Origin of the sequence: Streptomyces sp. NPDC097640 (genome assembly GCF_040302705.1) — a bacterium.
Lineage (GTDB): Bacteria > Actinomycetota > Actinomycetes > Streptomycetales > Streptomycetaceae > Streptomyces.
Genome location: NZ_JBEOSB010000003.1, coordinates 102,306 through 157,596, shown reverse-complemented (window position 1 = coordinate 157,596; position 55,291 = coordinate 102,306). Strand labels below are relative to the sequence as shown.

Here is a 55,291-nt window from a genome sequence, read left to right as displayed (position 1 = left end):
CTTCTCGACGGCCTTCTTGGCCTTGGCGAGCACGGTGGGGCAGCCGGGCTTGGAGGAGCCCGATCCGGACACATTGGTGTCGGAGTCCGGGTCGCAGCCGGCGGCGGTGGCCACGGCCAGGAGCGCGACGGCGGTCGCGACCGCCTTGCGGGTGGGGTGCACGGGTCTCCTCGCGGGCAAGAGGGGGCTACGGCTTCGGGATGGCGGAAAGCAGCGTATGGGTGGGGGGAAGACAGGGTACGGGCCACCCGCCCCCGGGGCGTCCGGTGAAGGGCGTTCAAAGTGCCGTCAAGCGCGGCTTTTCGGTGGGCAAATGCCGCAGAAAGCCCATGTTTCCTGGTCTTAATCGCCTATGCCTTGCGCGCTTCCCTGCAAGCGGTAGTGTTCACCGCCGGTCGGACTGTGGCGCGATTCCATCGCTCGCACGCGGGCGTGTGCTGTCGTGCGCGCCCGTGAGCTGAGCGCGTCATGCTCCCCCGGACGTCGGCGGTCTGCACCAACCACACCTCGGTCACCGCTCAGAAGCCCTTGAAAGGAGGCCGGGTGTCTGTGGACACGGTGGACCCGTCGCCGGAAGCCGACTCGTCCGACTCGGCCGACTCGGCCGACTCGTCCGACAGTGCGCCGCCGACGCCGCGGTCCGGCCGGAGGGCCGGGGCCCTCCTCGACCGATGGCCGTTCCGGCGGAAGATCAACGTCCTGGTCATCGTGCCCGTGGCGGTCGTCGGCGTGCTGCTGGCCATCGGCGTCACCGGCCAGGTGAACGAGGCTCAGGACGCCGGGCGCCTCGCCGACCAGGTGCGTGACAGCGAGCGGGTCGCGGCGCTGATCAACGAGGTCCAGGCCGAACACCGCCAGGCGCTGCTGCTGTCCGTGCAGCACGACGCCCTCCGGCCCGGCACCGCCCTGCCCTCGACCAACGCCTACCGCAAGGCGCAGCGCCGGACCGACGAGCAGGCCGCCGCCGTGCGTTCGGCGTTCGGGTCGGGCCTGCCGAAGGAGGAGGAGCAGGCGCTCGAGTACGTCGGGGGCCTGTCCGTGCTGCGCGACAAGGTCGAGCGGGGCTCGCTCTCGGCCTCCAACATCAGCCCGGCGTACGCCTCCGCGGTCGACTACCTGATCGACGGCATCGGGCTCGACCACTCCGCCGCCGCCGCCTCGTCGTCCTCGGTCACCCGGCTGCTCGACGCGGTGCTGCGCGCCGACGCCGCCCACGCGGCCTTCGAGAGCGGGGTCTTCTCCGCGCAGACCCAGGACGCCAACGCCCTCACCGAGTACACGCGGGCGGTCGGCGCCCACGCGGAGTACGCGTACCAGGCGGAACGCTTCAGCAGGATCGCCACCCCGGCCCAGGTCCTGGCCCTGGGCGGCATCGAGCGCAACGCCGAGCAGAACGGCATCGCCGACCAGTTCGCGGAGCTCCAGATCGATCCGAGCTCCCTTCAGGGCCAGTCGCCCGAGCAGCTGCGCAAGGTGATGGCCACCGGAACCCGGCAGGCCGAGGCCCGTCTCGACATCACCCAGTCGCTCATCGGGCAGATCGCCGACCAGGCCGACAGCCTCTCCAAGAGCGCCCTGGAGAAGGCGCTGGCCATGCTCGGGCTCGCCCTCCTCGGCTTCGTCGTCTGGCTGACCTTCGCCGTCCTGGTCCGCCGCTCGGTCGTACGCCCCCTGGAGCGGCTGACCGGCGCCGCGCGGGAGGTGGTCGACGTGGCAGGCGAGGAGCTCGCCCGGGTCGAGTACGACGAGTCGGCGGAGCGCGCCCCGCTGCGCCCGCACCCGATCCCCGTCCCGGTCCGCGACGAGATCGGCGACCTGGCCGAGGCCTTCAACCAGGTGCAGGTCACCGCCGCGGCGCTGCTGGAGCGGCAGGTGCTGAGCCGCCGCAACGTGGCCGAGATGTTCGGCAACGTCGGGCGCCGCGTCTCCAACCTGACCTCGCGCCAGCTCATGCTGATCGACTCCGTCGAGCGCGAGGAGACCGACCCCGAGGTCCTGGAGCGGCTCTACCGCATCGACCACATCGCCGTACGCCTCCAGCGCAACGCCGACAGCCTGATGCTGCTGGCCGGTATCCGGGAGGCCGACGTCGAGGCCCGGCCGACCACCCTCGCCAACGTCATCCGGGCCGGCCTCGGCCGGATCGAGGGATTCCAGCGGGTGTCCCTGCGGTCCGAGACGGACATCACGGTCGCGCCCGACATCACCGGCGACCTGACGCTGATGCTCGCCGAACTGCTGGAGAACGCGGTCTCGTTCTCCCCGTCCCACATCCCCGTCGAGGTGGTCGTCCGGCCCGGCACCGACATCACCTCGGCCGGTGGGGCGCTGATCGAGATCATCGACCACGGCCTCGGGATGAGCGCGGATCGGCTCGAGGAGGAGAACGTCCGGCTGGTCCACCGGGAGCGGCTCGACCTCGTACCGAGCAAGGTGCTCGGCCTGTTCGTGGTCGGCACCCTGGCCCGGCGCTGGGGGGTACGGGTCGAGCTGAGCCGCACCCCCGGCGGCGGCGTCACCGGCACCGTCTGGATCCCGGCCCCGCTGCTGCTCACCGTCAGCCCGCTGGACCCGGCACCGGCCACGGACGCGCCGGCGGCCGCGGCGAAGGGCGCGGGCAAGGGCGCCGGCAAGGGCGCGGGCAAGGGCGCGGGCAAGGACGCCGCCGCGGTCGGCACCGTGTCGGAACTCCCCGCCAGGCCGGACCCGCTGACCAAGCCCGTGCGGACCTCCGCCTCCGCCGCGCCGTCGGGGCCGGGCGGGCTGCCCCGGCGCATCCCGACCCGTAAGGCGACGGAACGGACCCCCGGGGCCGCCGCCGACGCCACACAGCCGACCTCCGCCGCACCGCTCTCCGCACCGTCCTCCCGGCCGCTGCGCAGGCGGGTGCGGGGAGCGACCCTCACCAAGACCACCCCGGCGGCCCAGGTCGTCCCGGCCGAGCTCCGGCCCGTCGACGCCGAGGCGGTCCGTACCGAACTCGACGAGTTCGAGGCCGCCGTACGCAAGGCCGAGCAGGACAGCGCCGCCACCCCGACGGAGCCGGCTCCGTCCCACCATCACAGCACCAGGAAGGGGTCGGGCAGTGACCACGCCGACAGATAACGGCAGTTCCGAGGAGCGGACGGAACCCACCGATCTGCGGGCCGCCGCGGCCGACTTCACCTGGCTGCTCGACCGGTTCGCCGGCGAGACCGCCGGTGTGGTGGACGCCATCGCGGTGTCCTCCGACGGGCTGCTGATCGCTGTCTCCCAACTGCGCGAGCAGGCCGACTCGGAGCGGCTCGCCGCGATCGTGTCCGGCATCACCAGCCTCGCCGCGGGCGCCTCCGGCAACTACGGCCTCGGCGGCCTCAACAAGGTCATCATCGACCTGGAGGGCGGCCATGTGCTGGTGTCGGCCATCGGCAGCGGCGCCGTGCTCGGCGTGGTGGCCTCGAAGGAGGCGAAGCTGGGCAATATCGCCTATGAGATGGCCCTGTTCGCCAACCGGGCCGGGGCCGCGCTCACTCCCCAGCTGGTGCTGGAGCTGAAGAAGAGCGCCGGCGCCACCCCGTCCGGCTGACCCGTCCCACCACACGGGGCACAGGGCACAGGCATGTCGGAAGGGGATCGTGATGGCCGCCGGTGAATCAGTACCGCACGAGTCAGCGGACGGCGCGTGGGACCGGCCGGAGTCGGCCGGGCGCCCCTCGGCGGTCCGGCCGTTCCTGCTGACCGCCGGCCGGGTGTCCGGGAGTGGCGCCGCGCCGTCGCTCCCGGTCGAGGCCCAGGTCGTGGCGACCTCGTCGGGGCTCTCCGCCCTGCACTCGCTCACCTTCGAACACCACGACCTCGTCGCCGCCTGCCGGCGCCCGCAGTCGGTGGCGGAACTGGCCGCCCGGCTGCGACTGCACCTCAACGTGGTCCGGGTGCTGGCGGGGGATCTGTGCACCGCCGGCCATCTGGCGGTCCATGTGCCGGACGCCAGGGCGACCCAGGACATCTCCGTACTGCGAAGGGTTATCGATGGGCTCCGTGCCGTCCCCGACTCCCGGGGCATACTCCGCGACAGCAGCTGAACAGCCGCCGCTGCCGGTCAAGCTGGTCATCGCCGGCGGCTTCGGGGTCGGCAAGACCACGGCCGTGGGCTCGATCTCCGAGATCCGGCCGCTGACCACCGAGGCCGCGATCACGGAGGTAGCGGCGGGCGTGGACGATCTCACGCACACCCCCGGCAAGACCACCACCACGGTCGCCATGGACTTCGGCTGCATCACCATCGACCCCACGCTGAAGCTCTATCTGTTCGGCACCCCCGGCCAGGACCGCTTCGGCTTCATGTGGGACGACGTGGTCGAGGGTGCCCTGGGCGGCCTGGTGATCGTGGACACCCGCCGCCTGGACGACTGTTACGCGGCGGTGGACTACTTCGAGCACAAGGACATCCCCTTCGCCGTGGCCGTCAACGCCTTCGACGGCGAGGTGCAGCACGAGCTGGACGAGGTGCGGTGGGCGCTGGACGTCTCCGAGCACGTGCCGCTGATCGTCTTCGACGCCCGGGAGCGGGGCTCGGTCCGGGACGCGCTGCTGGTCGTCCTCGACATCGCCCTGTCGCGGGCGGAGAGCGCGGCCGCGAGCTGACACCGGGCGTCGCGTCGGTGCGGTGGTGGTGGGGGAGGAGGATGGACGGATGACCGCCGACTCGCGTGCCCATTCGTTCAACGCGGCCGCCGCCCAGTACGCCGCGAACCGCCCCTCCTACCCGCCCGCGCTCCTGGACACCGTCGAGCGGCTCATGGACCGCCCCCTCGCGGGCGCCCGCGTCGCCGACGTCGGCGCGGGCACTGGCATCGCGACGGTCCTGCTGCGCGAGCGCGGCGCGGAGGTGATCGCCGTCGAGCCCGGTGACGGCATGGCGGCCCAGTTCCGCCGCACGCTGCCCGACGTCCCGATCGTCCGGGGCGACGGCAACGCCCTGCCGCTCGCCGACGCCTCCCACGACCTGATCACCTACGCGCAGTCCTGGCACTGGACCGACACCGGGCGCTCCGTCCCGGAGGCGCTGCGCGTGCTGCGTCCGGGCGGCACACTCGCGCTCTGGTGGAACATCAGCGCCCTCGATGTGCCGTGGATCGCCGCGCAGGACGAGCGCATCGCCCACCACTGCGGAGTGAAGTCCCACTTCAAGGAGCGCCCCGACGACGACCGCGTCATCCAGCTCGCGGGCCTCGGGGGTCTCAGCGTTACGTGCCGCAAGCTGCGCTGGAGCCGAGCCGTCCCCCTCGACACCCATCTCGCCAACATCAGCAGCCACTCGGCGTTCCTCGTCCTCGGCGAGGCCGGCACCCGCGCCTTCCTCACGGAGGAGCGCGGCCGCCTGGGCGCGATCTTCCCTGAGGGGATGGTGGAGGAGACGTACGTGGTCGACCTCCTGGTGGCGACCCGCCCCTAAGGCGCTGGGTCGACCGTGGCACGACTGGCCAGCCGCTCGTAACGCTGCCGAGCGGCCTGCGGAGTCCCGAGCCCGAGCCCGAAGGCCACCTCCTGCCATGTCATTCCGCGCCCCCGCGCCATCTGGAGCAGCCCGACCTCCAGCTCGTCCATCTCCCCGCGCACCAGCGGCACCAGGCTCAACGCGGCGGTGATATCGGCCTGATCCACCTCCGGCTCCCCGTCAACCGGCCGCGCGGCCCCGCTGAGCAGGAACGACACCAGCCGGACGGCCTCGTGCGGCCCGATGACCGAAGGATGGACCTGCCGGCGGCGCTGCTCGTCGGTCGCGGCGTGCCGCTCGGCGATGCGCAGCAGGGACGCGTACACACGGTGGGCGCGCGCCTGCTCGGGCCGCGGGGGCGTGAAGGGGTCGTCGGTGTGCTGCTCAGGGGTCGCTGACATGAGATCAGGATGGGATGACGCACATCCTGATGTCAACTATCTATTTTAAACGAATTGTTCATCGTGAGAGGGTGTTGTCATGGGCGACGCAACAGCACACTCCCTCCGTGAATTCGCGGAAACCATGGTCCGGTTGGGCATCGCGACGGAGGAGCAGGCCGCGACCGGACTGGCGGAGGCCGAGGCGATCGGCATGGACCTCGACGAGAAGTTCGAGGACACCAGCGAGCTGACGTTCCTGGTCGGCGAGTGCGGCCTCGGCTTCCAGACGCCCGAAAAGGTCTTGGGCTACCTCGAGGACGGCTACGCGGAGCTGCTGTTCGACGCGGCCGCGTGCGCCGGCGGCTCGGTGGTCGTCGACGACGTCGAGCTGGTGAAGGACGAGGACGGGGAAGAGTACCTGCACTTCCGCCGCAACGGCCGCTCGATATGGCACCCGGCGGAACACCTCTCCGACGACACCCGCTACATGGACTGGAACGCCGCCTTCGACGCCATAGCCGACCTCGTGCCCGGCAACGACGACCCACGGAGCTTCCACCAGCTGGACGAGGACTCCTATGACGCCTGGTGGCTCCTGCTGACCCCCGAACAGGCCAAGGCCCTGGAGGAGTTCGGCCTCCCGATGCCCGTGGAGCTCGGCGACTGGGTGCGTGACGGGATGCCCGCGGTGGAACCCGAGACGCCCGCCTGGTACGTGGAGGACGACCGCCTCCACGCGAGCGAGGAGTCCCGCCGGCGCCTCGACGCCTGGCTGGCCCCCATGGACGCCGCACTGGACCGCTGGCGAACGGCCCACCTGCCCGACGACTTCCCCTTCGACTACTCCCTGGACTCGCTCTCGGCGCTGGAACGGCTCGTACTCGCCCGCTTCGACGGCCCCGCCGCGCTGGAGGCGGCCCCCGAAGACGAGTTCTTCGCGGGCGCGATCAGGTACGTCGGAGAGGCCGCACTGCGGCTCTGGCCGTGCCGCTGGACGTACCAGCACTCCGACGACCCCCACTCGGTCTCGGGCAACGAACCGATGATCCGTTCCAACGCCCCGGACGGTTTCGCGGGGGAGTTCTCTCCCGACTACGTACTGCGGACCCTCGTGAAGGCACGCACGCACTGGGACATGCGAGAGCACATGCAATATGTCGGCGAAGCGGTCGACGACTACCACAAGGCGCTCCGCGCCCGCGCCCACGGCGGCTGATGGGGCAGGCGGGCGCGGTCCATGCACGAACCGGCACACGAGGCGGTAGCGACGGCGGCGCCCGGCAAGCCCTTAGACCGTGTCGAGTTGGGCGGCCAGGTCGTCGGCCTACAGGTCGAACCGGTCCGAGGAGGCGGGCGGGTCGCTGACGGGGCGGGCGACGTAGGCGGTGCGCAGGCCGACGCGCTGCGCTCCAAACCGCGTCAACGTCCAACCGCCCGCCGCGTCCATGCGACGCAGGCCGCCCGGTCGGGGACCGTTGCCGAAGTCGCTGACATCGACCCCCATTCCGGCCAGGTCGGTCAGCTGCCCTGCGAGGCGCTCCACTTCGGTCACCACGTGAGCGGGGATGCCGCCTGCCACGTGGGCGTGATCGGGGTCGTACTCCCAGCGCCAACCAGTGCTCACCGCGGCGGGAGGCCGAGCGCGGCGTGTGCGTCGTCCAGGATCTTGCCGATCGCGGACGCGGCGCGTCGGGCATGCGTCGCATCGCCGGTCTCGGCGGTGTCCTCCCAGTGACGGAACTCTTTCGCGAGATTCGGCTGCCGCTGAATGTGGACGTAGACGGCCCACTGAGCGATGAACCGCTGGAGGGGGGAAAGATCGGAAGCCTGACGGGACCGATCGGCGGCCTGATCCAGCTCCCGTGTGAAGGAGGGCAGAGCGGCGGGGGCGATCTGCGCGACGGCCTGGCGGAGGGCCGTGACGGTGGCGGAGGGCTGAGGGATGAGTGGCTGCCCGGCGCTGGAGGTGGTCATTGCTGCTCCCATGGGCGAGATTCTTATCCCTGGGAGCAGCGTATCGAGTGCGGGCTCGACCACATCGCCCGAACGAGTGAGTTCGCAGCCCTTCAGCTTTCCGCGTGGGCGAACTGCGCGGCGCTGCGCCCGGCCCGTCAGCGCTCGACGAAGCAAGGCGTGGGCCAAGCGGCGATCGGGTCGCTCGACGCGGAGTAGATCTCCAGCAACGACAGATACCCGTCTTGCGTGAAGATCATTGCCCCGGCGTTCTCCGGTACGGCATACCAGGCATCAACGGCCGGGTTCCCGTGTTCCGGGGCCGGTGGCACCGCCGCGCGGTTCACCTCCAGGTCGACCGTCGCACAGCCGCAGCCGCACCTGCCGGCCACACGCGTATGGGCGATCTGGGCACGCAGCGCGCCGCTCACCGGATCGGTACCGGTGAGCAGCGCGTTCAGTGTCGCCGAGACGTCTGGCGGCAGGCTCTCAGCCATCCGCCTTGGCGACGCCGATCGGGCAGGAGACGCCCGTGCCGCCGATGCCGCAGTAGCCGGCCGGGTTCTTGTCCAAGTACTGCTGGTGATACGCCTCCGCCGCGTAGAAGGGGCCGGCGGGGAGGATTTCGGTGGTGATGTCGCCGTAGCCGGACTTGGTGAGGACGGACTGGTAGGAGGCGCGCGAGGCCTCGGCCTCGGACTGCTGCTCGGGGGAGTGGGTGTAGATCGCCGAGCGGTACTGGGTGCCGACGTCGTTGCCCTGGCGGAAGCCCTGGGTGGGGTCGTGGGACTCCCAGAAGAGCTTCAGCAGGGTGGCATACGAGGTGACGGAGGGGTCGTAGACGACGCGGACCGCTTCGGTGTGGGCGGTCAGGCCGCTGCACACCTCTTCGTAGGTGGGGTTCTGGGTATGGCCGCCCTGGTAGCCGACGAGGGTGGTCCAGACGCCGGGGGCCTGCCAGAACTTGCGCTCGGCGCCCCAGAAACAGCCGAGGCCGAAGTCGGCGATCAGGAGGCCCTCGGGGTAGGGGCCGGACAGCGGGTTGCCGAGGACGGTGTGGCGCTCGGGGACGGAGAATCCGGGTTCGGCTCGGCCCTTGAGCGCTTCCTCGGCGGAGGGGAGGTGGGACTTCTGGCGGCTGAACAACATCAATGGCTCCTAGGCTCCACATCGGTGGGTCGAGGCGGTCGGTGGGTCGTGGCGGCGGGGGCGCACCTCCTATAACAGGGTGGGGCGGTGGGCCATTCCGGGCGCCCCCCACCCCTCAGCGCGGCAGCGTCGCCGGCGTGCCGCCCCGGCCCTCCCAGCCGGCCACCGCAAGCGCCCGGTAGACCGCGTACTCGGCGGCCGGGTCCGCGCCGTACGACCACGGGATCGCGCCCACGTGGCCGTCCACATGGCGGAGCTGCTCCATCGCCTCCGCGTAGCGCTCGGCACGCACCAGGAACCAGATCAGCAAGTGGCGGACGTGGGGCTGGACCGGGTGGTCGGCCGGGGCCTCGTTGACCGCGAAGAGGGCGCCCTCGATGGCGCGGCTGACCACCGCGCTCTGGTAGAGGGTGCGCACCAGGTTTGCCTCCGGGAGGTGCTCGAAGACCGCGAAGAGGGGGAGGGCGGGGAGGAGGGTCTTGGCCGGGGCGGAGCCGGCGGCGGCGTGGCTGAAGGAGTCGGCGAGCTCCTGCGAGCCGTGCCACTTCTCGCACCAGTAGTGGAGGGCTGCGAGGTGGGCGCCCATGTGGTGCGGGGCGCGCTCGGTGACCTTGGACCAGAGCTCTTCGAAGTCGGCCTGCCGGTACGCGAGGCCGCGCGCGATGCCGAGCTCGATGATGTACGGCACCGGGTCGCCGGGGGCCAGCAGCGCCGCCTCGCCGCAGACCGTGCGCGCCTCCTCCAGGATCATCCGGAAGTCGTCCGACGACGGGTCGCGCAGCGCCCGGCGGACCAGGAACTCGGCGTGCACGGCGGCCGCGCCCGGGTCCTTGGGTGCCGCGACCCGCCAGGTGCGCAGCCACATGCCGCCCTGGCCCGGCGCGTGGGCCAGCTCGAAGGCGGCGGCGCCGGCCAGCGTCTGCACGCGCTGCCAGCGGAGCTCGGAGTCCGCGTCGGTGAGGGCCAGCAGCCGGGCGGCGGGCTGCCAGTCCTGGGTGCGCTGGACCTCCTCCAGGGCTTCCAGCAGCTCGCGGTCCGGGCCGGGCAGCCGTACGTCCAGCCGGTCCTGCGGCACGAAGCCGTACGCCCCCGGGTCCGTGGCGAGCACCCCGCCGCGTTTGGCCTCGCCGGTGCCGCGGATCCGGCGCAAGGCCGGCACGACGAGGACACCGCCGATCATGACGATCGCGATGAGGAAGATCAGATTCTCCATTGTTGTCCCCTGCTGTCCCCTGCTGCTCCGGTGCTGTCCCGGCTGTCCCGTGAGAAGTCGGGCCCGGTCCCCCTAGGAGGAACGCCTGAGCTCCAGACTATGTGCCCGCGGAGTGCGTGAACCCGGTAGCACCGCGGTGGGCATTACCCTCGGCCCCATGACCGACCAGCACACCCAGCAGCCCGCCCCGCGCGACGATGCGCAGCGCGGCACGCAGAGCTTCGAGACGCTCGCCATCCACGCGGGGCAGGAGGCGGACCCGCTCACGGGTGCCGTCGTCCCGCCGATCTACCAGGTCTCCACCTACAAGCAGGACGGAGTGGGCGGGCTCCGCGGCGGATACGAGTACAGCCGCTCCGCGAACCCCACCCGCACCGCCCTCGAGGAGAACCTGGCGGCGCTGGAGGGCGGGCGGCGCGGCCTGGCCTTCGCGTCCGGTCTCGCCGCCGAGGACTGCCTGCTGCGCACGCTTCTGGTGCCCGGTGACCATGTCGTCATCCCGAACGACGCCTACGGCGGCACGTTCCGCCTGTTCTCGAAGGTCGCGGAGCGCTGGGGCGTGGAGTGGTCGGTCGCCGACACCTCCGACCCGGCCGCGGTGCGGGCCGAGCTCCGGCCCCGTACGAAGGTGATCTGGGTGGAGACGCCCAGCAACCCGCTGCTCGGCATCACCGACATCGCCGCCGTCGCCGACATCGCCCGCTCCGCCGGGGCCAGGCTCGTCGTCGACAACACCTTCGCCAGCCCCTATCTCCAGCAGCCGCTCGCGCTGGGCGCGGACATCGTCGTGCACTCGACGACCAAGTACATGGGCGGGCACTCGGACGTCGTCGGCGGCGCGCTGGTGGTCTCCGACCCCGCCCTCGGCGACGAACTGGCCTTCCACCAGAACGCGATGGGCGCCGTCGCCGGGCCGTTCGACTCCTGGCTGGTGCTGCGCGGCGTCAAGACCCTCGCCGTACGGATGGACCGGCACAGCGCGAACGCCACCCGCGTCGCGGAGCTGCTGGTCGCCCACCCCAAGGTGACCGAGGTCTTCTACCCGGGGCTGCCCGGGCACGCGGGGCACGAGGTGGCGGCCAAGCAGATGCGGGCCTTCGGCGGGATGGTCTCCTTCCGCGTCGCGGGCGGCGAGCAGGCGGCGGTCGACGTCTGCGACCGGGCGCGGCTGTTCACGCTCGGTGAGTCGCTGGGCGGCGTCGAGTCGCTGATCGAGCACCCGGGCCGGATGACGCACGCCTCGGCGGCGGGGTCGGCGCTTGAGGTGCCCGCCGACCTGGTGCGTCTCTCGGTCGGCATCGAGGCGGTCGACGATCTGCTGGCGGATCTCAGTCAGGCCCTGGCCTAGGGCTTGGATTCTGGCTGGATTTGGGCCCTCGCCAGGCCCTCGCCAGGCTCTCAGCAGGCCCTCGCCAGGGCCTCACCAGCCCTCGACCGGCGGGCTGGTGTCGGTCGGCGGAATCGTCCACGGCTGGACGATCGCCGCCCACACCGCGAAGGCGATCACCGCGGAGATCAGCAGGACCCAGCCGGCGGCCCGTACGGCGCGGAGGCGGCGCAGCATCCGCCGCCCCCGGGTCGCCGCCCGGCCGGGCAGGTCCGGGGGCACCGCCGGATAGGGGCCGTCCAGCATCCGGCGGACCTCGTCCTCCTTGCGGTCGGGGAAGCTCATGCCGGGGCCTTCGCGTCCCCGCGGCGCACCGCGGCCCCGGGCGCGGGCGCGCCCGGCGGGCGGCTGCGCATCAGCGTCACCGAGCGCGTACAGATCGCCCGTACCCGCTCGACCGGCAGCCCGAGGGCGGCCGCGGCCTGCTCCTCCGCCACGCCCTCATGCAGCCGTAACACCAGCACCAGGCGCTCCTGGGGGGTGAGCCGCCCCAGGAGGCCGCCGCGGGGGCGGCGGTAGCGCCAGGCGCGATGGGCGAAGAGGGCGGCGAGTTCCGCGCGGGTGCGGTCGTACGGGTCCTCCCCGCGCAGCCGGTCCCAGCGGGCGTAGGTGCGGGCGAGCGCGGTGGTCAGCAGGCGCTCGGCGTCCTTGGATTCCCCCGGTGGTTCCCCCGTCAGCAGTGTCGCCGCATGCAGCAGCCGACCGCCCGCCCCCGCGGCGAACGCCGCGAACTCCCGGGCCCGGCGGCTCTCCCGTGCTGCCCGCCTCTCGCGCACCAGCCCTCCGCCTCCTGCCCCCTTCGGGACACGGGTCCTTTTCAGGACACGGCAGTTACGGCCATCCGGTCAAGAGGCGTGACGTCAGGGCGCGCTGGGCCGGGAAGGCCTAGGAGGCGGACGCCGCCTGGGGCACGGGGGCGTGCGCGGCGGCCAGCGCGACGTTGAAGCGGCCGAGCAGGTCGCAGAAGATGTCCCGCTCCTCCGCGGTCCATCCGTCGGTGACCTGTGCCATCAGCGCGCGCCGCGAGGACCGCACCTCCTCCAGGCGGGCCTTGCCGCGCGGGGAGAGCTGGAGCACGACCGCGCGGCCGTCCTCGGGGTGCGAGGTGCGCTTGACCAAGCCGGAGTCGACCAGCGGGGCGACCTGCCGGGTGACGGTGGACGAGTCGATGCCCATGCCCGCGGCGAGCGCCTTGACACCCATCGGCCCTTCCTGGTCGAGCCGGTTGAGCAGGAGATACGCGGCGCGGTCCATGGAGTTGCGGGCCTGTCCGACGCCGCCGAGACGGGTCTGTTCGGCGCGCCGGGCGAAGACCGCGACCTGGTGTTGCAGGAGGTCGAGTACGCCGGTGTCGAGGTGGGTCGTCATGTCCGATTGGGTGGGCATGGACTAAGGCTCACTTCATGCGGTGGTCTGTGGGATGGGGCACAGAGTACGCGGCTGGGGGCCCGCCCGTACGGGGGCTGCAGAAACCTGCCGCCCCGATCCGGCCCTCCCTGGAGCACGTGGGGCGAGCTGCGAGACTTGGGACCATGGCCCCACGCACGACCCCCGCTTCCGGTACCTCTTCTTCCGGTACTCCGGAGCCCGCTTCCGGAGTCCCGGCTTCCGGTGTCCCGGCGTCCGCGATCACGCTCGACGAGGTGCGCGCGGCGCAGAAGATGTTGTCGGGGGTCTCCCGGGTCACCGCGCTCGAAGGCAGCCGCTATCTGTCCGGCCTGGTCGGTGCTCCGGTCCATCTGAAGTGCGAAAACCTCCAGCGCACGGGCTCCTTCAAGCTGCGCGGCGCCTATGTGCGGATCGCCGGGCTCAGCCCCGAGGAGCGGGCCGCGGGCGTGGTGGCGGCCAGCGCCGGGAACCACGCGCAGGGCGTCGCGCTGGCCGCCTCGCTGCTGGGCGTGCGCTCGACCGTCTTCATGCCGCAGGGCGCGCCGCTGCCGAAGATCGCGGCCACCCGGGACTACGGCGCGGACGTGCAATTGCATGGCCAGATCGTGGACGAGACGATGCGCGCCGCACAGGAGTACGCCCGGGAAACGGGCGCAGTCTTCATCCACCCCTTCGACCACCCGGACATCATCGCGGGGCAGGGCACGGTGGGCCTGGAGATCCTGGAGCAGTGCCCCGAGGTGCGCACGGTCGTGGTGGGCGTCGGCGGCGGCGGGCTCGCGGCGGGGGTGGCGGTGGCGGTGAAGGCGCTGCGGCCGGACGTACGGGTGGTGGGGGTGCAGGCGGCGGGCGCCGCGGCGTATCCGCCCTCGCTGGCCGCCGGGCACCCGGTGTCGATCGAGTCGCCCACGACGATGGCGGACGGGATCAAGGTGGGGCGGCCGGGCGAGGTTCCGTTCCGGATCGTGGACGAGCTGGTGGACGAGGTCCGTACGGTCTCCGAGGACGCGCTGGCCGGCGCGCTGCTGCTGTGCCTGGAGCGGGCGAAGCTGGTGGTCGAGCCGGCCGGGGCCAGCCCGGTGGCCGCACTGCTCATGGAGCCGGAGGCCTTCGAGGGGCCGGTGGTGGCGGTGCTCTCGGGCGGCAATGTGGACCCGCTGCTGATGCAGGGCATCCTGCGCCACGGCATGGCCGCGGCCGGGCGCTATCTCTCGCTGCGGCTGCGGCTCACCGACCGCCCGGGGGCGCTCGCCACGCTGCTGGCGGCGCTGTCGGCGGTCGACGCGAATGTGCTGGACGTGGGCCATGTACGGACCGATCCGCGGCTCGGGCTGGCCGAGGCGGAGGTGGAGCTGCGCCTCGAGACGAAGGGGTCGGAGCACTGTGACGAGGTGCGGGAGGCGCTGCGCGAGGCGGGCTACACGGTGATGTCGTAGAGGTTTTCCACAGGCATGGACAGGCGGGGTAATTCGGGCGAAAGTTAGATCCTTCTATGAACACGCCCGATGGGGGACGCATATGCCAGGTGCCATCTATGCCGAAGGTCTGGTGAAGACCTTCGGCGATGTCAGAGCTCTGGACGGGGTCGATCTCGACGTACCGGAAGGGACCGTGCTCGGGCTGCTCGGGCCCAACGGGGCGGGGAAGACCACCGCGGTGCGCGTGCTGACCACCCTGCTCCAGCCGGACAGCGGTGCGGCGCGGGTCGCGGGTGTGGACGTGTTGCGGTATCCGAACGAGGTGCGCCGGTCGATCGGCCTGTCCGGCCAGTTCGCCGCGGTGGACGAGTATCTGACCGGCCGTGAGAACCTGCGCATGGTGGGCCAGCTGTACCAGATGAGCGCGCGGGAGGCGAAGGCGCGCGCGAGCGAGCTGCTGGAGCGGTTCCATCTGAAGGACGCGGCGGACCGCGTCGCCAAGACGTACTCCGGCGGGATGCGCCGCCGCCTGGACCTGGCGGCCGCCCTGGTCGTCAGCCCGCCGGTGATGTTCATGGACGAGCCGACCACCGGTCTCGACCCGCGCAACCGGCAGGCGCTGTGGGAGGTCATCCAGGAGCTGGTGGCGGGCGGCACGACGCTGCTGCTGACCACGCAGTATCTGGAGGAGGCCGATCATCTGGCGGACGACATCTGTGTGATCGACCACGGCCGGGTGATCGCGCGCGGCACTTCCGACCAGCTCAAGGCCCGCACGGGCGGGGAGCGGGTGGAGGTGGTGGTCCATGAGCGGCCCCATATCGAGGTCGCGGAGGAGGTGCTGCGGGGCTTCGGCAAGGGCGAGCCGGCCGTGCAGCGGCACACCCGCAAGGTCACCGTCCCGGTCGTCGGCGGGGCCAAGCTGCTCGCCGAGGTGATCCGGGAGCTGGATGCGCGCGGGGTGGAGATCGACGACATCGGGCTGCGCCGCCCGACCCTCGACGATGTCTTCATCTCGCTCACGGGCCATGGCGCCGAGGGCGACGGGGCCGAGGGTGACGGGTCCGATGAGGAGGTCCAGTGATGGCCCAGGGACACCGCCCAGCGGTAGTTGAGGGAGAGGCGACACCCGAGGCGGCTCCGGCGCGGGGGACCCGCGTCGCCGTGTCCCCCCGGATCCGGAGCGGGCCCGTTCAGTCGGTCCGCGACTCGCTGGTCGTCGCCCGTCGGAATCTCATCCGCATGATGCGGATTCCCGAGGTGGTGGTGTTCGGCCTGGTGCAGCCGATCATGTTCGTGGTGCTGTTCAGCTATGTCTTCGGCGGCGCGATCATGGTGCCGGGGCAGACCAGCGCGGACGCGAATGTGTACCGGGAATTCCTGATGGCGGGGATCTTCGCGCAGACCGTCACCTTCGCGACGGCGGGCGCGGGCGCCGGGATCGCCGACGATATGCACAAGGGCCTGATCGACCGCTTCCGCTCGCTGCCGATGGCCCGCGGCGCGGTGCTCACCGGCCGTACGCTCGCGGATCTGGTGCAGACGGCGCTGACGCTGGTGGTGCTGGCGATCGTCGCGGTCATCGTGGGGTGGCGGGTCCACGACGGGGTGCTGAAGGCGCTCGCGGCCTTCGGGCTGCTGCTTCTGCTGGGATACGCCTTCTCCTGGATCGGCGCGCTGATCGGGCTGTCCGTGCGGACCCCCGAGGCGGCCACCTCCGGCGGGCTGATCTGGCTGTTCCCGCTGACGTTCATCTCGAACGCCTTTGTGCCCTCCAGCAAGATGCCCGCCTTCCTGGGGCACATCGCCGACTGGAATCCGTTCAGCGCCACGGTGCAGGCGAGCCGCGAGCTGTTCGGCAACCCCGAGGGGCTGGTCTCGGACGCCTGGCCGATGCAGCACCCGGTGCTCGCCTCGGTCCTCTGGTCGACCGTGATCATCCTGTTCTTCCGGACGCTGGCGGTCCGGAAATACCGCTCGGCGACCGCCTGAGGAAGGCGGCCGCCGAGATCGAGGTGATCATCAGCTCTGGTAGGGCTTGGCCTCCAGGATCTTCACCGAGGCGGTGCGACCGTTGGGCAGCTCGTACGAGGCGTCCTGGCCGACCTTCTTACCGTTCACACCCGAGCCCAGCGGAGACTGCGGCGAGTAGGTCTCGACGTTCGAGCTCGCGTACTCGCGGGAGGCGAGGAGGAAGGTCAGGGTGTCGTCAGGGTCGCCGTCGAAGGCGATCGTGACGACCATGCCCGGGGCCACCACACCGGTGTCCGCGGGGGCCTCGCCGACCTTCGCCTGCTGGAGCAGCTGAGTGAGCTGGCGCACGCGGAGCTCCTGCTTGCCCTGCTCCTCCTTGGCCGCGTGGTACCCGCCGTTCTCCCGCAGGTCACCTTCCTCGCGGGCAGCCTCGATCTTCTTCGCGATCTCGACACGTGCGGGACCCGACAGGTACTCCAGCTCGGCCTTGAGCTGGTCGTACGCCTCCTGGGTCAGCCAGGTGACGTTCTCGCTGGTCTGGGTCACAGGTGCTCCTCGTCGGTGCTGGGAATACAAATGAACGCCCTACTCAGAAGGGTGCGCCTTCAAAGCCGGGCGAAACCACGAGCCTAACAATTCCGGGTCGAAACGGGGAGGAGGATTGTGGGCGCAATGCGTACGAAACGCGTCAGCGCAGGTCGGACGGGGCTCAGTCGCCCGACACAGGGTCGCAGCCGACAAGCTCGGCGGTGGTCGCCCGTCCCGTGGTGCGGACCGTCACGACCTTGACCGTGTCTCCCTGGCCCTTGCCGAAGGTGAAGTCCTTGCGACCCACCTCGGCGTGATCCGCGTCCAGGGTGCGGAGGGTGCACACCCCGGCGGTGCCCGTGTCCTTGGTGATCTCCAGGCGCACCTCGACCGCGTCGTCGGAGACCACCTTGAAGGCGATCACCCGGCCGCTGATCTCCTGGCCCGTAATGTAGGAGTAGCCGAACCAGGCGATCATGGCGAGGAACCCGGCGCCGAGCACGGCGCCCAGGATCTTCAGCTTGCGGTCGGCACGCTGGTCCGCCGACCGGCCGTAACGCCCGTCCGGCAGCCCCTCACGCACCGTGGCCATGATCGTTCCTCCTGGTTGGCGGACGCGGAATTATTCGCCCCCGGTTTGGGTCACTATAGAAGCCGTCTTCCACGACGAATCACCGAGGATCGAGACTTGACTGAGCAGCTGCGTTTGATGGCCGTCCATGCCCACCCCGACGACGAGTCGAGCAAGGGCGCGGCCACCATGGCCAAGTACGTGTCCGAGGGGGTGGACGTGCTGGTCGCGACCTGCACAGGCGGTGAGCGCGGGTCCATCCTCAACCCCAAGCTCCAGGGGGACCCCTACATCGAGGAGCACATCCACGAGGTACGCGCCAAGGAGATGGACGAGGCGCGCGAGATCCTCGGGGTCAAGCAGGAGTGGCTGGGCTATGTGGACTCCGGGCTGCCCGAGGGCGACCCGCTGCCGCCGCTGCCCGAGGGCTGCTTCGCGCTCCAGGACGTGGACGAGGCGGCGGGGACGCTGGTCAAGCTGATCCGCGAGTTCAAGCCGCATGTCATCACCACGTATGACGAGAACGGCGGTTATCCGCACCCCGACCACATCATGACCCACAAGATCTCGATGGTGGCCTTCGAGGCCGCGGGGGACCCGGAGAAGTACCCCGAGGCGGGCGAGCCGTGGCAGCCGCTGAAGCTCTACTACAACCAGGGCTTCAACCGGCCGCGCACCGTGGCGCTGCACGAGGCGCTGCTCGCGCGCGGCCTGGAGTCGCCGTACGGGGAGTGGCTGGAGCGCTGGAAGGAGTTCGAGCGGGCCGAGCGCACCCTGACCACCTACATCCCCTGCTCCGAATTCTTCGAGATCCGGGACAAGGCGCTGATCGCGCACCGCACCCAGATCGACCCCGACGGCGGCTGGTTCCGGGTGCCGATGGACATCCAGAAGGAGGTCTGGCCGACGGAGGAGTACGAGCTCGCCAAGTCGCTCGTCGACACTTCCCTCCCCGAGGACGACCTCTTCGCGGGCATCCGCAACAATTGAGCTCATGATGAGCGCGACCAGCACCCTCGCCGCAACACAACTCGTGTCGCTCGCCAAGGAGCTCGACGAGAACAAGGTGACGCCGGGCGTCCTCGGCTTCATCGTCTTCGCAGTGATCGGCGGCGCGGTGTGGCTGCTGATGAAGTCCATGAACAAGCACATGAAGAAGGTGGACTTCGAGGAGGAGCCGGAGGCCGGGGAGACCCCGGCCGCCGCATCCTCGAAGGGAGCCCGGGGCGGCACCACGGGCGAGCGCACGGCCTGACGGCCGCCCTCCGGACCCGCCGCCCCTGGAGTGGCCCCGGTGGCACGCGTGGCACAGGTGACATAGGGCACCTTGTGTCATGGATCACCGTGTCATAGGTCACCCCGGTCGTCGTGGCCGTCCTGGTCGTCGTCGTCACCTCGGTCAGCGGAGCCGTACGGGGTGTCCTGAACCTCCGCCGCGGCCGGCAGGACCGCCATGATCTCGCGCGCGTGGCGGCTCGGCACCATGCCGAGCTGCCATGCCTGCCATCCCGTCTCCGGCTCCACGCCGCGCTCCAGCACCAGCGTGAACGCCTCCGCGTACCCCTGGAGCCGCGCGTCCCCCGCCCAGTCGGCCGACCGCACCTCGCCCAGCAGCTCCATCAGCTCCTCCTGGGCCACCGCCGTGCCCACGACCGAGCCGCCCGCTGAGGCGAACGGCAGCAGCGTGCAGCGCAGGAACCGGGCCCAGCTCTCGCCGCGCCGGTCGCCGTACCCCGCGAACAGCCGCGCCGCCTCGTCCACCAGATCCAGCGCCTGCGACGCCCGGCCGTTTCCCGCGTCGATCACCGCCAGCTCCACACAGGACCACGCCTCGCCATGGGCCACCCCCACCCGGTGGAAGTCCTGCCGCGCGTCCTGGAGCAGCTGCCGGGCGAATCCGCTGTTGCGCAGCGAGCCTGTCTGCGCCGCCCGCAGATCCCGGGTGACCCGCGCCGAGTGGTGACGGGCACAGGCCAGCCCGTACACATCCCTCATCCGGCTGAACATCGTGCGGGCCCGCTCCAGGTCGCGCACCGCCGAGTCGTGGTCGCCCCGCTCCTCCAGCGCCTGGCCCAGGTAGTACAGCGTCCACGCCTCGCCCCGCGCGTCCTCGTTCTCCCGGTGCCGGGACAGGGCCTGGCGCAGCCGGTCCACGGCCGCCGACGCATCCCCGGCCACCAGCCGGGCGCGGGCCAGCTGCGTCAGCGCCCACGCCTCGCCGCGCTGGTCGTGGGTGCGGCCATAGGCCTCCAGCGCCTCGCGCAGCTCCCGCTCCGCGCGCGGCACATCGCCCATGCGCAGACACGCCTGGCCGAGCTGGAAGTGCGCCCACGCCTGGCCGTGCACGCTCTCGCTCTCCCGGTGCAGCTCCAGGGCCTCGTCCAGCAGCGTCAGCGCCTCGGCGAGCCGCCCCCGGTCGCGCTCCACCGCGGCCAGCGCGTGCATCGTCCACGCCCGGTCCGCGCGCAGCTCGCCGGCCGACTGAAGCTCCATCGCCTCGGTCAGCTTCGCCGCGGCCTCGGTGAGATTGCCCTGGTGGTGCAGGGTGATGCCCAGGCTGCACAGCGCCCGGGCCGCGCCCGCCTCGTGCTGCGCCTCGAAATACAGGTCGACCACCGAGGACAGGGTGGTGCGGGCCTGGTCGAGCTCGCCCAGCTGCCGGGCCGCGATGCCGGTGCGCCACTGCACCGAGCGCATCAGCAGCCCCTGGTCGACGGCCTGCGTCAGCTCACTGATCTCGCCGAGCCGGTACAGGTCGCCGCGCAGCAGGCAGTAGTCGCACAGCGCGCCCAGCAGATGCAGCACCGCCGACTGGTCGACGCCCTCGGCATGGCGCAGGGCCGCCGTGATGAAGCTCGACTCGTCGTCCAGCCAGCGCAGCGCCGCGTCCAGGGAGGTGAAGCCGTGGCCGCCGGCCGCGCCCCGGGTGAACATGTCGGCGCGGGTGGAGGTCTTGCCGTCGACCATCCGGATCACCGAGTCCGCCAGCTCCGCGTAGCTGCGGATCAGCCGCTCCTGGGCGGCGGTGCGCCGGGCCGGCTCCTCCTCGTCCATCAGCCGGCCGTGGGCGAAGCCGCGCACCAGGTCGTGCAGCCGGTAACGGCTGCCGCGGACGTGCTGGATCAGCCCGGCGCGGGCCAGCGCGTCCAGATGGCGGACCGCCTCCTGGTCGTCCGTCTCCAGCAGCGCGGCAGCGGCGGCGGCGCCCAGGCTCGCCCGCCCGGCCAGCGCGAGACGGCGCAGCAGCCGCCGGCCGCCCTCGGTCTGGTCGGTGTACCGCAGCCACAGCGCCCGCTCGACGGGGCCGACCGGGCCGTATGCCTCCAGCGCGGTGACCAGGGCGCCGGGGGTACGGAGGCCGAGCGAGGAGCCCGTGATGCGCAGCGCCAGCGGCAGCCGGCCGCACAGCTCGGCGATCCGCTCCACGGACTGCCCGTCGTAGGGGCCCGCGCCCGTGGGCTCCTCGGCGGAGGCGCGCAGCAGTTCCTCGGCGCCCGGCTCGTCCAGCGGGCCCACCTCCAGCCGGTGGACCCACGCGGCCAGCTCGGGCGGCAGCGTGAGCGGGGCGCGCGAGGTGACCAGCACCAGGCTGTCGGACCGCTCCGGGACCAGGGTGCGCACCTGCTCGGCGTCGCTGGCGTCGTCCAGCACGATGGTGACCGGCAGCCCGGTCAGATGCTGGTGGTAGAGCTCGGTGAGCCGCCTGATGTGCTGCTCCTGGGCCGACCGCTCCCGGAACAGCAGCTGGTCGCGGGGCGCGCCGAGCCGGTTGAGCAGGTGCAGCAGCGCGTCTCGGGTGGGCAGCGGGGCCTGGTCGTGGCTGTCGCCGCGCAGATCCACCAGACACGCGCCGCGGAACTGGTCGCGCAGATGGTGCGCCGCCCGCACCGCCAGCATCGTCCGGCCCGACCCGGGCGGGCCCTCCAGCAGCACCACCGTCGGTCTGGTCTCCGTGCTCGCCCGCGCCTGCTGGACCCACTGGGCGATCTGGGTGATCTGCGCCCGGCGCCCGGCGAACGGGCCGTCCGCCTCCGGGAGATGGCCGAAGGACTGCTCCAGCACGCTGCGCCTGCGGGCCGCCTGGCTGCGGTCGGCACCGCGCAGCCGGGGCGCCTTCCCGGCGCGGCCCCCGGAGCCCACACGGCTCCCGCCGCCCCCGCCCGAACCCGAACCGCCGCTCGCCCCCGGGCCGCCGCCCGAGCCGGACCCGGCGCCCGCCGCGGAGCCGGAGACCCGGTCGGTCCCGCTGCTTCTCCGCGTGGCGGCCGTCGTCATCCGATGCCGGTCGATGAACGGCCGGATGCCGCGCACCTCCACGGCCGTGAGCCACTGGAGCCTCAGCTGCTCCGCCCCGCCCGGCTGGTTGCGCAGCGCGGCCCGGCGGTGGGCGGCCGGCCAGTGGCCCGCCGTGAGCCCCACGACCGCGGCCGCCGAACCGGCCACCGCCGCGGTCACGCCCGCGCCCAGCGCCGTGCCCACCGAGGTGCCCCAGGAGAGGTCCGCGCCGATGGCCCCGGCCGCCGCGGCCGCGGTGGCCAGCATCGGCGTGCCCAGCTGCCGGCGCGTCAGCCGCGACGACAGCGGCCTGCTCTCCGCCTCCGACTCCTCCAGCGCGCGCACATACGCCCCGTACTCCTCGGCCGCGGTGGCCGCCATGCCCTCCATCGCGGCCCGCGCGCGACCCAGCAGCACCCCGCCGTTCGTCCGCCCGCCGGAGCGCCGCACCTCCTCCTCGACGGCGCGCGCGAGCAGCCGCTCGACCTCTCCACGATGACTGTCCCGCAGCGCGGTCGGTGATCCCGGCATCTTCGTCCCCCTCCTGCCAGCACCAAGTGTTCCGTTTCTGGCTCATATCCGGCAGGCCTGTGGATAACTCGCGTCGGACGTGAGTTGAGGGAGGATGGGGGCATGCCGAACCGTCTGGCGCACGAGACATCTCCGTACCTTCTTCAGCACGCGGACAATCCGGTCGACTGGCGGCCGTGGTCCGACGAGGCGTTCGAGGAGGCCCGCAGCCGCGGGGTGCCCGTGCTGCTGAGCGTCGGCTATTCGAGCTGTCACTGGTGCCATGTGATGGCCCGCGAATCCTTCGAGGACGAGGCCACCGCCGACTACCTCAACGCCCACTTCGTGTCCGTGAAGGTCGACCGCGAGGAGCGGCCCGACGTCGACGCCGTCTACATGGAGGCCGTGCAGGCCGCCACCGGCCAGGGCGGCTGGCCGATGACGGTCTTCCTGACGCCCGAGGCCGAGCCCTTCTACTTCGGCACGTACTTCCCGCCGGCGCCGCGCCACGGCATGCCGTCCTTCCAGCAGGTGCTGGAGGGCGTCCGCGCCGCGTGGGCGGACCGCCGGGACGAGGTGAAGGACGTGGCCGCGCGCATCGTGCGGGACCTGGCCCAGCGCGGCGGGGCCTCTCTGGCGTACGGGGACGCCCGGCCGCCGGGGCCGGAGGATCAGCCCACCGCGCTGATGGCGCTGACCCGCGAATTCGACGCCGTACACGGCGGTTTCGGGGGCGCGCCGAAGTTCCCGCCGTCCATGGTGCTGGAGTTCCTGCTGCGCCACCACGCCCGCACGGGCTCCGAGGCCGCGCTCCAGATGGTCCAGGCGACCTGCGAGGCGATGGCCCGCGGCGGCATCTACGACCAGCTGGGCGGGGGGTTCGCGCGCTACGCGGTCGACGAGACCTGGACCGTGCCGCACTTCGAGAAGATGCTGTATGACAATGCGCTCTTGTGTCGCGTCTATGCGCATCTGTGGCGGGCCACAGGCTCCGACCTGGCGCGCCGTGTCGCCGTGGAGACCGCCGAGTTCATGGTCCGCGAGCTGCGCACCGAGCAGGGCGGGTTCGCCTCGGCCCTCGACGCCGACAGCGACGACGGCAAGGGCGGCCACGCCGAGGGCGCGTACTACGTCTGGACCCCGGAGCAGCTGCGCGAGGTGCTGGGGGAGAAGGACGCCGAGCTGGCCGCCGAGTACTTCGGTGTGACGGAGGAAGGCACCTTCGAGCAGGGCGCCTCCGTGCTGCGGCTCCCCGACCGCGAGGCGCTGGCCGACGCCGGGCGCGTCGCCTCCGTACGGGAGCGGCTGCTCGCGGCGCGCGGGCGGCGGCCGCGGCCGGGCCGCGACGACAAGGTGGTCGCCGCGTGGAACGGGCTGGCGATCGCCGCGCTCGCCGAGACCGGGGCGTACTTCGACCGCCCCGACCTCGTCGAGGCCGCGGTGGCCGCCGCCGACCTGCTGGTCCGCGTCCACCTGGACGACCGCGCCCGGCTCGCCCGCACCTCGCTGGACGGCACGGCCGGATCCCACGCGGGCGTCCTGGAGGACTACGCGGATGTCGCCGAGGGCTTCCTCGCGCTGTCGTCCGTGACCGGTGAGGGCGCCTGGGTCGAGATCGCGGGGCTTCTGCTGGACACCGTGCTGCGTCACTTCACGGCCGAGGACGGCACGCTGTACGACACCGCGGACGACGCCGAGGAGCTCATCCGCCGCCCCCAGGACCCGACGGACAACGCCGCGCCGTCGGGCTGGACGGCCGCCGCCGGGGCGCTGCTGTCGTACGCGGCCGTCACCGGCGAGGACCGGCCCCGGGAGGCGGCCGAGCGCGCGCTGGGGGTGGTGCGGGCGCTCGGGGCGCGCGCGCCGCGGTTCATCGGGTGGGGGCTCGCGGTGGCCGAGGCGCTGCTGGACGGGCCGCGCGAGGTGGCCATCGTCGGCCAGGGCGACGACCCGGCGACGCGCGCCCTGCACCGGGCCGCGCTCCTGGGCACCGCGCCCGGGGCGGTCGTCGCGGTCGGCGAGCCCGGCTCCGGGGAGGTGCCGCTGCTGCTGGACCGCCCGCTGCTGGAGGGGCGGCCCGCGGCGTACGTGTGCCGCCGGTTCACGTGTGACGCGCCCACGGGGGATGCGGGGGTGCTGGCCGGGAAGCTGGGGTGAGGTTTCTCGGGAGGCGCCGTCTCGCGGCCACCCGGCGTCACAGGGTCAGGCCGCGGGCCAGGATCTCCAGCGCGTGGTCGATCTCCTTCTCCACGTCCTCGATCCGCCCGCGGTCGAAGCAGTGGAAGATCGCTTCCTGCACCGCCGCGAGGACTGCCGCCACGACCACCCGCACGTCGAGGTCGTCCGCCGCCCGCCCGCTGCGCTCGGCCAGCACCCCGCCCAGCATGTCGCGGGTCTGGGTCATGCCCTCGCTCATCCGCCCGCGCAGCGCCGGGACCTGCCGGATCAGCGTCAGCCTGACCTCCAACTCCCCGCGGGAGTCCTCGGCGTACTGGCGGATCAGGCCGACGAGCGAGTGGCGCAGGGACGTCACCGGCGGCTCGTCGAGGGGCCGTGCGCGCAGCGTCTCCAGGATGAGCGGGTCGTACTCGTCGGTGAGGACGATGTCCTCTTTGGTGGGGAAGTAGCGGAAGACCGTGCTGGGGGAGACCTCGGCGGCCTCCGCGATCTGGTCGACCGGGGTGGCGTCGTACCCCTGTTCCTGGAAGAGCCGGTACGCGGCGCGCCGGATCGCCTGCCGGGTCTGGATCTTCTTGCGCTCACGCAGTCCGAGCTTGGGCGGGGCCGCGGGGGTGGTACGTGCCATGAATCTCATTGTCGGGCATCGCTGTGCTCCTGGGCCATGGGTGGGGCCTCCGTGGTCTGACCGTCGTGTGTGGCGCGGCCTGGCATGAAGCGTGCGGTCAGGGCGGCCGCAACCAGCGAGACGGCGGCGGTGACCAGCAGGGTCAGGTCCATGCCGTGGACGAACGCGCGGTCGGCCGAGGCGGCGAGCTCGGGGCTGTGCAGGCGCTCGGCCAGCAGCCGGGCCGCGATCACCGAGTCGTCGGCGATCCCCGCCGCGCCCGGCGGCAGTCCGGTGGTGTCCAGCCGGTCCTGGTACGCGCTTGCGAGCAGGCTGCCCAGCAGGGCGATCCCGATCGCGCCGCCGACCTGCCGCAGCGTCATGAGCAGCCCCGAGCCGGTGCCCTCGCGGTCCTTGGGCAGCGAGCCGAGGGCCGCGTCCATGGCCGGGACGACGCCGAGGCCGAAGCCGAAGCCGGTGAGCGTCAGCCAGAGCGCGGTCATGCCGTAGCCGTCGGTCACCTGGGTGCGCGAGCCCAGGAACGCGGCCGCGGCGAGCACCAGCAGCCCGCCGGCGATCACGGGCCGGGCCCCGAAGCGCGCGGCGAGCGGGGCGGCTGTGCGGGCCGAGATCAGCAGCCCGCCCATCATGGGCAGCAGCCGCAGCCCGGTGCCGAAGGCGTCGTAGCCGAGCACGGCCTGGAGGTACTGCGGCAGGACGAACATCAGGCCCAGCAGGCAGAAGCTCACCAGCATGGCGGTGACGGCGCTCCACAGGAAGGCCGGACGGCGCAGCAGCGTCAGGTCGAGCACGGGGCGTACGGCCCGCCGCTCGCGCAGCACGAGTCCGGTGAGCAGCGCAGCCGACGCGGCGAGCGCGGTGCAGATGAGCGGGTCGGACCAGCCCCGGTGCGGGGCCTCGATGATGCCGTAGACGAGGGCGCAGAGCCCGGTGGTGATCAGCGCCGTGCTGACGAGGTCGACCCTGGGGGCGGCCGGGTCCCGGGTCTCGGGAAGCAGGAGCAGGCAGACGACCATGGCGATCGCGGCCATGGGGATGTTGATCAGGAAGACCGAGCCCCACCAGTAGTGGTCCAGGAGCCAGCCGCCGACCAGCGGTCCCAGCGGCATGCCGAGCGCCGCGGCCGCGCTGAGCGCGCCGATGGCCTTGGCGCGCTCCTCGGGGCCGAAGACGGAGGGCAGGACGGCCATGGACAGGGGCGTGATCAGCGCGGCGCCCAGGCCCATGATCACGCGGGCGGCGATGACGAGGCCCGCGGAGTCCACGAGGGTGCCGACGACCGAGCCGGCCAGGAAGATGCCCAGGCCCGCCACCAGCATCGAGCGGCGGCCGAACCGGTCGCCGAGCAGACCGGCCGGGAGCATTCCGGCGGCGAAGACGACGGTGTACGAGTCGGCGATCCACTGCTGTTGGCCGGTGTCGGCGCCGAGCGCCGTGGCCATCTGCGGCAGGGCGATGTTGAGGATCGTCGTATCGAAGCCGATCACCAGCAGGGCGGCGACCAGGGCTCCCAGCGCCCACCAGCGGCGCGGATCCAGGGCGTTCGGGATTTCCGGGGCAGGGGAGACAGCGGACAAGGCACACCTCCGAGAGTTACCGTCAAGTGACAGTAACTCTCAAAAGATGGGGGCTGTCAATCGATGGGGAATGTGTCAGGCGTGCTGGTACGCCACCAGGGAAATGCCCACGTAGTGGACGACGAAGGCGGCCAGCGTGAAGGAGTGGAACACCTCGTGGAAGCCGAACCAGCGCGGTGAGGGGTTGGGGCGCTTGGTGCCGTAGATCACCGCGCCCACGCTGTAGAGCAGCCCGCCGACGACGATCAGGGTCATGACGGCGATGCCGCCGGTGCGCAGGAAGTCGGGGAGGAAGAAGACCGCCGCCCAGCCCAGCGCGATGTAGCAGGGGGTGTAGAGCCAGCGCGGGGCGCCGACCCAGAACACCCTGAAGGCGATCCCGGCGAGCGCCCCGGCCCACACCAGCCACAGCAGCAACTGCTGTTTGCCCTGGGGCAGAAGCAGCAGTGTGAAGGGCGTGTAGCTGCCCGCGATGATCAGGAAGATATTGGCGTGATCCAGCCGGCGCAGGATGGCCGTGGCGCGCGGGCCCCAGTTGCCCCGGTGGTACAGGGCGCTCACGCCGAACAGCGCGCAGGCGGTGAGAGTGAAGACGGCGCAGGCCAGGCGCCCGCGCGGGCTGTCGGCGAGGGCGGTGAGGATCACCCCGGCGACCAGCGCGGCGGGGAACATGCCGGCGTGCAGCCACCCTCGCAGCCGCGGCTTGAGCGGTACCGGCGGAGCTGTTGGGGACCCGGGTGTGGTGTCAACCGAAGCGTCAACGGGGGGGTCGGGCACGGCGGCAGTCATGGCGCTCATGCTACCTACGCAACCGTAGGTTACCCCCCTGTTTCGAGTGGTGATGGTCACCAATGCGTCCACTGGACAGAACGGCCGAGCAGTCGGATGATCAAATGAGCGCGGTCGGCACCGGATGAGCTGAGCATCCGGGTCGCAGCCCCCAAGGGGTAGCTGTCTCCATAACCTCCAGAAGTCCAAATATGCGGGTATGAGTGCACATATCCGCCCAAACCCTCAATCAGTGACGCCGGACCGAGGTGGTCCCGGCGGGATGGAGCGATCGTGGCGCCCAGCAATGTGGCTTCCTCAACCACCGCAGCCCCCACCAACCACCAGGAGCTGATCTCCTGGGTCGGCGAGATCGCCGAGCTCACCCAGCCCGACCGGGTGGTGTGGTGCGACGGCTCGGAGGCGGAGTACGACCGCCTGTGCGCGGAGCTCGTGGACAGGGGAACCTTCCAGCGTCTCGACCCGATCAAGCGGCCGAACTCGTACTACGCGGCCTCGGACCCCACCGACGTGGCGCGCGTCGAGGACCGCACCTTCATATGCTCCGAGCGCGAGCAGGACGCGGGCCCGACCAACCACTGGAAACACCCCGACGAGATGCGGGAGATCTTCTCCGGGGAGCAGGGCGTCTTCCGGGGCTCGATGCGCGGCCGGACCATGTACGTGGTGCCGTTCTGCATGGGCCCGCTCGGCTCGCCGCTGTCCGCGATCGGCGTCGAGATCACCGACTCCGCGTATGTCGCGGTCTCCATGCGCACCATGACCCGCATGGGCCAGGACGTCCTCGACGTCCTCGGTGACCAGGGCTTCTTCGTCAAGGCCGTGCACACCCTCGGCGCCCCGCTGGAGCCCGGCCAGGCCGACGTCCCCTGGCCGTGCAACAGCACCAAGTACATCTCCCACTTCCCCGAGAGCCGCGAGATCTGGTCCTACGGCTCCGGCTACGGCGGCAACGCGCTGCTCGGCAAGAAGTGCTACGCCCTGCGCATCGCCTCCGTCATGGCCCGCGACGAGGGCTGGCTCGCCGAGCACATGCTGATCCTCAAGCTCACCCCGCCGCGGGGAGAGGCCAAGTACGTCGCGGCGGCCTTCCCCAGCGCCTGCGGCAAGACCAACCTCGCCATGCTGGAGCCGACCATCCACGGCTGGACGGTCGAGACCATCGGCGACGACATCGCCTGGATGCGCTTCGGCGAGGACGGCCGGCTCTACGCGATCAACCCCGAGGCGGGCTTCTTCGGCGTCGCGCCCGGCACCGGCGAGCACACCAACGCCAACGCCATGAAGACCCTGTGGGGCAACTCGGTCTTCACCAACGTCGCGCTCACCGACGACGGCGACGTGTGGTGGGAGGGCATGACGGAGGACGCGCCCGCGCACCTCACCGACTGGAAGGGCAACGACTGGACGCCCGGGTCCGAGACCCCCGCCGCCCACCCCAACGCCCGCTTCACCGTGCCCGCCGGGCAGTGCCCGATCATCGCGCCCGAGTGGGAGGACCCCAAGGGCGTGCCGATCTCGGCGATCCTCTTCGGCGGCCGCCGCGCCAGCGCGGTGCCGCTGGTCACCGAGTCCTTCGACTGGCAGCACGGCGTCTTCCTCGGCGCCAACGTGGCCAGCGAGAAGACCGCCGCGGCCGAGGGCAAGGTCGGCGAGCTGCGCCGCGACCCGTTCGCCATGCTGCCGTTCTGCGGCTACAACATGGGCGACTACATGGCCCACTGGGTGAAGATCGGCAAGGCCGCCGACCCGGCCAAGCTGCCGAAGATCTACTACGTGAACTGGTTCCGCAAGGACGCCGGCGGCCGGTTCGTGTGGCCGGGCTTCGGTGAGAACAGCCGGGTGCTCAAGTGGATCGTCGACCGCCTCGACGGCCAGGCCGAGGGCGTGGAGACCGCGATCGGCGTGCTGCCGACCCGCGAGGCGCTGGACACCGACGGCCTGGACATCGCCGACGCCGACCTCGACCTGCTGCTGACCGTCGACAAGGAGGTGTGGCGCGAGGAGGCGGCGCTGGTCCCCGACCACCTGCGCACCTTCGGCGACCACACGCCGAAGGAGATGTGGGACGAGCACCGCGCGCTCGTCGAGCGCCTCGGCTGAGCGAGAGCTCCGGGCGACAGCTTTGCCGCGCCGTTCAAGGCCAGGGCCCCGCACCCATGTGCGGGGCCCTGCCTCGTCGGGGCGCGTCAGCCGCCGTTGGAGACCAGCTTCTTGACGCCGCGCTGGTCCGCGGCCGTGAACTTGCCGCCGTTGGTGTTCAGATAGCCGCCGTTCGGCGACGCCATGACGGGCCGGTTCTCGTTCGGGCTGAACTTGGCCGGGTCCGGGTGATCCAGACCCATCATGTGGCCCAGCTCATGGGTGACCGCGTTGAGGGTCATCGCGTGAGCCTTGGCCTTGTTCGAGCCGAACCAGGCGTTCTCCTTGCCCGTACTGGTCCAGTACTCGGTGTCCATCTCGACATATCCGCCCCAGGCGGAGTTGTTCCTGGTGTTGTAGCAGGGAAGGGCGTGCGAGAAGCCCGCCTTCCCCATCGGCCGGTACTTCAGCAGAAACATGATGTGGTTCTGCGGCCCGGCGCAGTACTTCTTGTTCTGGTAGTTCGTCCCGCCCTCGATCTTGGTGGACAGCACGAACTTGATTCCCGCGTTCTTCACCTCCGGGATGGCGTTGAGCTGCTGGACCGGAACCTTCAGATACGGCGTGAGCCAGCTCTGCGACTTCTGCGTCACGAATGTGAGGGTGTACGTGCTGTTGTGCTGAAGATTCGTGATGAAGTACGGCGAGCCGGACTCCAGCTTCCAGCCCACGCCCTCGTTCGCGGCGCTCGCGGTCGAGGCCGTGGCGAATACCGACGCGAACGCGGCGGCAAGGGCGATTCCGCCGATTCTTTTCCTCATGTGGTGCTCCCCGTTGTACCGAGGCCCGCCGTGCACGCCGGGCCGATCGGATCCTAATGGCCGTCCGATGGCCCGGTGTCACCAGCTCTAGTGGTTGCGCCCCCGGTCCTCCAGGTACTGGGTGTGCGTCTGCTGGCGGCGGGCCTCCGCGTCGCGCAGGGCGGAGGCCATCGCGTCCGCCTCGTCGAACAGCAGCGTCAGCTGGCGCTCCAGATGGCGCTCGGGCGGGTCGGCGCCCGGGGAGAGCCGCGTCCACCAGCGGGTCCGGGCGTAGGTGTCCACGGCCTCGGGGACGTCGTGGCGGATGATCCGCGACAGCGTGTACGTCCCCTCCGGGTCGAGCAGCAGTGCCTCGCCCGCCAGCTCCGGGTCGAGCAGCGCCGCCAGCAGCCCGTCCAGCTCGGTGAGCCGGCCGGAGGCGGCGGGCGGCAGCTCGACCTGGGCGAGATAGTCCCGGAGCCGCGTGAAGTCCTCGCGCAGGGCGTCCAGTTCCCGGGCGGGGTCGGCGAAGTTCGGCGCCGCGGGCCGCTCGGGCGGGGCGATCAGCGCGCCCGCGCCGTACAGGCCCGCCACCACCACCGGCCAGTACGCGCCCGCGAGACCGGTGAAGGTGAGGGCCAGGCCCGCGATCCCCGCCGCGCTGCCGGCGATGTTCTTGCGGGACTCCAGATAGCGCAGAGCCTTATTGGTAGCCACGGATCTCCTCGAAGGCCTCGTTCAGCGAGCTCTTGGTCGCGTCGAAGAGGCGCCCGCCGGTGAGGGAGGCGATGCCCTCCAGCTCGGCCCGGTCGGAGTCGCCGAAGACGATCGGGAAGACGGGGGTCGCCCGCTGCGCCTGGGGGAGGCGCCGGTAGAAGGACTCGAAGTCGCCGGCGGACGCCCCGGTGGTGTTCTCCCCGTCCGTCATCAGCACGACCGAGGTGAAGCGGTCGTCCCCGAGGTCCGAGGCCCGCTTGGCGAGATGGCGGTACGCCTCCCGCAGGCTGCTGAAGATCGCGGTGTCGCCCTCGGCGGTCAGCGCCTTGGCGTCCGCGCGGATCGCGGCCAGCGCCGTACCCGGGTCGTCCTCGGGGACCGTGTGCGTACGGACCGCCTTCACCGCGGAGCCGAAGGGCATCAGCGTCACCTCCTCCCGGTCCCGGAACCGCTCCCCGGTGGGGGAGCCGTCCGCGCCGGCCAGCTGGGTGAGCGCCGACTTGAGCCGGTCCAGCCGGTCGCCCTCCATCGAGCCCGAGGTGTCCAGCACGTACACCGTCCGCGAGGGGCGCCGCAGCTCGTTCTCGTACGCGGCGAGCAGCCCGTCGGCCACCGACCGGGTGCCGGGGAAGGGCAGTTCGCGCCGCTTGGCGGCGGACAGCGGGGCCGCGGGGCGTACGGAGGTGACGACAGGGCGCCGGAAGGTCCGCTCGGTCAGCGTCCGCTGGGCCTTGGCGGACCGCAGATACTCGGTGAGCGCGCGGACCGAGTCCCGCGCGCCCTGGGACGCCGACGCGAGCGCGGTGAGCGGGTAGTCGGCGGTCACCACGCCGTCCCGGGGACGGATCACCGTCAGGTCGGTGTGGTGGTCGCGGTTCAGGGACAGCAGGACGGACTCGTAGTTGATCAGGGCGTCCACATCGCCGCGCCGGGTGTACGCCTGGGCCAGCCACCCGGAGGAGCCGGACGTCAGCTTCTGCCCCGCGAAGAACTCCTTGAGCTTCGGCGTGACCTTCCGTACGTCCGCGTCGCGCAGCGCCGACTGGGCGCCGGACAGCCCCGAGGCGATCGAGATGAGCGCCGAGAAGCCGGAGTTGGAGCGCACCGGGTCGGTCATCCCGTACGTCAGCTTCCCGTCGGCCACCGCCTGGTGGATCCGCGCCCAGGTGACCTGGTCCGGGTGCCAGCCCAGCCGCCGTACGACGTCCGCCTTGACGCCGAGGGCGACCGGCGAGGTCATCACCGGCGTCTCCGAGGTGATCTTCCTGGCGGTCTCCGGGCGCAGCCGCAGATAGTCGTTGGACGACAGCCAGATCGCGTCGTACGCCCCGTCCGCCTTCCCGGACGCCACCCGCTCGACCGCGTCCAGGGTGCCGGACCAGGTGGCCTCGACGGTGACGCCGGTCGCCTCGCGCGCCGCGTCCAGCACCGGCTTCATGTCCGTCAGCTCGCTGCTCGCCAGGATCCGCAGGGTGCCGGGGGAGCCGCCCTTGCCCCCCTTGTTGTCCTTGCTCTCCGAGGTGCAGGCGCTCACCGGCAGCACGGCGGCGAGGCCGAGGGCCATGAAGGCGCGCCGGGGCACGCCGTCGGCTCTGCTCACTGGAGGCTCCCCTCGGCCGCGCCCGCCGCGCGGGTGCGCTCCAGGTACGTGCTCGCCTGCTGAAGCTCGTCGGTGAGGGCCTCCACCGTCGTCGCCATCGACTCGGTCGCCCGCGCCTTGTAGGTGTCGATCGCGTCCAGCGTCCGGTAGATCTGCTGGAACGCGCTGCGCAGCGTCTCCACACCCACCGCCGGGTCGGCCGCGATCCGCTGGATCTCGCCGCTCTGGGTGGCCAGCATCTCCGCGTTGCCCCGGATCAGGTCCTCCGTGGTCCCGCGCAGGGCGTTGACCTGCTCGGTCACCTTGCGCTGGCTCTCCAGCGCGGAGGACAGCATCACCGCGATGCGCAGCGCCGAGACGGTGGTGGTCGCGGCCCGGTCGACGCCCTTGATCAGCTCCTCGTTGTTGCGGCGCACCACGTCCATCGCCAGATAGCCCTGCGCGCACACCGCGAGCTGCGTCAGCAGGTCCTGGTGCTTCTGCCGGACGGGGAAGAGCACGTCGGCGCGCAGCGCGTCCGCCTGTGTCGGGTCGGTGGCCTCGACGGCCGTGATCTGCCGCTCGACCGCCGTGTCCAGGGCCTGGGCCAGCACCGCGTACTCCTGGAGCTTGCCCATGTTCTCCCACAGCCGGACCCGCTCGGTGTGCAGGGCGGCGTTGTCGCGGCGCAGCTCGTCCTGGCCGCCGCGCAGCGAGCCGACGATCTTGTTGAGGGTGCCCTGGGCGGAGGCGTACTTGGCGACGTGGTCGCGCAGTTTGTTGCCGCCCGGCAGCTTGGAGAGCAGCTTGCGGGCGCCCTTCAGCTGGGTGTCGCGCGGGTCCAGGTCCTCGACGGTGCGGCGCAGCTCGACCAGCGAGGAGGAGACCCGGGTCGGGGCGTCGCCGTCGCCCTGGGCGAGGGAGCGCACGGTGCGGTCCAGCATCCGGTTGGACTGCTGGGCGGCGCCGCGCATCTCGCCCGCGCCCAGCGCGGTGATCTCGCCGATCCGGGTGGCGAACTCGGGTGAGCGGGCGTCCAGTCCGGCCAGCGTGTTCACGTACTCGGCGGCGCGGCGCTCCATCTCCTCCCGTACGGAATCCTCGACCGGCACCAGGCCGGCGGCCTTCTCCTTGGGGACCGGGGCGACGGGCTCGGGCGGGGTGAGGACCAGGTCGTTGCTGTTGTCAGTGGCCATGATGGTCTCCCTAGCTCCTGGCTCGTCGCGCGAGGTCCCGCAGCACCTCGGCCTTGGGCACGGGCGCCTGCCGGACTCCGGTCAGCCGCTGGTTGAGATACGCGGTGTGGGACGCGGTGGCGGCGATGAACTCCGGGGCCGCGCCCTGCGGCCGGAAGCCGTGCCGCACGGCCAGCTCGCGCAGCTGCTTGTCGCCGCTCAGCAGCTCGCCGAGCTTGCGCCCCTCAGAGGTCAGCGGCACCAGGGTGTGGTCGCTGTTGACCGTGACGTCCGGGTAGAGGACGACCATGTCGCCGACGTCCTGCTTCTGCATCAGCAGCGAGGCGACCTGCGACTCGTAGACCAGGACCAGCGGGTTGGCCGCCCCGCTGATGAAGTCCCGGAACGGGGCGTCGGAGCTGGACTGCTGGGCGCCCTGGACGCTGATGAGCTTCTTCATCAGCGGGGCGGTCCTGGCGATGTCCTGGTCACTGGCGACGATACGGCCGCCGTTCTCCACGTACGAGGCGGCGGCCAGATACAGCGCGCCCGAGTTGGACTGGGAGGGGTCGGTGCTGGTGATGGACACCACGCCGTTCAGCTCGCTGTACTTCCCCGAGCCCTTGAGCTGCTGCCAGGTGCGGTCCTCCTTGGCGGCCTTCAGGTACGCGGCCATCTTCAGCGTGCCGGTGTTCTTGCCGGTCAGCGTCACGAGCCCGTTGTCGGCCAGCACCCCGGCGGCGTTGCGGTGCGCGACGACCACCAGGGGCGAGTAGAAGGGCCGCAGCGGCGTGCCGCCGACCCCGGCCTTCCGCGCCAGCTCGGCGGCGGGCGACTCGCTGCTCGGGAAGGCGAAGTCGTACCCCTTGAGCGGGAGGTTCTCCATCGCCCAGGAGCCGGATGTCTCCGTCTTGACGGTGAATCCCTTGGCTGCGAGGGCCTTCACCACGTCGGGGTCGGCGAAGAACTCGGCCTTCTCCGACCCGATCACTCCGCGCACGGTCGTCGTTGCCGTGCCCTTGTCCTTGTCGCGCCCTGCGACGACGGCGACAGCCACCCCGCCGATCAGCAGAACCGCCAGGACGATTCCGAATATGCGTCTCACGGCGGCAGCGTGCTCGCGGAAACCCAAATTCCGGGCGCGGTCAGATGACGGGAAGGTGAACGGCTGATCGCAGTCCGAAACGGGAACCGGCCATTCTGGAGCGGCAGTTGGGGACGGGGGTGAACGCCGGGCGACGTCCCTGGTCAGGGCCGGTATCGGGGGGCGTCGGGCGCTGTCGGAGGCGTGTGGCACGCTGAGCGCCATGACCAGCCATCCGACCGACGCAGCGACCGGCGAGCCGACCGAAGCCCCGACCGACGGCCCGCACGACGACCTGATCGGCACGCAGACCCCGTCGCGCCGCCTCACCGATCCGGACGAGGCGATCGCCGCGCTGGAGCGCGCCGTGCCCGGTCTGGCGGCTCACCGTCGGCCGGAGCCCGTCGCGCTCGACTGGGCGGTGCTGGAGGAGGGCCTGGGCACCCCGCTGCCCGCCGACTACAAGCGCCTGGCCGAGTGCTACCCCGATTTCATCCTCGGCGACTTCCTCCTTCCCAACCTCCCCAGGCCCGGGAAGGAGCGGAATCTGCTCAACGGCATCCGCGAGACGCTGACCGAGGACCTCCGGGACTGGTGGGAAAACGACATGACAGCCGGTCTGCGCCTCCACCCGGCGCCGGGCGGGCTGCTGCCGTGGGGGGATTCCAACCAGGGCGACATGTTCCTGTGGAGCACGACCGGGGACGGCCCGGGGGAGTGGCTGGTCACCGTCGCCTCCCACAACGGCGGGTGGTGGCACTACGCGGGCGGCGCCGTCCAGTTCCTCGCGGAGCTGTGCGACGGCACGCTCGAACTCTGGGAGCTGCCCCGGGTCGGCGTCGACGTCATCGCGTTGTGACGGCCGTGCCGTCGAGCCGTCTGCGGAAGCACACGCGGGCCTGCCCCAGGCCGTCGTAGTCGCTGTGCACGGGCACCCCGTCGAGCTCGCGGTCGCCCGCTTCGAGTTCGAAGCCCAGGGCCCGGTGGAACGCGATGGACCCGGTGTTCCCCGGCGAGGTGATGGCCCGCACCTCCGTCCGGCCCGCCCCGGCGGCCCGCCGGAAGAAGGCCTCGTAGAGCCCGCGCGCCACGCCCTGCCCGCGCAGCCGCGGGTCCACCCCCACGAAGTGGATATACGCCTCGCGGTCGTTGTCCCCGGAGTAGAAGCCGACCAGGAACGCCTCGACGGCCCCTGCCTCGTCCTCCCGCACCAGGCTGGTGCCGGAGAAGAACTGGAGAAACAGCTTCGGCAGCAGCAGCGACAGCTCGCGGGCCTGCTCGGGCGTGCGGGAGTCGCCCCACCACGTCCGTACGCACTCCACGAGCTCGGGGTGGTCGGACACGCGGGCCTGGCGCGGGTCTGGCATTCCTGGCTCCTTCGGGACGGGACACGTCCGGTACACCACGACAGGGTGTCAAACGGGCCGTCGCCCGCCGCTCACCGGTCGTCCGCGGGCCTCCTCAGGACCTCGATCACCCCCGCGAAGCTGTCCGGGCCGTGGCCCGCCGCCGAGGCCCGCTCCATGGTGGACTTCAGCAGCTCGGGCAGGGCGTTGTCGACGCCCCGGGACGCGGCCGCGTGGAGCAGGTGCTCGATGGCCGCGATCTGCACGTCGATGGTCGCGTCGTCGCCCGGGTAGCGGCCGGCGTCCACCTGCGGTGCGTAGGTGGTGAGGAAACCGGCCACGGCGGTCAGCCAGCGGATCGCGATCGGGGCGAAGGCCGTGGCCGGCGTCTTCTCCGCGCCGACCAGCGCGGTGCCGTGCAGCCAGCCGGCCATGGTGGACCACATCAGGCCGAGCAGGGCCGCGTCGTAGAGGGAGGCCAGGCCCAGTTCATCGACCTCTCCGTGCCCCCGACCGACGACGACGCGCTGGCCCCCGTACTGGACTGGGCCCGGTCCCACCTCGACCGGCCCCTGACGGTCCGGGACCTGGCGCTGCGGGCCGCGATGAGCCCCCGCACCTTCTACCGGCGGCTCCAGGAGGCCACGGGGACGACCCCCTTGCGGTGGCTGCTCACCCAGCGCCTCGGGCGGGCCCAGGCCCTGCTGGAGTCGACCGACCTCCCCATCGAGAAGATCGGCGAACTCAGCGGCCTGGGCACGGCCAACAACCTCCGCCACCACTTCCTCCGGCACATCGGGGTGTCGCCGAGCGAGTACCGGCGGGCCTTTCCCCGGACCGTTCCCGGGGCCGTTCCCGGGGCCGGGGCCGGCTAGTTCGGCGTCAGGCCGTGTGCTGATACGCCGAGTAGGTCAGATAGCCCGCGTCGCCGCCCTGGTAGTACGTGGCCTCGTCGGCCGGGGCGATCGGGAGCCCGGTGCGCAGCCGCTCCACCAGGTCGGGGTTGGCGATGAAGGCGCGCCCGAAGCTGATGAGGTCGGCACCAAGACCGAGCCAGTGGTCGGCCTCGGTCCGCCCGGTCTGCTTCGGGCCCATCGGAAGCACCGGGTTCATGATGAGCGTGCCGGGCCACGCAGGGCGCAGGCCCAGCAACACCTCCTCGTCGGCGGTGGCTTCGAGATGGACGTAGGCCACCTCAAGGCGGGCCAGCTCGGTCAGCAGCGCGGCGTAGAGCTCCGGAACATCGGCCTCCGCCACGCCCCAGAACGTCCCGCCCGGGGAGAGCCGTATGCCGGTCCTGGCCCCGCCGACGGCCTCGACGGTCGCCGACACCGCCTCGACGGCGAACCGGATCCGGCCCGCGACCGAGCCTCCGTAGCGGTCCGTGCGCAGGTTGGCGTTCGAGGAGAGGAACTGGGAGATCAGATAGCCGTTGGCGCCGTGCAGCTCGACACCGTCGAACCCGGCGTCGATGGCGCGGCGGGCGGCCTGCGCGTACGACTGGGCGTGCTCGGGCACCTCGGCGGTCTCCAGGGCGCGCGGCGTCGGCGCGGGCTGGGGCCCGGTGGGGGTGAACACCTCGCCGACGGCGGGGACGGCCGAGGGCCCGACCGGGCGCATCCCGGTGGTGTCCGGATGTGAGACCCGCCCGCCGTGCATGAGCTGGGCGAAGATCCGGCCGCCGTTGGAGTGCACGGCGGCGGTCACCGGGCGCCACGCGGCGACCTGCTCATCGGTGTGCAGCCCCGGTGTGCCCGGATTGGACTGGCCGATCAGACTCGGCTGCACGCCTTCGGTCACGATCAGCCCGGCGGTGGCCCGCTGCGCGTAGTACGTCGCCATCGACGGCGTCGCCAGACCGCCGTCGGCGGCCCGGACCCGCGACATCGGGGCCATCACCACCCGGTTGGGCAGCGTCAGGTCGCCGAGCCGATAGCTGTCGAAAAGGGTCGTCGTCGTCACGTCGGCTTTCCTCCGCGATCCGCGGCGCCCGCTTCTCGGGCGCTCGGCGGTTACGCTAAAACCTCACATGGATGTCAGAGGCAAGGCACTGTGCCGCGGGTCACAGCCGGGAGGACGACATGCGCATCGGGGAGCTCGCCGCGCGAGCCGGGGTCAGCGTCAGATCCCTGCGCTATTACGAGGAGCAGGGGCTGATCGCCAGTACCCGCAGCGCCAGCGGGCAGCGGCACTACACGGACGACGAGGTCGAACGGGTCACGTTGATCCAGCGGCTGTACGCCGCGGGGCTGTCCAGCCGCACCATCTTCGAACTGCTGCCGTGTGTCGACGCGCCCAGCGAGGAGAATTCCGACGCCGCGCTGGAGCGGATGGCACAGGAGCACCACCGGCTCTCCCGCCACATCGACGAGCTCATCCACACCCGGGACGCCCTCGAAAGGGTGATGGCCACGGCCCGCGCGTATCGCGAGACCTTGCAGGCAACGGCGGCCTGCTGAGCGTGGCCTCCGGAGGCCACGCGGCGGAGCCGCACATCGATGCGCCCGCCGCAGGCGTCAAGAGCCGCCGGACAGGGCCTAACCCGCGTGGGCGGCGAACGCCGCGTACGCGGGCTCGTCGAAGAGGACGAACCTGACCTCCTCGACCGTGGTGTCCGCGGCCCGGACCGTCTCGACGGCGATGCGGGCGGCGTCCTCCATGGGCCACCGGTAGACGCCGGTCGAGATGGCCGGGAACGCGACCGTCTTCGCCCCGAGTTCGTCAGCGACCCGCAGCGCCTCGCGGTAGCAGGAGACGAGAAGCTCCGAGCGGTCCTCGGTGGCGGACCACACGGGCCCCACGGTGTGGATGACCCACTCGGCGTGCAGCCGCCCCGCGGTCGTCGCCACCGCCCGCCCCGTCGGCAGCCCCTTGCCGTAGTGCGACGCGCGCAGCGCCCGGCACGCCTCCAGGATCTCGGGGCCGCCCCGGCGGTGGATGGCGCCGTCGACGCCTCCGCCGCCGAGGAGGGAGGAGTTCGCGGCGTTGACGATGGCGTCGGCGTGCTGGTCGGTGATGTCGCCGCGGACGAAGGTGATGGTGGTGCTCATGGGGTCATCTTCCGTGGTCTACGGCCGCTCGGGCGAGCTGACGCGCTCCGTCGGGCCGCCGAACGGCAGGAACGTGGACCGGGTGGCGAGCAGCCAGACGCCGTTCTCCTTGCGGAACGTGTCCTCGTAGTGGCCCACGTTCGCGGGCAGCCGGGGCGGCAGCATGCCGCCGGTGTAGCCGTCGACCCGGTACGTCGCGAAGTACGACGTGGCGGAGGCCGTCGTCGGGGACTCCACGGTGACCAGGATGTTCGTACACATCCGCCGCGACAGCCGGTCCGCCGGCCGCGACCCGAAGTACTCCCGCAGCGCCTCACGCCCCTCGACCCGGCGGGCGCCCTGCGGCCACTCCCACGCCCCGTCGGGCGTGAACAGCTCGGCCACGGAGGCGGGGTCTCCGAGGTCGAGACGGCGGAGGAACTCGACGATCAGACGCTCGCAGGCGCGCTCGGCGAGCAGACGGGCCAGGTCCTGGGCTGCGTCTTCGGTGGATTCGGCGGTGATCTCCACTTCCTAGCAGCGGCGCGGGTGGCGCCACGAACCGTTTTCCACACCCTCGCGGCCCGGCGCTCTTGCTTCGAGTGCACGCGAACTGCTTAGCGTCCTCGGCACGACCGTGATCGACAGCACCCCCGCGGAAAGGGCCTGAGCGTCATCATGAGCAACGCCATCGAACAGATCAGCAAGGTCGAGCTGGGCCACGGCGGCCCCCTCGTCGGCGTCCAGGGCTTCGGCGCCATGGGCATCAGCCATGCCTACGGGCAGACGGACGACGCGGCGGCCCGCGACACCCTGGAGGCCACCGTCGAGGCGGGCGTCACCCTCATCGACACCGCCGACATGTACGGCGCCGGCGCCAACGAGGAGTTCCTCGCGCCGTTCGTCGCCGCGCACCGCGACGAGATCACCCTGGCCACCAAGTTCGGCGTCGAGCGCCGCGCCGACGACCCGGACTACCGGGCCATCCGCAACGATCCCGGCTACGTCAAACAGGCCGTCGAGGCGAGCCTGCGCCGCCTGAACGTCGAGGTCATCGACCTCTACTACATGCACCGCCGCGACCCCGCCGTCCCGCTGGCCGAGTCCGTCGGCGCCATGGCCGAGCTGGTGCGGGAAGGCAAGGTCAGGTACCTGGGCCTGAGCGAGGTCACCGGTGCCGAGCTGCGCGAGGCGCACGCCGTGCACCCGGTCACCGCGCTCCAGTCGGAGTGGTCGGTCTTCAGCCGGGACGCCGAGCGCGGCGCGGTGGGCGCGGCCGCTGAGCTCAACGTCGCCTTCGTGCCGTACTCGCCGCTCGGCAAGGGCTTCCTGACCGGCGCGTTCACCGACGCTGGCACAGTCCTCTCCAGCGGCGACGTCAGGCAGTCGCATCCGCGCTTCACCGGCGACAACGCCAAGGCGAACGCCGCCCTCCTGGCGCCCCTGCGCACCCTCGCGGCCGACCACGGCGCCACCACCGCGCAGATCGCCCTGGCCTGGGTGCAGCAGCGCGCCCAGGCGCACGGCCTGACCGTCGTTCCGATCCCCGGCACCCGCAGCCGCGGCCGCCTCCTCGAGAACGCCGCGGCCACCCGGATCACGCTGACCTCCGACGAGCTGGCGCTGCTGGAGCCGGTCGCCGCCCAGGTGGCGGGCGACCGCTGACCGGCCTGTGAGGGCGTGTTCAGGGGCGGCGCGGGCGGAGATCGTATCCATGGAGGAGACAGACGTGATCCACCGTGGACGAGGAGAGGGTGGCCATGAGCAGCGAGCGCCCCGCGCTGTACGAGATGTTCGACGAACGGTTCCGCACCGGGCGGTGCATGGACGGCGATGACCATCTCGAGGTCCTGTACGGCGGCTGCCGCTGGGCCGAGGGGCCCGTGTATGTGCCCGCCTGGCGGCAGGTGATCTGGAGCGACATCCCCAACGACCGGTTGCTGCGGTGGGACGAGGAGACCGGCACGGTCGGCGTCTTCCGCCGTGGCGCCGGGAACACCAACGGCAACACCCTCGACCGCGAGGGCCGTCTGATCAGCTGTGAGCAGGGCAACCGCCGGGTGACCCGGACCGAGCACGACGGCACGGTCACGGTGCTGGCCGACCGCTGGCAGGGCAAGCGCCTGAACAGCCCGAACGACGCGGCGGTGAAGTCGGACGGCTCGATCTGGTTCTCCGACCCGGACTTCGGCATCCTCAGCGATTACGAGGGCCACCGTGCGCAGAGCGAGATCGGCGCCAACAACGTCTACCGGATCGACCCGGACAGCGGCCGGGTGCGGCTGGTCGCCGACGGCCTCGGCGCCCCGAACGGCCTGGTGTTCTCGGCCGACGAGCGGCGGCTGTTCGTCTCCGACACCCGGGCGGGCTGCGTCCGGGTCTTCGATGTGCGCGACGACGGCACGCTGTCGGACGGCGAGATCTTCGCCGAGGCCGCGGCCCGCGAGGGCGCCCGCTTTGACAACCTCCGCTTCGACGACGGCGGCAGGCTCTGGGTGGCGGCGATGGACGACGGCGTGCACTGCTACGACCCGGACGGCACGCTGATCGGGCGGCTCGTCGTCCCCGAGACGGCCGCCAACATCTCCTGGGGCGGCGCCAAGCGCAACCGTCTCTTCATCGCGGCGCGGACCAGCCTCTACTCGGTGGTCATGAGTGTCACGGGCACGCACCCGACCGGGCCGGGGCCCAGGCCCTGACCCGCGGGGCCGCGCCCCGGCCGGGACCGGTCCCGGCCGGGGCACGGGAGGGTCGGGGTGGTGCCGGGGGCCGCCCCGGCCGTACGGCGCACGGCGAATGGGGTGGGCTCCGATGGCGGATCAGGTCCTGGAGCGGATGCCGGGCAGGGTCAGGTTCGCCCTGGGGGGCGTCTGGGGCCAGGCGGTGGTCAACTTGTTCGCCGGGGGTTCGCTGCTCTCCGAGCTGGACAGCCGGCTCGCCCATGGCCGGCACGTCGCGGAGCCCGGCCTGGTGCGGGGCCTGGCGTACTTCTCCCTGGCGGTGGCGGTCCTGCTGGGGGTCGCGGGCGTCTGCGCGCGGAAGCGGTTCGGCTGGGTGTGGACCGTGATCGTTCTCGTCGAGATGCTGGCCGTGGTGAGCGCGATGGTCGGGTTGTACTGCGTGTGGATGGGGCTCGTCGCGGTGAGCGAGTCCGCCCTGCTGATCGGGCTGGCCCTGCCGCTGGCGATCGGCGGGGCGCTGATCACCGGGCGGGGGCAGGACTGGTTCAGCCGCTGATGCCGAGCGCCGCCGCGTGGGTCTCCAGGCGCTCGGCGGCCAGGGCGCCGGCCGCCTCGTCGTCGCGGGAGGTGGCGACGACCAGGGCGCGGCCGGCCAGGGTGTGGGCGCGCTGGTGGAGGGCGGCGATGTGGGTCGGGGCGGCGGAGGCCGCGGTGGGCTCGGCGCGGAGCGGGGAGCGGCCGTCGCGAAGGCGGGTGACCTGGTCGGTGAGGCGCTGGGCGGCGGTGTCGAGCGCGGGCGCGGGCACGAGGGCGCGCAGCTCGTCGGTCACGGTCAGCAGCGCGGTGAGATGGCCCGCCAGCTGGATGTCCAGCTCCTCCTCGCGTGAGCGGTGCGGGAAGCCCCGCCCGGGCTCGGCCATGGTGTGGACCGACTTGGTGCGGATCGGCTCGTACATGGGTGGCCTCCAAGGGATCTCAGGAGGCCATCCTAGCTTAGACTCAGTCTAAAGTTGAGCTCTTGCTAAGTATCTGCCAAGTGTTTGTCGCCCGGCCGTCCGGTGCGACCGCGAGCCCGGGGTGATCGAGCTGATCGAACTGATCGAAGTGAAGGTGCTGACGCCGGAGGACTGGACGATCTGGCGGGAGCTGCGGCTCACCGCCCTCGCGGACGCGCCGTACGCGTTCGGGTCCCGGCTCGCGGACTGGCAGGGCGACGGCGACCGCGAGGAGCGGTGGCGCGCCCGCCTGGAGATCCCCGGTTCGTACAACCTGGTGGCCGCGCTCGACGGGGTGCCCGTCGGGATGGCCAGCGGGGTGCCCGGCCCGCACCATGGCGTGGTCGAGCTGATCTCCATGTGGGTGGGCGCGGCCGGGCGCGGGTGCGGGGTCGCCGATCGGCTGGTGCGGGCCGTGGAGGAGTGGGGCCTGCGGGCGGGGGCCGAGGTGCTGCGGCTGAACGTCATGCCGGACAACGCGCGCGCCCTCGCCTTCTACCGGCGCATCGGGCTGGCGGAGGCCGGGGAGGAGGAGGGGGAAGTGGTGATGGAGAAGGCGCTGCGGCCCCGCTGAGCCGCCCGGCTCTGAGCGAGCCGCGCGTGACCGGGGCGGCGTCAGTGCTGGCCGTAGCCGTCCAGGAACTTTCCGATCCGTGTCACCGCGTCCGCCAGGTCCTTCTTCGCCGGGAGCGTCACGATCCGGAAGTGGTCCGGCTCCGGCCAGTTGAAGCCCGTGCCGTGCACGATCATGATCTTCTCGGAGCGCAGCAGGTCCAGGACCATCTGCCGGTCGTCCTTGATCTTGTAGACCGCGGGGTCGAGCCGCGGGAACGCGTACAGCGCGCCCTTCGGCTTGACGCAGGTCACGCCCGGGATCCGGGTCAGCAGCTCATACGCCGTGTCGCGCTGCTCCAGCAGCCGGCCGCCGGGCAGCACCAGGTCGTTGATCGACTGGCGGCCGCCGAGGGCCGCGGCCACCGCGTGCTGGGCGGGCATATTGGCGCACAGCCGCATATTGGCCAGGATGGTCAGGCCCTCGAGGTAGTTGGTGGCGTGGGCCTTGGGGCCGCAGACCGCGAGCCAGCCGCTGCGGTAGCCCGCGACCCGGTAGGCCTTGGAGAGCCCGTTGAAGGTCAGGGTCAGCAGGTCGGGGGCGATGGCCGCGGTGGGGGTGTGGGTCGCGCCGTCGTAGAGGATCTTGTCGTAGATCTCGTCGGAGCAGACGACCAGATTGTGGCGGCGGGCGATCTCGGTCAGCCCCCGCAGCATCTCCTCGTCGTAGACCGCGCCCGTCGGGTTGTTCGGGTTGATGATGACCAGGGCCTTGGTGCGGTCCGTGACCTTGGCCTCGATGTCGGCGAGGTCCGGCATCCAGTCCGACTGCTCGTCGCAGCGGTAGTGCACGGCGGTGCCGCCGGAGAGCGAGACCGCGGCGGTCCACAGCGGGTAGTCGGGGGAGGGGACCAGCACCTCGTCCCCGTTGTCCAGCAGGCCCTGCATCGCCATCTGGATCAGCTCGGAGACGCCGTTGCCGAGGTACACGTCCTCGACGTCCAGGTCGATGCCCCTGGTCTGGTAGTGCTGCATCACCGCGCGCCGCGCGGACAGCAGCCCCTTGGCGTCGCCGTACCCATGGGCCGCGCCGAGGTTGCGCAGCATGTCCTCCAGGATCTCCGGCGGACAGTCGAAGCCGAAGGTCGCGGGGTTGCCCGTGTTGAGCTTGAGGATGCGGTGACCGGCAGCCTCCAGCCGCATCGCCTCCTCGAGTACCGGGCCCCGGATCTCGTAGCAGACGTTGGAGAGCTTCGTGGACTGGATCACCTGCATGTCGGCCACCTTACGGCCGTGTAACCGGGACCGCTCGGTGTTCTTCGCCACGTCGACGGTGTAAGGCGGCGCAAGGCGGCGCAAGGGGGCGTCTTCAGGCGTCTTCGGGCGGATGGGACGGCGGCGCGCCCGGTAACGAGTCGGTTTCCCGGGTTGATTTCCGTGTGCGAAGGGTTGGCCCGGACGGGTCGGCTGGCTATCGTTCACGAACTTCAACGAATCGTTCCGCTGAACGAATAGCGGAGAAGGGTGGCCGGCCCATGTCCGACACCTCACCCCGAAACGCCCCGGGGGCGGCGGGGATACCGCGCCGGTCGCTGCTGGCCGGCGCGGCGGCGAGCGGCGCCGCACTCGGCGCGTCCTGGCTGCTCAGCGGCTGCTCCGGCGCGGCCTCCGCGTCCCCGGCCGACGCCCTCCCCAGCACCGGCCCCACCGGCCGCCCCGACCGCGGCGGCACCCTGCGCATCGCCCGGCCGCCCGCCTCCGACGCCGAGACCCTGGACCCGGCCGGCTCCCTGTCCGCGTACGAATACCTGGGCGCCCTCTACAACCGGCTGGTGCGGATCGGCCCCGACGGCGGCCTCGCCCCCGACCTCGCCGAGTCCTGGGAGCCCGACGACACAGCCCGCACCTGGACCTTCCGGCTGCGCCGCGGCGTCACCTTCCACAACGGCCGCGCCTTCACCTCCGCCGACGCCGCCTACACCCTGCGCCACATCCTCGACGCCAGGACCGGCTCCCCGCAGGCCGGAGTGCTGGCCCCGCTGGTCGACCCGAAGCGGCTGCGCACCCCCGACGCGCACACCCTCGTCGTCCCGCTGAAGACCCCGAACGCCGAGTTCCCCAGCCTGCTCACCCACTACAACTGCTACGTCATCCCCGACGGCAGCGCCGCCTCCATCGGCCGCACCGGCATCGGCACCGGCCCCTTCAAGCTGGTCTCCTTCACCGCCGCCGGGCCCGGCCGGATCACCGCGTACGCGGACCACTGGGCCGGCCGCCCCGTCCTGGACGCCATCGACTTCTACTCCGTCGCCGACATGCAGGCCCGCTCCAACGCCCTGCTCGCCGGCCAGGTCGATCTGCTCTCCCAGACCAACCTGGACTTCGCCACCGCCCGCGTCGTCGCCAACTCCGACCGCGCCACCCTCGCCCGGGTGAAGAACGCGCAGTGGTACGTGCTGCCGATGCTCACCACCGAGAAGCCCTTCACCGATGTGCGGGTGCGGCAGGCGATGAAGCTCGCGTACGACCCCGAGCACGTCATGAAGGTCGCCCTCCAGGGCGCCGGCACCGCCGGCTGGGACAACCCCGTACCGCCCAGCGACCCGGGCCACCTCGCCCGCCACCCGGCCCACGACCCCGAAAAGGCCCGCCATCTGCTGAAGCAGGCCGGGCAGGAGCGGCTCGCGGTCGACCTCTACACCTCCTCCTACGACCCGATCTTCACGCCCATGGCCCTCGCCTACCAGGAGTCCGCCAAGCGGGCCGGCATCCGGATCCGGGTCAGAACGGCCGCCGCCGACTCGTACTACACCCAGATCTGGATGAAGAAGCCGCTCATGGCCACCTACTGGTACACCGGCCGCCCCATCGACCAACTCCTCAACCAGGTCTTCCGGGGCGGCTCCTCGTACAACGAGACCGCCTGGGCCGACAAGGACTTCGACGCAGCTCTGGACCGGGCCCGCCGCGAGACCGACGACGCCCGGCGCCGCGAGCTGTACCAGCAGGCGCAGACCGCGGTCGTGGAGCGGGGCGGGGCGATCACCCCGATGTTCGCCGACCGGCTCGTCGGCATCTCCCGCAAGGTGCGGGGCTACGCGGAGCACGGCTTCGAGTTCGACTACCTCGGCATCGGGCTGAAGGGGGCGTGAGGGGCGTGCTCACCTTTCTCGTACGCCGCGTCGTCGCCGCGCTCGGCACGCTGCTGCTCTCCTCCGTCCTCGTCTTCCTCGCCGTCCAGTCGCTGCCCGGCGACGTCGCCACCCAGGTGCTCGGCAAGGACGCCACCCCCACCGCCGTCGCCGCGCTGCGCGACAAGCTCCACCTCGACCAGCCCGCCTGGGAGCGCTACCTGGAGTGGGTCAAGGGCGCGCTCCACGGCGACTTCGGCGCCTCGCTGGTCAACGCCAAGCCGGTGGGCGGCGAGGTCGCCCAGTACCTCGGCAACTCCGCGCTGATCGCCGTCGTCACCGTCCTCTTCGCCGTCACCGGATCGCTCGTGCTGGGCGTCGTCGCCGGGCTCTACCGCGACCGCTGGCCCGACCACCTCATCTCCACGGTCAGCCTGATCGGCATGAGCGTCCCCGAGTTCGTGGTGGCCACCGTGCTGGTGCTGCTCTTCTCCATCGCCGTCCCCGTCCTGCCCGCCGTGGTGCTCTACGGGCCCGAGGCGAGCGTCGGACAGCTGCTCCCGGCCGTATGGCTGCCCGCCGCCTCGCTCGCGATCGTGATGGCCGCGTACCTCGTGCGCATGGCCCGCACCTCGGTCATCGACGTCATGGCCGGCGAGTACGTCACCACCGCCCGGCTCAAGGGCCTGTCCACCTGGCGCGTGGTCACCCGCCACGCCCTGCCCGGGGCGCTGCTGCCCACCCTGCATGTCATCGCCCTCAACGTGGCGTGGCTGGTCGGCGGCGTCGCCGTCGTCGAGAACGTCTTCAACTACCCCGGCATCGGCAAGCTGATGCTCTCCTCCGTGCAGAACCGCGACCTGCCGGTCATCCAGGCCATCGCCCTGATCAGCGCGGTCGTCTACGTCTGCTGCAACCTGGCCGCCGACCTCGGCGCCATGGCCCTCAACCCCAAGCTCAGGACCCGAGGAGGGCGGACCCGATGAGCACCATCAAGACCCCCGACGCTGTTGTTCCGGCCGGGCGGGTCGAACCGCCCGCCGCCCGGCCCGGCTTCGCCGCCCGCACCTGGCGCACCGTACGCTCCTCCCGCGCCGCCACCATCGGCCTCGCGATCGTCGCCGTCCACCTCCTGATCGCGCTCCTCGCACCCGTGCTGACCTCGTACGAACCGACGGCCGGCGACGCCTCGCAGGCCCTCCTCGGCCCCGGCGCCGACCACTGGGCCGGCACCGACCAGTACGGGCGCGACGTACTGGCCCGGGTGCTGTACGGCGGGCGGTACGCGCTCGGCGTCTCGGTCGCCGCGACCCTGGTGACCATCGCCCTCGGCACCGTCCTCGGCTGCGCGGCCGCGCTGCGCGGCGGCTGGCTGGACGACGTGCTGATGCGGGTGCTGGACGCCGTGCTGTCCATCCCGTCCATCCTCGCCCTGCTGGTCGTCGTCACCGCGCTGGGCACCGGGCCCGCGGTCATCGTGCTCGCCATCGCCGTCGTCTACGTCCCGCAGGTCGTCCGGGTCGTCCGGGGCGCCGCGCTGGCCGTCGTCCCCGCCGACTACGTCACCGCGGCCCGCGCCCGCGGCGAGGGGACCTGGTCGATCCTGTGGCGCGAGGTGCTGCCCAACATCACCGATGTGGTGTGCGTCGAGTTCGCGATGCGCGCCTCGTGGGTGGTGCTGCTGATCAGCTCCCTGTCCTTCCTCGGCTTCGGCGCCAACCCGCCCACCCCCGACTGGGGGCTGATGGTCGCCGAGAACCGCACCGCCATCACCGTCGTCCCGATGGCGAGCCTGGCGCCGATCATCGCCCTGGCCACGCTCGTGATCGGGCTCAACCTCGCGGCCGACGGCCTGTCCAAGGCGTGGGGCGTGGACCGGATCCGGGAGGCCTCCTGATGACCACCACCACCGCCACCGCCATCGTTGCTGTCGACGGCCTGTCCGTCGCCTACCGCTCCGCGGGCCGGGACATCCCCGTCGTCCACGAGGTCGGCTTCGAGCTGTGCCCCGGCCGGACCCTCGCCCTCGTCGGCGAGTCCGGCAGCGGCAAGTCGACCGTCGCCGCGACCCTGCTCGGACATCTGCGGCACGGCTCGCGGATCACCGCGGGCACGGTGCGCGTCGAGGGCAAGGACGTCTTCGCCCTCCCGGCCAGGGAACTGCGGCGGCTGCGCGGCGGCACGGTCGCCATGGTCGCGCAGAACGCCGGGCACGCCCTGACCCCCTCGATGCGGGTCGGGCGGCAGATCGCGGAGGCGCTGCGCGGCGACGCGGGCGCGGCCGGCTCCGTCGCCGTCACCGACCTCCTCGACCAGGTCCGCCTCCCGCGCCCCGCCGAACTCGCCCGCCGCTACCCGCACGAACTCTCCGGCGGGCAGCAGCAGCGCGTCGCGATCGCCATGGCCATCGCCGCCCGCCCCAAGGTCCTCGTCCTCGACGAACCCACCACCGGCCTCGACGTCATCACCCAGCGCGGCGTCCTGGACCTGCTCGCCGCGCTGCGCGACGAACTCGGCCTCGCCGCCGTCCTGGTCAGCCACGACCTGGGCGTCGTCGCCCACATGGCCGACGAGGTCGCGGTGTTGCGGGAGGGCCGGGTCGTGGAGGCCGCCCCCACCCGCCGCCTCTTCGCCGCCCCCGCCGACCCGTACACCCGGCGGCTGCTGGCCAGCGTCCCGCGCCTCGCCGACTCCGGGCTCGCGGTCGTCGCCGAGGACGGCACCCGCGAGATCCGGCCCAAGGCCGAGGTGCCCGCCGACGCCCCGGAGGCGGTCGCCGTCCACGACATCACCATCGACTACGGCGCGAGCCGCGCCGTCCACGGCGTGTCCTTCCGCGTGCGGCGCGGCGAGGTGCTGGCGCTGGTCGGCGAGTCGGGCAGCGGCAAGTCCACGCTGGCGTGGTCGCTGGCGGGGCTGCGGGCGCCGTCGGGGGGTGAGATGACCGCGAAGGGGTCCGACGGCGACCTGGCCCGCCCGGCGCGGCAGCGGCCGCTGTCCCTGCGGCGCAAGGTCCAGCTCGTCTTCCAGAACGCCGACACGTCCCTGAACCCCCGGCGCTCGGTGGGCGACGCGGTACGGCGCCCGCTGCGCTTCTTCGGCACGGCCGCCTCCCGTACGGAGGCCGCCACCCGCGCCCGGCAGCTCATCGCCGACGTACGCCTCGACCCGGCCCTCGCCGACCGCCTGCCCGCGCAGCTCTCCGGCGGGCAGCGGCAGCGGATCGGGATCGCGCGGGCGCTGGCCGGCGAGCCGGACGTACTGATCGCCGACGAGATCACCACCGCGCTCGACGTCTCCGTCCAGGCCGAGGTGTTGCGCCTCCTGGACGACCTGCGGCGCGAGCGCGAACTGGCGTGCCTCTTCATCAGCCACGACCTGGCCGTGGTGCGGGGGATCGCCGACCGGGTGGTGGTGCTGCGCCACGGGGTGGTGGTCGAAGAGGGCCCGACCGAGGCCGTCTTCGCCTCCCCGGGCCACCCCTACACCCGCCGCCTCATGGCCGCGGCGCTCGACCCGGACGGGGCCGCGGCCGCGGCCGCGGCCACGGAGGCGGACGCGGGCGTGCCCGACGACTGGCAGGACGCCGCGGCCCCGGACGACACCTGGACCGACCTCGGCCCCGCCCACCGCATCCGCCGCTGGCGCCCGTCGCCGCCGTGACCGCCGACGGAGGTTTTGTCCCCTACCCGCCCCTCCCCGAACCGGGGCCAAGCCCCGGGCCCCCGGCCACGGTCACGGGCCCCGGGCCACGGTCACGGGCTCCGGGCCCGGGTCCCGACCTCGGCTCCGGGCCCGGGTCCCGACCTCGGCTCCGGGCCCGGGTCCCGACCTCGGCTCCGGGCCCCGGCCCCGACCTCGGCTCCGGGCCTCGGCCACGGCCCCGGCCACGGGCCTCGGGCCACGGCTTCGGGCCACCCACGGGCCACGGCCACGGGCCACGGTCACGGGCCTTGGGCCTTGGGCCTCGGGTCACGGCCTCGGGCACGGTCCACGGGCCACGACCTCGGGTCACGGCCACGGGCCTTGGACTCTGGCCACGGCCACGGCCACGGGCCTTCGGCCACGGCCGGCCCACGGGTCCCAGGCCCCGGGCCCCGGGCCGCAGGCCCACAGCCTCCGGCCCGGGGCCGGAGGCCCTCGGGCGGCGGCGGGCCTGCCGTGGCTTTCGGGGGTCCGGGGGCTTGCCCCCGGTTGAGGGAAGGGGCGGGTAGGGGACAAGCCCGCCGCAGGCGCCGCCACCCGCACCGCACCCGCACCCGCACCCGCACCCGCACCCGCACACCGTAGGAGAACCGTGAGATACCGCGAGCAGTTCGACCGCGAGGTCCAGACGGAGGACGTCTGGATCCCCACCCGGGACGGGACCCGCCTGCACGCCCGCATCTGGCGCCCCGTCGACGCCGCCGAAGCCCCCGTCCCCGCGCTGCTGGAGTATCTCCCGTACCGCAAGAGCGACTGGACCGCCCCGCGCGACGCGCAGCGTCACCCCTGGTACGCGGGGCACGGCTACGCCTCCGTCCGGGTCGATCTGCGCGGCAGCGGGGACTCCGAGGGCGTGATGCTCGACGAGTACACCGCGACCGAGCTGGCCGACGGAGTCGACGTCGTGGAGTGGCTGGCCGCCCAGCCGTGGTGCACGGGCAAGGTCGGCATGTTCGGCATCTCGTGGGGCGGGTTCAACTCCCTCCAGATCGCCGCCCTGCGCCCGGAGCCGCTGAAGGCGATCGTCACCGTCTGCTCGACCGACGACCGTTACGACAACGACGTCCACTACACCGGCGGCGCCGTCCTCGGCATCGACATGCTCGCGTGGGCGGGCACCATGCTCGCGTTCACGGCCCGCCCGCCGGACCCGGCCACCGTGGGCGAGGACCGGTGGCTGCCCATGTGGCGGGAGCGGCTGGAGGCGCTGGAGCCGTATCTGCACACCTGGCTGGCGCACCAGCAACGGGACGACTACTGGCGCCACGGCAGCGTGTGCGAGGACTACGGCGCCATCGACGCGGCGGTCCTCGCGGTGGGCGGCTGGGCCGACCCGTACCGGGACACCGTGCTGCGCCTGGTGGAACATCTCGACGCGCCCGTGCGCGGGCTGATCGGGCCGTGGTCGCACCAGTACCCGGACCGGGGCCTGCCGCCGGGCCCGGCGATCGGCTTTCTCCAGGAGACGCTGCGCTGGTGGGATCACTGGCTCAAGGGCGTGGACACCGGGGTCATGGAGGACCCCGCCCTGCGCTCCTGGATCAACGACCCGGTGCCGCCCGCGACGCACTACGCGACCATGCCCGGCCGCTGGGTCGCCGACGACGCCTGGCCGTCCCCGGCGGTCACCTGGGACGAGCGGCCGCTGGGCGGCGACGGCGCGGAGCCGGTGGTGGTGCGCTCCCCGCTGCACACCGGCATCGACGCGGGCCGCTTCTTCCCCTTCGGCAACGCCACCGACCTGCCGCCCGACCAGCGCGAGGAGGACGGCCGTTCGGTCTGCTTCGACTCCGCGCCGCTGACGGAGCGCGTGGAGATCCTGGGCCGCCCGCGCGTCCGGCTGCGCCTCGACAGCGCCACCCCGCGCGCGCATGTCATCGCGCGCGTCTGCGACGTCGCCCCCGACGGCTCCTCGACGCTGGTCACCCGGGGCGTGCTCAACCTGCTGTCGCGGCACGGCCGGGACAAGGCGGTGGAGTGGACGCCGGGGACGTACGAGGACGTGGAGTTCGAGCTCAACGGCATCGGGTACGCCTTCCCGCCCGGCCACCGCATCCGGGTCGCGGTCTCCGACCAGTACTGGCCGTGGGTGTGGCCCCACGGCGAGCGTGGTGCGCTGACCATGCGCCCCGCGGACAGCGTGGTCGTCCTCCCCGTACGGGACCCGGGCGGCGACGCCGGCCGCCCGCCGATCACCTTCGAGGAGCCGGAGCAGGCGCCGCCGCTCCCGGTGACCACCGAGGCGTCCGGCGCCGGGAACCGGCCCGAGCGGCTGGTGCGGCACGACGTGGCGACGGGGGAGTGGACCCTGGAGGTGGACCCCAACTACGGCGGCTCCCGCACCTACCCCGACGGCCTGCGGTACGAGGAGAGCGCGCTGGAGACGTACCGGATCCGCGGCGGCGACCCGCGCTCGGCCGTGGCAAGCTCCCAGTGGACCGTCCGGCTGCGGCGCGGCGACTGGGACGCAGTCGTCGTGGCCCGCACCGAACTCCGCGCCACGGCGGCGGAGTTCATCATGGACAGCAGCCTCGAAGCACGGGCGAACGGAGAGACAGTGGTCAAGCGCACCTGGCACCACACCACCCCCAGGACGTCGGCATGACCTCCGCCGCTGAACGTTCGGGGCGTCCCAAGGCCGCCCGGCGGGCCGTCGCCGCCTCCGAACGCACCCGTCAGCCCACCGAGGTGCGCCGCCGCCTGATCGTGGAGGCCGCCGTTCCGCTCATCGTGGAGCGGGGTTCCGCGGCTGTGGGCGTGCGCGATGTGGCGGCCGCGGCGGGGGTCTCGGTCGGCACGGTCACCTACCACTTCGAGAGCGTCCAGGAAGTCCTCTCCGAGGCGATGGTGCTGCACATCGAGCGCTACTACGCCGCGCTCAGCGAGGCCGCCGCCCGGGCCACCAGCGGCGCCGAGGGGCTGCGACTGCTCATCGACGCGCTGTTCACCGACGACACCGACCGCCACTGGCGGATGTGGTTCGACTACTGGCACGCGGGCGACCGCGACCAGGCGTTCGCGCGCGGCCAGGCCGAGCGCTACGAGAGCTGGCACGGCGAGATCCGCTCCCTGGTCGAACGGGGCGCCGACGAGGGCGACTTCGGCTGCGCCGACCCCGCCGGATTCGCCGTCCGCTTCGCCGCCCTCGCGGACGGCCTCGCCCTGCAACGGCTGCGCCAGGCCCCGCCGCTGCCCACCGAGGCCGCCCGCCGCCACCTCTACCGGCTGGTGGAGGTGGAACTGGAGAAGGGCTGACCGCTCACCCCGCCTGCGTGCGCCGCACCGAGCGCCCCGCCAGGACGTCCGTACGCCGCCCGTCCTCGATGACGAAGCGGCCGTCGATGAGGACATGGGGGATGCCGGTGGGGAGGGTGCGGGGGGACTCGAAGGTGGCGCCCGCGGCGACCGTGTCCGGGTCGAAGAGGACCAGGTCCGCGCGGTAGCCCTCGCGGACCAGACCCCGGTCGGGGAGGCGGAGGCGGGTCGCGGGGCGCCCGGTGAGGTGGGCCACGCACTCCTCCAGGGACAGCACGCCCAACTCGCGGACGTAGTGGCCCAGATACCGGGGGAAGGTCCCGTACGCGCGCGGATGCGGCTTGGCGCCGTGCAGGACGCCGTCGCTGCCGCCCGTGTGCACCGGGTGCTGCATGATCGCCCGGACGTTGTCCTCGTGCCCGACGTGCTGAAGGATCGTCGAGCCCAGCCGGTCCTCCAGCAGCAGCCGGCGCGCGGTGTCCCACGGCGCCTCGCCCCGCTCGCGCGCGGACTGCGCGACCGTCCGGCCGACGTACGCCGCGAGGGCCGGATCGCCGACCCCCGAGATCTCGATCGTGTCCCACGCGATGGGCACGCCGTGACAGCCGTCGGCCCCCTCCACCTCCATGACGTGCCGGATCCGCTCCGCGGTCGCCTCGTCCCGGAGCCGGTCCAGGATGGCCCCCGGCCCGCCCTCGGCGGCCCAGCTCGGCAGCATCGCGGCGAGCGTGGTGCAGCCGGGCAGGTAGGGGTAGGTGTCGAGGGTGATGTCCGCGCCCTCGGCGAGCGCCCGGTCCAGCAGCGCCAGCAGCTCGGGGGCGCGGCCCTTGTTCACCCCGAAGTTCATGGTCGCGTGCGCCAGGTGCAGCGCGCAGCCCGCCTCGCGGGCGAGGGCCACCATCTCCTGGTACGCCTGGAACGCGCCCGCGCCGTACGAGCGGTGGTGCGGGCAGTAGTAGCCGCCGTACGCGGCGACCACGCGGCACAGCTCGGTGAGCTCGGCGTCCGACGCGTACATCCCGGGCGTGTACGTGAGCCCGGACGACATCCCGACCGCCCCCTGCTCAAACCCCTCCGCGACCAGCCGCTTCATCCGCGCCACCTCGTCCGGGGTGGCGTCCCGGTCCTCCCAGCCGAGCGCGAGCATGCGGACGGAGCCCTGGGGGACGAGATACGCGGCGTTGACCGCGATGCCCTGGCCGTCGAAGCCGCGGTCGAGCCGGTCCAGGAAGCCGCCGACGGTGCGCCAGTCGAAGTCGATGTCGGAGCCGTCGCCGTTCCAGCCGGTGATGGCCGTGCGGATCTCGGCGAGGGTGCGGTCGTCGACGGGCGCGTACGACAGGCCGTCCTGGCCGAGCACCTCCAGCGTCACGCCCTGCGCGGCCTTGGCGGAGTGGTCCGGGTCGCGCAGCAGGGCGAGGTCGCTGTGCGCGTGCATGTCGATGAACCCGGGCGCGAGCGCGAGCCCGCCCGCGTCCACCACCCGCCGCCCCGCCGGCCGCGGCCCGCCGCCCTCGGGCACGACGGCGGCGATCCGCCCGCCGTCGACCCCGACGTCCGCCCTGAAGCGTGCGCCGCCGCTGCCGTCGACGACCTGTGCGTCGCGAATGACCAGGTCCATGTGCGTTGCGTCTCCCTGTGCGTATCCGTCCGCGCCTCAGGCGCGCTGCCTTCCCCCACCCACCCGCCCTTGGTTGGGGAACCCCCCAAGCCCCCGCCCTGCGGGCCGGCGGTGCTCCGGCGAGGGCTTCGCCCCGCCGGA

54 protein-coding genes and 2 pseudogenes (1 of these 56 running past the window's edge) are annotated in these 55,291 nt (G+C 72.3%); 27 read left to right on the top strand and 29 right to left on the bottom strand.

From position 1 onward, the window contains the following. Window positions 1–162: the 5' portion of a substrate-binding domain-containing protein gene (locus ABTY62_RS05110; RefSeq protein WP_352127983.1), read on the bottom strand. Its footprint begins 978 nt before the window's first position; the window shows 162 of its 1,140 coding nt (coding positions 1–162); its start codon is at window positions 160–162; its stop codon lies beyond the left edge, outside the window. A gap of 387 nt (window positions 163–549) precedes the next feature. Here ABTY62_RS05110 and ABTY62_RS05105 point away from each other — a divergent pair, with 387 nt between their 5' ends. Genes ABTY62_RS05105 through ABTY62_RS05085 form a run of 5 tightly spaced genes read left to right on the top strand, consistent with a single transcriptional unit; the run spans window position 550 to window position 5,434 of the window. Further along, window positions 550–3,105: an ATP-binding protein gene (locus ABTY62_RS05105; protein ID WP_502997410.1), complete on the top strand. Its 2,556-nt coding sequence runs from the start codon at window positions 550–552 to the stop codon at window positions 3,103–3,105. After that, window positions 3,086–3,565 carry a roadblock/LC7 domain-containing protein gene (locus tag ABTY62_RS05100; RefSeq protein WP_311726279.1) on the top strand — a complete coding sequence of 160 codons (480 nt, stop codon included), beginning with the start codon at window positions 3,086–3,088 and terminating at the stop codon, window positions 3,563–3,565. Before ABTY62_RS05105 ends, ABTY62_RS05100 begins: the two co-directional genes overlap by 20 nt. A 52-nt stretch (window positions 3,566–3,617) precedes the next feature. Next, window positions 3,618–4,061 carry a DUF742 domain-containing protein gene (locus ABTY62_RS05095; RefSeq protein ID WP_352127980.1) on the top strand — a complete coding sequence of 148 codons (444 nt, stop codon included), beginning with the start codon at window positions 3,618–3,620 and terminating at the stop codon, window positions 4,059–4,061. After that, window positions 4,009–4,623: a GTP-binding protein gene (locus tag ABTY62_RS05090; protein WP_352127979.1), complete on the top strand. Its 615-nt coding sequence runs from the start codon at window positions 4,009–4,011 to the stop codon at window positions 4,621–4,623. Before ABTY62_RS05095 ends, ABTY62_RS05090 begins: the two co-directional genes overlap by 53 nt. A gap of 49 nt (window positions 4,624–4,672) precedes the next feature. Then, complete coding sequence (locus tag ABTY62_RS05085) at window positions 4,673–5,434, top strand: class I SAM-dependent methyltransferase (protein WP_352127978.1); 762 nt, start codon at window positions 4,673–4,675, stop codon at window positions 5,432–5,434. On the opposite strand, the gene ABTY62_RS05080 is transcribed toward ABTY62_RS05085, so the two are convergent. Next, entirely contained in the window at window positions 5,431–5,877 is a 447-nt protein-coding gene (locus ABTY62_RS05080) for a DNA-binding protein (RefSeq protein ID WP_352127977.1), read from the bottom strand. The genes ABTY62_RS05085 and ABTY62_RS05080 overlap by 4 nt on opposite strands. 79 nt (window positions 5,878–5,956) lie before the next feature. On the opposite strand from ABTY62_RS05080, the gene ABTY62_RS05075 reads away from it, so the two are divergent. Next, on the top strand, window positions 5,957–7,075 hold the full coding sequence (locus ABTY62_RS05075) for a hypothetical protein (RefSeq protein ID WP_352127976.1): 1,119 nt from the start codon (window positions 5,957–5,959) through the stop codon (window positions 7,073–7,075). A gap of 108 nt (window positions 7,076–7,183) precedes the next feature. On the opposite strand, the gene ABTY62_RS05070 is transcribed toward ABTY62_RS05075, so the two are convergent. The 5 genes from ABTY62_RS05070 to ABTY62_RS05050 all read right to left on the bottom strand — a co-directional run bounded on the left by ABTY62_RS05070 (window position 7,184) and on the right by ABTY62_RS05050 (window position 10,174). Further along, entirely contained in the window at window positions 7,184–7,483 is a 300-nt protein-coding gene (locus ABTY62_RS05070; protein WP_352127975.1) for a hypothetical protein, read from the bottom strand. After that, window positions 7,480–7,833, bottom strand: coding sequence for a DUF6247 family protein (locus ABTY62_RS05065; RefSeq protein ID WP_352127974.1), 354 nt, complete (start codon window positions 7,831–7,833; stop codon window positions 7,480–7,482). The genes ABTY62_RS05070 and ABTY62_RS05065 overlap by 4 nt, the downstream gene beginning before the upstream one ends. Before the next feature lie 137 nt (window positions 7,834–7,970). Then, window positions 7,971–8,309, bottom strand: coding sequence for a hypothetical protein (locus ABTY62_RS05060; RefSeq protein WP_352127973.1), 339 nt, complete (start codon window positions 8,307–8,309; stop codon window positions 7,971–7,973). Further along, the gene (msrA, locus tag ABTY62_RS05055) at window positions 8,302–8,961 is read right to left on the bottom strand and encodes a peptide-methionine (S)-S-oxide reductase MsrA (RefSeq protein ID WP_352127972.1); all 660 of its coding nucleotides are present in this window, start codon (window positions 8,959–8,961) and stop codon (window positions 8,302–8,304) included. Before msrA ends, ABTY62_RS05060 begins: the two co-directional genes overlap by 8 nt. 115 nt (window positions 8,962–9,076) lie before the next feature. Further along, the gene (locus ABTY62_RS05050) at window positions 9,077–10,174 is read right to left on the bottom strand and encodes a hypothetical protein (RefSeq protein WP_352127971.1); all 1,098 of its coding nucleotides are present in this window, start codon (window positions 10,172–10,174) and stop codon (window positions 9,077–9,079) included. Between the two features lie 157 nt (window positions 10,175–10,331). Here ABTY62_RS05050 and ABTY62_RS05045 point away from each other — a divergent pair, with 157 nt between their 5' ends. After that, the gene (locus ABTY62_RS05045; RefSeq protein WP_311726265.1) at window positions 10,332–11,522 is read left to right on the top strand and encodes a cystathionine gamma-synthase; all 1,191 of its coding nucleotides are present in this window, start codon (window positions 10,332–10,334) and stop codon (window positions 11,520–11,522) included. 72 nt (window positions 11,523–11,594) lie between these two features. On the opposite strand, the gene ABTY62_RS05040 is transcribed toward ABTY62_RS05045, so the two are convergent. The 3 genes from ABTY62_RS05040 to ABTY62_RS05030 form a co-directional block, all read right to left on the bottom strand. Next, window positions 11,595–11,846: a hypothetical protein gene (locus ABTY62_RS05040; RefSeq protein WP_352127970.1), complete on the bottom strand. Its 252-nt coding sequence runs from the start codon at window positions 11,844–11,846 to the stop codon at window positions 11,595–11,597. Continuing rightward, the gene (locus ABTY62_RS05035) at window positions 11,843–12,337 is read right to left on the bottom strand and encodes a sigma factor-like helix-turn-helix DNA-binding protein (RefSeq protein ID WP_352127969.1); all 495 of its coding nucleotides are present in this window, start codon (window positions 12,335–12,337) and stop codon (window positions 11,843–11,845) included. Before ABTY62_RS05035 ends, ABTY62_RS05040 begins: the two co-directional genes overlap by 4 nt. A 109-nt stretch (window positions 12,338–12,446) precedes the next feature. Further along, entirely contained in the window at window positions 12,447–12,947 is a 501-nt protein-coding gene (locus ABTY62_RS05030; protein WP_311726262.1) for a MarR family winged helix-turn-helix transcriptional regulator, read from the bottom strand. Between the two features lie 275 nt (window positions 12,948–13,222). Between ABTY62_RS05030 and ilvA the strand changes: the two genes are divergently transcribed. The 3 genes from ilvA to ABTY62_RS05015 all read left to right on the top strand — a co-directional run bounded on the left by ilvA (window position 13,223) and on the right by ABTY62_RS05015 (window position 16,360). Continuing rightward, a complete protein-coding gene (ilvA, locus tag ABTY62_RS05025) occupies window positions 13,223–14,386 on the top strand; it encodes a threonine ammonia-lyase (RefSeq protein ID WP_352128274.1) in 1,164 nt (387 codons plus the stop codon). A gap of 82 nt (window positions 14,387–14,468) precedes the next feature. After that, on the top strand, window positions 14,469–15,452 hold the full coding sequence (locus ABTY62_RS05020; protein WP_352127968.1) for an ATP-binding cassette domain-containing protein: 984 nt from the start codon (window positions 14,469–14,471) through the stop codon (window positions 15,450–15,452). After that, window positions 15,452–16,360: an ABC transporter permease gene (locus ABTY62_RS05015; protein ID WP_352127967.1), complete on the top strand. Its 909-nt coding sequence runs from the start codon at window positions 15,452–15,454 to the stop codon at window positions 16,358–16,360. The genes ABTY62_RS05020 and ABTY62_RS05015 overlap by 1 nt, the downstream gene beginning before the upstream one ends. Before the next feature lie 30 nt (window positions 16,361–16,390). Here the strand turns inward: ABTY62_RS05015 and greA are convergent, their stop codons facing one another. Next, window positions 16,391–16,888, bottom strand: a complete 498-nt coding sequence (greA, locus tag ABTY62_RS05010; RefSeq protein ID WP_352127966.1) for a transcription elongation factor GreA — start codon at window positions 16,886–16,888, stop codon at window positions 16,391–16,393. Between the two features lie 163 nt (window positions 16,889–17,051). Then, window positions 17,052–17,462, bottom strand: a complete 411-nt coding sequence (locus ABTY62_RS05005; RefSeq protein WP_352127965.1) for a DUF4307 domain-containing protein — start codon at window positions 17,460–17,462, stop codon at window positions 17,052–17,054. A gap of 96 nt (window positions 17,463–17,558) precedes the next feature. Here ABTY62_RS05005 and mca point away from each other — a divergent pair, with 96 nt between their 5' ends. Both mca and ABTY62_RS04995 read left to right on the top strand, forming a co-directional pair. After that, window positions 17,559–18,431: a mycothiol conjugate amidase Mca gene (gene mca / locus ABTY62_RS05000; RefSeq protein ID WP_352127964.1), complete on the top strand. Its 873-nt coding sequence runs from the start codon at window positions 17,559–17,561 to the stop codon at window positions 18,429–18,431. Window positions 18,432–18,438: 7 nt separating this feature from the next. Continuing rightward, window positions 18,439–18,696, top strand: a complete 258-nt coding sequence (locus ABTY62_RS04995) for an RAMP4 family protein (protein ID WP_385340657.1) — start codon at window positions 18,439–18,441, stop codon at window positions 18,694–18,696. A 92-nt stretch (window positions 18,697–18,788) separates the two neighbouring features. On the opposite strand, the gene ABTY62_RS04990 is transcribed toward ABTY62_RS04995, so the two are convergent. Then, window positions 18,789–22,247 (bottom strand): tetratricopeptide repeat protein, encoded by a 3,459-nt coding sequence (locus ABTY62_RS04990; RefSeq protein ID WP_352127963.1) that lies wholly within the window; start codon window positions 22,245–22,247, stop codon window positions 18,789–18,791. Window positions 22,248–22,349: 102 nt separating this feature from the next. On the opposite strand from ABTY62_RS04990, the gene ABTY62_RS04985 reads away from it, so the two are divergent. Continuing rightward, entirely contained in the window at window positions 22,350–24,383 is a 2,034-nt protein-coding gene (locus tag ABTY62_RS04985) for a thioredoxin domain-containing protein (protein WP_352127962.1), read from the top strand. A gap of 37 nt (window positions 24,384–24,420) precedes the next feature. On the opposite strand, the gene ABTY62_RS04980 is transcribed toward ABTY62_RS04985, so the two are convergent. From ABTY62_RS04980 to trhA, 3 genes are all read right to left on the bottom strand, one after another. Next, window positions 24,421–25,032, bottom strand: a complete 612-nt coding sequence (locus ABTY62_RS04980; protein WP_352127961.1) for a TetR/AcrR family transcriptional regulator — start codon at window positions 25,030–25,032, stop codon at window positions 24,421–24,423. A 5-nt stretch (window positions 25,033–25,037) separates the two neighbouring features. After that, entirely contained in the window at window positions 25,038–26,609 is a 1,572-nt protein-coding gene (locus tag ABTY62_RS04975; RefSeq protein ID WP_352127960.1) for an MFS transporter, read from the bottom strand. 75 nt (window positions 26,610–26,684) lie between these two features. Continuing rightward, window positions 26,685–27,407, bottom strand: coding sequence for a PAQR family membrane homeostasis protein TrhA (gene trhA, locus ABTY62_RS04970; protein WP_385340564.1), 723 nt, complete (start codon window positions 27,405–27,407; stop codon window positions 26,685–26,687). A gap of 264 nt (window positions 27,408–27,671) precedes the next feature. Here trhA and ABTY62_RS04965 point away from each other — a divergent pair, with 264 nt between their 5' ends. Then, a complete protein-coding gene (locus tag ABTY62_RS04965) occupies window positions 27,672–29,501 on the top strand; it encodes a phosphoenolpyruvate carboxykinase (GTP) (protein ID WP_352127959.1) in 1,830 nt (609 codons plus the stop codon). Window positions 29,502–29,587: 86 nt separating this feature from the next. On the opposite strand, the gene ABTY62_RS04960 is transcribed toward ABTY62_RS04965, so the two are convergent. The 5 genes from ABTY62_RS04960 to ABTY62_RS04940 all read right to left on the bottom strand — a co-directional run bounded on the left by ABTY62_RS04960 (window position 29,588) and on the right by ABTY62_RS04940 (window position 34,883). Beyond that, on the bottom strand, window positions 29,588–30,301 hold the full coding sequence (locus ABTY62_RS04960; protein WP_352127958.1) for a hypothetical protein: 714 nt from the start codon (window positions 30,299–30,301) through the stop codon (window positions 29,588–29,590). Between the two features lie 87 nt (window positions 30,302–30,388). Further along, complete coding sequence (locus tag ABTY62_RS04955; protein WP_352127957.1) at window positions 30,389–30,997, bottom strand: hypothetical protein; 609 nt, start codon at window positions 30,995–30,997, stop codon at window positions 30,389–30,391. Beyond that, a complete protein-coding gene (locus tag ABTY62_RS04950) occupies window positions 30,984–32,561 on the bottom strand; it encodes a substrate-binding and vWA domain-containing protein (protein ID WP_352128273.1) in 1,578 nt (525 codons plus the stop codon). Before ABTY62_RS04950 ends, ABTY62_RS04955 begins: the two co-directional genes overlap by 14 nt. Window positions 32,562–32,593: 32 nt before the next feature. Then, on the bottom strand, window positions 32,594–33,772 hold the full coding sequence (locus tag ABTY62_RS04945; protein WP_352127956.1) for a toxic anion resistance protein: 1,179 nt from the start codon (window positions 33,770–33,772) through the stop codon (window positions 32,594–32,596). A gap of 10 nt (window positions 33,773–33,782) precedes the next feature. Further along, window positions 33,783–34,883: a hypothetical protein gene (locus ABTY62_RS04940; protein WP_352127955.1), complete on the bottom strand. Its 1,101-nt coding sequence runs from the start codon at window positions 34,881–34,883 to the stop codon at window positions 33,783–33,785. A 175-nt stretch (window positions 34,884–35,058) separates the two neighbouring features. Between ABTY62_RS04940 and ABTY62_RS04935 the strand changes: the two genes are divergently transcribed. Further along, on the top strand, window positions 35,059–35,694 hold the full coding sequence (locus tag ABTY62_RS04935) for an SMI1/KNR4 family protein (protein ID WP_352127954.1): 636 nt from the start codon (window positions 35,059–35,061) through the stop codon (window positions 35,692–35,694). On the opposite strand, the gene ABTY62_RS04930 is transcribed toward ABTY62_RS04935, so the two are convergent. Next, window positions 35,681–36,202, bottom strand: a complete 522-nt coding sequence (locus ABTY62_RS04930) for a GNAT family N-acetyltransferase (RefSeq protein WP_352127953.1) — start codon at window positions 36,200–36,202, stop codon at window positions 35,681–35,683. The genes ABTY62_RS04935 and ABTY62_RS04930 overlap by 14 nt on opposite strands. Window positions 36,203–36,273: 71 nt before the next feature. Further along, window positions 36,274–36,672, bottom strand: a pseudogene (locus ABTY62_RS04925) (imine reductase family protein); the annotation flags it as partial. Here ABTY62_RS04925 and ABTY62_RS04920 point away from each other — a divergent pair. Continuing rightward, a pseudogene (locus tag ABTY62_RS04920) lies at window positions 36,655–37,056 on the top strand (helix-turn-helix domain-containing protein); the annotation flags it as partial. The pseudogenes ABTY62_RS04925 and ABTY62_RS04920 sit on opposite strands and share 18 nt — an antisense overlap. Window positions 37,057–37,063: 7 nt before the next feature. On the opposite strand, the gene ABTY62_RS04915 reads toward ABTY62_RS04920, so the two are convergent. Next, the gene (locus ABTY62_RS04915; protein WP_352127952.1) at window positions 37,064–38,143 is read right to left on the bottom strand and encodes an alkene reductase; all 1,080 of its coding nucleotides are present in this window, start codon (window positions 38,141–38,143) and stop codon (window positions 37,064–37,066) included. 119 nt (window positions 38,144–38,262) lie between these two features. Here ABTY62_RS04915 and ABTY62_RS04910 point away from each other — a divergent pair, with 119 nt between their 5' ends. After that, window positions 38,263–38,640 carry a MerR family transcriptional regulator gene (locus ABTY62_RS04910; protein WP_352127951.1) on the top strand — a complete coding sequence of 126 codons (378 nt, stop codon included), beginning with the start codon at window positions 38,263–38,265 and terminating at the stop codon, window positions 38,638–38,640. A 78-nt stretch (window positions 38,641–38,718) separates the two neighbouring features. On the opposite strand, the gene ABTY62_RS04905 is transcribed toward ABTY62_RS04910, so the two are convergent. Then, window positions 38,719–39,231, bottom strand: coding sequence for an O-acetyl-ADP-ribose deacetylase (locus ABTY62_RS04905; protein ID WP_352127950.1), 513 nt, complete (start codon window positions 39,229–39,231; stop codon window positions 38,719–38,721). A gap of 18 nt (window positions 39,232–39,249) precedes the next feature. Continuing rightward, complete coding sequence (locus ABTY62_RS04900) at window positions 39,250–39,741, bottom strand: nuclear transport factor 2 family protein (protein ID WP_352127949.1); 492 nt, start codon at window positions 39,739–39,741, stop codon at window positions 39,250–39,252. A 147-nt stretch (window positions 39,742–39,888) separates the two neighbouring features. Between ABTY62_RS04900 and ABTY62_RS04895 the strand changes: the two genes are divergently transcribed. The 3 genes from ABTY62_RS04895 (at window position 39,889) to ABTY62_RS04885 (ending at window position 42,447) form a co-directional block, all read left to right on the top strand. Next, window positions 39,889–40,875 carry an aldo/keto reductase gene (locus ABTY62_RS04895; protein WP_352127948.1) on the top strand — a complete coding sequence of 329 codons (987 nt, stop codon included), beginning with the start codon at window positions 39,889–39,891 and terminating at the stop codon, window positions 40,873–40,875. 95 nt (window positions 40,876–40,970) lie between these two features. Then, window positions 40,971–41,909, top strand: a complete 939-nt coding sequence (locus ABTY62_RS04890; RefSeq protein WP_352127947.1) for an SMP-30/gluconolactonase/LRE family protein — start codon at window positions 40,971–40,973, stop codon at window positions 41,907–41,909. Window positions 41,910–42,021: 112 nt separating this feature from the next. Next, window positions 42,022–42,447 (top strand): hypothetical protein, encoded by a 426-nt coding sequence (locus tag ABTY62_RS04885; RefSeq protein WP_352127946.1) that lies wholly within the window; start codon window positions 42,022–42,024, stop codon window positions 42,445–42,447. On the opposite strand, the gene ABTY62_RS04880 is transcribed toward ABTY62_RS04885, so the two are convergent. Then, window positions 42,437–42,847, bottom strand: coding sequence for an SCO4983 family protein (locus ABTY62_RS04880; protein WP_352127945.1), 411 nt, complete (start codon window positions 42,845–42,847; stop codon window positions 42,437–42,439). The two genes, ABTY62_RS04885 and ABTY62_RS04880, sit on opposite strands and share 11 nt — an antisense overlap. 139 nt (window positions 42,848–42,986) lie before the next feature. Between ABTY62_RS04880 and ABTY62_RS04875 the strand changes: the two genes are divergently transcribed. Further along, on the top strand, window positions 42,987–43,460 hold the full coding sequence (locus ABTY62_RS04875; RefSeq protein ID WP_352128272.1) for a GNAT family N-acetyltransferase: 474 nt from the start codon (window positions 42,987–42,989) through the stop codon (window positions 43,458–43,460). Window positions 43,461–43,501: 41 nt separating this feature from the next. Here ABTY62_RS04875 and ABTY62_RS04870 read toward each other — a convergent pair whose 3' ends face one another. After that, window positions 43,502–44,713: a pyridoxal phosphate-dependent aminotransferase gene (locus ABTY62_RS04870; protein ID WP_352128271.1), complete on the bottom strand. Its 1,212-nt coding sequence runs from the start codon at window positions 44,711–44,713 to the stop codon at window positions 43,502–43,504. A gap of 260 nt (window positions 44,714–44,973) precedes the next feature. Here ABTY62_RS04870 and ABTY62_RS04865 point away from each other — a divergent pair, with 260 nt between their 5' ends. From ABTY62_RS04865 to ABTY62_RS04840, 6 genes are all read left to right on the top strand, one after another. Further along, window positions 44,974–46,590, top strand: a complete 1,617-nt coding sequence (locus ABTY62_RS04865; protein WP_352127944.1) for an ABC transporter substrate-binding protein — start codon at window positions 44,974–44,976, stop codon at window positions 46,588–46,590. A gap of 5 nt (window positions 46,591–46,595) precedes the next feature. After that, on the top strand, window positions 46,596–47,555 hold the full coding sequence (locus tag ABTY62_RS04860; protein WP_352127942.1) for an ABC transporter permease: 960 nt from the start codon (window positions 46,596–46,598) through the stop codon (window positions 47,553–47,555). Next, complete coding sequence (locus ABTY62_RS04855) at window positions 47,552–48,466, top strand: ABC transporter permease (RefSeq protein ID WP_352127941.1); 915 nt, start codon at window positions 47,552–47,554, stop codon at window positions 48,464–48,466. The genes ABTY62_RS04860 and ABTY62_RS04855 overlap by 4 nt, the downstream gene beginning before the upstream one ends. Beyond that, window positions 48,466–50,232, top strand: a complete 1,767-nt coding sequence (locus tag ABTY62_RS04850) for a dipeptide ABC transporter ATP-binding protein (RefSeq protein ID WP_352127940.1) — start codon at window positions 48,466–48,468, stop codon at window positions 50,230–50,232. The genes ABTY62_RS04855 and ABTY62_RS04850 overlap by 1 nt, the downstream gene beginning before the upstream one ends. A 634-nt stretch (window positions 50,233–50,866) precedes the next feature. Beyond that, window positions 50,867–52,879: a CocE/NonD family hydrolase gene (locus ABTY62_RS04845; protein ID WP_352127939.1), complete on the top strand. Its 2,013-nt coding sequence runs from the start codon at window positions 50,867–50,869 to the stop codon at window positions 52,877–52,879. Then, complete coding sequence (locus ABTY62_RS04840) at window positions 52,876–53,529, top strand: TetR/AcrR family transcriptional regulator (RefSeq protein ID WP_352127938.1); 654 nt, start codon at window positions 52,876–52,878, stop codon at window positions 53,527–53,529. The genes ABTY62_RS04845 and ABTY62_RS04840 overlap by 4 nt, the downstream gene beginning before the upstream one ends. 4 nt (window positions 53,530–53,533) lie before the next feature. On the opposite strand, the gene ABTY62_RS04835 is transcribed toward ABTY62_RS04840, so the two are convergent. Next, window positions 53,534–55,150: an N-acyl-D-amino-acid deacylase family protein gene (locus ABTY62_RS04835; RefSeq protein WP_352127937.1), complete on the bottom strand. Its 1,617-nt coding sequence runs from the start codon at window positions 55,148–55,150 to the stop codon at window positions 53,534–53,536. Window positions 55,151–55,291: the final 141 nt, after the last annotated feature.

Coding starts and splice junctions, on each gene's coding strand:
- ABTY62_RS05095 (WP_352127980.1), top strand. CDS start 3,618: ATGGCCGCCGGTGAATCAGTACCGCACGAGTCAGCGGACGGCGCGTGG.
- ABTY62_RS05090 (WP_352127979.1), top strand. CDS start 4,009: ATGGGCTCCGTGCCGTCCCCGACTCCCGGGGCATACTCCGCGACAGCA.
- ABTY62_RS05085 (WP_352127978.1), top strand. CDS start 4,673: ATGACCGCCGACTCGCGTGCCCATTCGTTCAACGCGGCCGCCGCCCAG.
- ABTY62_RS05080 (WP_352127977.1), bottom strand. CDS start 5,877: ATGTCAGCGACCCCTGAGCAGCACACCGACGACCCCTTCACGCCCCCG.
- ABTY62_RS05075 (WP_352127976.1), top strand. CDS start 5,957: ATGGGCGACGCAACAGCACACTCCCTCCGTGAATTCGCGGAAACCATG.
- ABTY62_RS05065 (WP_352127974.1), bottom strand. CDS start 7,833: ATGACCACCTCCAGCGCCGGGCAGCCACTCATCCCTCAGCCCTCCGCC.
- ABTY62_RS05060 (WP_352127973.1), bottom strand. CDS start 8,309: ATGGCTGAGAGCCTGCCGCCAGACGTCTCGGCGACACTGAACGCGCTG.
- msrA (WP_352127972.1), bottom strand. CDS start 8,961: ATGTTGTTCAGCCGCCAGAAGTCCCACCTCCCCTCCGCCGAGGAAGCG.
- ABTY62_RS05050 (WP_352127971.1), bottom strand. CDS start 10,174: ATGGAGAATCTGATCTTCCTCATCGCGATCGTCATGATCGGCGGTGTC.
- ABTY62_RS05045 (WP_311726265.1), top strand. CDS start 10,332: ATGACCGACCAGCACACCCAGCAGCCCGCCCCGCGCGACGATGCGCAG.
- ABTY62_RS05040 (WP_352127970.1), bottom strand. CDS start 11,846: ATGAGCTTCCCCGACCGCAAGGAGGACGAGGTCCGCCGGATGCTGGAC.
- ABTY62_RS05030 (WP_311726262.1), bottom strand. CDS start 12,947: ATGCCCACCCAATCGGACATGACGACCCACCTCGACACCGGCGTACTC.
- ilvA (WP_352128274.1), top strand. CDS start 13,223: ATGTTGTCGGGGGTCTCCCGGGTCACCGCGCTCGAAGGCAGCCGCTAT.
- ABTY62_RS05020 (WP_352127968.1), top strand. CDS start 14,469: ATGCCAGGTGCCATCTATGCCGAAGGTCTGGTGAAGACCTTCGGCGAT.
- ABTY62_RS05015 (WP_352127967.1), top strand. CDS start 15,452: ATGGCCCAGGGACACCGCCCAGCGGTAGTTGAGGGAGAGGCGACACCC.
- ABTY62_RS05005 (WP_352127965.1), bottom strand. CDS start 17,462: ATGGCCACGGTGCGTGAGGGGCTGCCGGACGGGCGTTACGGCCGGTCG.
- ABTY62_RS04995 (WP_385340657.1), top strand. CDS start 18,439: ATGAGCGCGACCAGCACCCTCGCCGCAACACAACTCGTGTCGCTCGCC.
- ABTY62_RS04990 (WP_352127963.1), bottom strand. CDS start 22,247: ATGCCGGGATCACCGACCGCGCTGCGGGACAGTCATCGTGGAGAGGTC.
- ABTY62_RS04985 (WP_352127962.1), top strand. CDS start 22,350: ATGCCGAACCGTCTGGCGCACGAGACATCTCCGTACCTTCTTCAGCAC.
- ABTY62_RS04980 (WP_352127961.1), bottom strand. CDS start 25,032: ATGGCACGTACCACCCCCGCGGCCCCGCCCAAGCTCGGACTGCGTGAG.
- trhA (WP_385340564.1), bottom strand. CDS start 27,407: ATGAGCGCCATGACTGCCGCCGTGCCCGACCCCCCCGTTGACGCTTCG.
- ABTY62_RS04960 (WP_352127958.1), bottom strand. CDS start 30,301: ATGAGGAAAAGAATCGGCGGAATCGCCCTTGCCGCCGCGTTCGCGTCG.
- ABTY62_RS04950 (WP_352128273.1), bottom strand. CDS start 32,561: ATGGCCCTCGGCCTCGCCGCCGTGCTGCCGGTGAGCGCCTGCACCTCG.
- ABTY62_RS04945 (WP_352127956.1), bottom strand. CDS start 33,772: ATGGCCACTGACAACAGCAACGACCTGGTCCTCACCCCGCCCGAGCCC.
- ABTY62_RS04935 (WP_352127954.1), top strand. CDS start 35,059: ATGACCAGCCATCCGACCGACGCAGCGACCGGCGAGCCGACCGAAGCC.
- ABTY62_RS04930 (WP_352127953.1), bottom strand. CDS start 36,202: ATGCCAGACCCGCGCCAGGCCCGCGTGTCCGACCACCCCGAGCTCGTG.
- ABTY62_RS04910 (WP_352127951.1), top strand. CDS start 38,263: ATGCGCATCGGGGAGCTCGCCGCGCGAGCCGGGGTCAGCGTCAGATCC.
- ABTY62_RS04905 (WP_352127950.1), bottom strand. CDS start 39,231: ATGAGCACCACCATCACCTTCGTCCGCGGCGACATCACCGACCAGCAC.
- ABTY62_RS04895 (WP_352127948.1), top strand. CDS start 39,889: ATGAGCAACGCCATCGAACAGATCAGCAAGGTCGAGCTGGGCCACGGC.
- ABTY62_RS04890 (WP_352127947.1), top strand. CDS start 40,971: ATGAGCAGCGAGCGCCCCGCGCTGTACGAGATGTTCGACGAACGGTTC.
- ABTY62_RS04885 (WP_352127946.1), top strand. CDS start 42,022: ATGGCGGATCAGGTCCTGGAGCGGATGCCGGGCAGGGTCAGGTTCGCC.
- ABTY62_RS04880 (WP_352127945.1), bottom strand. CDS start 42,847: ATGTACGAGCCGATCCGCACCAAGTCGGTCCACACCATGGCCGAGCCC.
- ABTY62_RS04870 (WP_352128271.1), bottom strand. CDS start 44,713: ATGCAGGTGATCCAGTCCACGAAGCTCTCCAACGTCTGCTACGAGATC.
- ABTY62_RS04865 (WP_352127944.1), top strand. CDS start 44,974: ATGTCCGACACCTCACCCCGAAACGCCCCGGGGGCGGCGGGGATACCG.
- ABTY62_RS04855 (WP_352127941.1), top strand. CDS start 47,552: ATGAGCACCATCAAGACCCCCGACGCTGTTGTTCCGGCCGGGCGGGTC.
- ABTY62_RS04850 (WP_352127940.1), top strand. CDS start 48,466: ATGACCACCACCACCGCCACCGCCATCGTTGCTGTCGACGGCCTGTCC.
- ABTY62_RS04840 (WP_352127938.1), top strand. CDS start 52,876: ATGACCTCCGCCGCTGAACGTTCGGGGCGTCCCAAGGCCGCCCGGCGG.
- ABTY62_RS04835 (WP_352127937.1), bottom strand. CDS start 55,150: ATGGACCTGGTCATTCGCGACGCACAGGTCGTCGACGGCAGCGGCGGC.